General features: G+C 66.5%; 59 protein-coding genes, 1 tRNA gene and 1 other RNA gene (2 of these 61 running past the window's edge). 30 read left to right on the top strand and 31 right to left on the bottom strand.

All coding sequences use genetic code 11. The annotated features are described in order from the left end of the window. A protein-coding gene (locus OU682_RS09330) for an MYG1 family protein (RefSeq protein ID WP_268941816.1) crosses the window boundary here: on the bottom strand, positions 1 to 66 show its 5' portion. The gene continues 864 nt to the left of window position 1, outside the view; the window shows 66 of its 930 coding nt (coding positions 1-66); the start codon lies at positions 64 to 66; the stop codon falls past the left edge of the window. 129 nt (positions 67 to 195) lie between these two features. Further along, entirely contained in the window at positions 196 to 504 is a 309-nt protein-coding gene (locus OU682_RS09325; protein WP_268941815.1) for an ETC complex I subunit, read from the bottom strand. A 124-nt stretch (positions 505 to 628) separates the two neighbouring features. Here OU682_RS09325 and OU682_RS09320 point away from each other — a divergent pair, with 124 nt between their 5' ends. Then, on the top strand, positions 629 to 1,162 hold the full coding sequence (locus OU682_RS09320; protein WP_268941814.1) for a superoxide dismutase family protein: 534 nt from the start codon (positions 629 to 631) through the stop codon (positions 1,160 to 1,162). A 1-nt stretch (position 1,163) separates the two neighbouring features. Here the strand turns inward: OU682_RS09320 and OU682_RS09315 are convergent, their stop codons facing one another. Beyond that, positions 1,164 to 1,466, bottom strand: coding sequence for a hypothetical protein (locus tag OU682_RS09315; RefSeq protein ID WP_268941813.1), 303 nt, complete (start codon positions 1,464 to 1,466; stop codon positions 1,164 to 1,166). Positions 1,467 to 1,546: 80 nt separating this feature from the next. On the opposite strand from OU682_RS09315, the gene OU682_RS09310 reads away from it, so the two are divergent. Then, positions 1,547 to 1,816, top strand: a complete 270-nt coding sequence (locus OU682_RS09310; protein ID WP_268941812.1) for an I78 family peptidase inhibitor — start codon at positions 1,547 to 1,549, stop codon at positions 1,814 to 1,816. A 6-nt stretch (positions 1,817 to 1,822) separates the two neighbouring features. Here the strand turns inward: OU682_RS09310 and OU682_RS09305 are convergent, their stop codons facing one another. The 3 genes from OU682_RS09305 to rpsB all read right to left on the bottom strand — a co-directional run bounded on the left by OU682_RS09305 (position 1,823) and on the right by rpsB (position 4,311). Then, positions 1,823 to 2,407 carry a (d)CMP kinase gene (locus tag OU682_RS09305; protein ID WP_268941810.1) on the bottom strand — a complete coding sequence of 195 codons (585 nt, stop codon included), beginning with the start codon at positions 2,405 to 2,407 and terminating at the stop codon, positions 1,823 to 1,825. Between the two features lie 121 nt (positions 2,408 to 2,528). Further along, positions 2,529 to 3,440: a translation elongation factor Ts gene (gene tsf / locus OU682_RS09300; protein ID WP_268941808.1), complete on the bottom strand. Its 912-nt coding sequence runs from the start codon at positions 3,438 to 3,440 to the stop codon at positions 2,529 to 2,531. An 82-nt stretch (positions 3,441 to 3,522) separates the two neighbouring features. After that, positions 3,523 to 4,311: a 30S ribosomal protein S2 gene (gene rpsB, locus OU682_RS09295; RefSeq protein ID WP_268941806.1), complete on the bottom strand. Its 789-nt coding sequence runs from the start codon at positions 4,309 to 4,311 to the stop codon at positions 3,523 to 3,525. 235 nt (positions 4,312 to 4,546) lie between these two features. Between rpsB and trhA the strand changes: the two genes are divergently transcribed. The 3 genes from trhA (at position 4,547) to OU682_RS09280 (ending at position 7,146) form a co-directional block, all read left to right on the top strand. Continuing rightward, positions 4,547 to 5,197: a PAQR family membrane homeostasis protein TrhA gene (gene trhA, locus OU682_RS09290; RefSeq protein WP_268941804.1), complete on the top strand. Its 651-nt coding sequence runs from the start codon at positions 4,547 to 4,549 to the stop codon at positions 5,195 to 5,197. A 99-nt stretch (positions 5,198 to 5,296) separates the two neighbouring features. Next, complete coding sequence (eda, locus tag OU682_RS09285; protein ID WP_268941803.1) at positions 5,297 to 5,941, top strand: bifunctional 4-hydroxy-2-oxoglutarate aldolase/2-dehydro-3-deoxy-phosphogluconate aldolase; 645 nt, start codon at positions 5,297 to 5,299, stop codon at positions 5,939 to 5,941. Then, positions 5,938 to 7,146, top strand: a complete 1,209-nt coding sequence (locus tag OU682_RS09280) for an MFS transporter (protein WP_268941840.1) — start codon at positions 5,938 to 5,940, stop codon at positions 7,144 to 7,146. Before eda ends, OU682_RS09280 begins: the two co-directional genes overlap by 4 nt. A 35-nt stretch (positions 7,147 to 7,181) precedes the next feature. Here OU682_RS09280 and xseA read toward each other — a convergent pair whose 3' ends face one another. Next, a complete protein-coding gene (gene xseA / locus OU682_RS09275) occupies positions 7,182 to 8,738 on the bottom strand; it encodes an exodeoxyribonuclease VII large subunit (RefSeq protein ID WP_268941801.1) in 1,557 nt (518 codons plus the stop codon). 62 nt (positions 8,739 to 8,800) lie between these two features. Here xseA and purD point away from each other — a divergent pair, with 62 nt between their 5' ends. Then, complete coding sequence (purD, locus tag OU682_RS09270) at positions 8,801 to 10,057, top strand: phosphoribosylamine--glycine ligase (protein WP_268941800.1); 1,257 nt, start codon at positions 8,801 to 8,803, stop codon at positions 10,055 to 10,057. Positions 10,058 to 10,115: 58 nt separating this feature from the next. Here purD and OU682_RS09265 read toward each other — a convergent pair whose 3' ends face one another. Further along, complete coding sequence (locus OU682_RS09265; RefSeq protein WP_268941799.1) at positions 10,116 to 11,135, bottom strand: ribose-phosphate pyrophosphokinase; 1,020 nt, start codon at positions 11,133 to 11,135, stop codon at positions 10,116 to 10,118. A gap of 84 nt (positions 11,136 to 11,219) precedes the next feature. Between OU682_RS09265 and OU682_RS09260 the strand changes: the two genes are divergently transcribed. Continuing rightward, entirely contained in the window at positions 11,220 to 11,819 is a 600-nt protein-coding gene (locus tag OU682_RS09260; RefSeq protein ID WP_268941798.1) for a 2-hydroxychromene-2-carboxylate isomerase, read from the top strand. After that, positions 11,816 to 12,592, top strand: a complete 777-nt coding sequence (locus tag OU682_RS09255) for an alpha/beta fold hydrolase (protein WP_268941797.1) — start codon at positions 11,816 to 11,818, stop codon at positions 12,590 to 12,592. Before OU682_RS09260 ends, OU682_RS09255 begins: the two co-directional genes overlap by 4 nt. On the opposite strand, the gene OU682_RS09250 is transcribed toward OU682_RS09255, so the two are convergent. The 3 genes from OU682_RS09250 to rsmI form a co-directional block, all read right to left on the bottom strand. Further along, a complete protein-coding gene (locus tag OU682_RS09250; protein ID WP_268941796.1) occupies positions 12,589 to 12,936 on the bottom strand; it encodes an H-type lectin domain-containing protein in 348 nt (115 codons plus the stop codon). The two genes, OU682_RS09255 and OU682_RS09250, sit on opposite strands and share 4 nt — an antisense overlap. A gap of 86 nt (positions 12,937 to 13,022) precedes the next feature. Next, entirely contained in the window at positions 13,023 to 13,460 is a 438-nt protein-coding gene (locus OU682_RS09245) for a YraN family protein (RefSeq protein ID WP_268941795.1), read from the bottom strand. Between the two features lie 2 nt (positions 13,461 to 13,462). After that, entirely contained in the window at positions 13,463 to 14,353 is an 891-nt protein-coding gene (rsmI, locus tag OU682_RS09240; RefSeq protein WP_268941794.1) for a 16S rRNA (cytidine(1402)-2'-O)-methyltransferase, read from the bottom strand. Between the two features lie 89 nt (positions 14,354 to 14,442). Between rsmI and OU682_RS09235 the strand changes: the two genes are divergently transcribed. The 3 genes from OU682_RS09235 (at position 14,443) to murJ (ending at position 19,977) form a co-directional block, all read left to right on the top strand. Further along, positions 14,443 to 15,657: a penicillin-binding protein activator gene (locus tag OU682_RS09235; RefSeq protein WP_268941793.1), complete on the top strand. Its 1,215-nt coding sequence runs from the start codon at positions 14,443 to 14,445 to the stop codon at positions 15,655 to 15,657. Between the two features lie 65 nt (positions 15,658 to 15,722). Next, positions 15,723 to 18,443 carry a [protein-PII] uridylyltransferase gene (locus tag OU682_RS09230; protein WP_371832228.1) on the top strand — a complete coding sequence of 907 codons (2,721 nt, stop codon included), beginning with the start codon at positions 15,723 to 15,725 and terminating at the stop codon, positions 18,441 to 18,443. Positions 18,444 to 18,447: 4 nt separating this feature from the next. Then, entirely contained in the window at positions 18,448 to 19,977 is a 1,530-nt protein-coding gene (murJ, locus tag OU682_RS09225) for a murein biosynthesis integral membrane protein MurJ (protein ID WP_268941792.1), read from the top strand. Here murJ and OU682_RS09220 read toward each other — a convergent pair. Beyond that, the gene (locus tag OU682_RS09220) at positions 19,974 to 20,675 is read right to left on the bottom strand and encodes a rhomboid family intramembrane serine protease (protein ID WP_268941791.1); all 702 of its coding nucleotides are present in this window, start codon (positions 20,673 to 20,675) and stop codon (positions 19,974 to 19,976) included. The genes murJ and OU682_RS09220 overlap by 4 nt on opposite strands. 75 nt (positions 20,676 to 20,750) lie before the next feature. On the opposite strand from OU682_RS09220, the gene trpS reads away from it, so the two are divergent. After that, entirely contained in the window at positions 20,751 to 21,785 is a 1,035-nt protein-coding gene (trpS, locus tag OU682_RS09215) for a tryptophan--tRNA ligase (protein ID WP_268941790.1), read from the top strand. Between the two features lie 311 nt (positions 21,786 to 22,096). Here trpS and OU682_RS09210 read toward each other — a convergent pair whose 3' ends face one another. The 4 genes from OU682_RS09210 to rplU form a co-directional block, all read right to left on the bottom strand. Then, the gene (locus tag OU682_RS09210) at positions 22,097 to 23,077 is read right to left on the bottom strand and encodes an LLM class flavin-dependent oxidoreductase (RefSeq protein ID WP_268941838.1); all 981 of its coding nucleotides are present in this window, start codon (positions 23,075 to 23,077) and stop codon (positions 22,097 to 22,099) included. A 100-nt stretch (positions 23,078 to 23,177) separates the two neighbouring features. After that, entirely contained in the window at positions 23,178 to 23,747 is a 570-nt protein-coding gene (locus OU682_RS09205; protein ID WP_371832227.1) for a GNAT family N-acetyltransferase, read from the bottom strand. A 92-nt stretch (positions 23,748 to 23,839) separates the two neighbouring features. Next, positions 23,840 to 24,112, bottom strand: a complete 273-nt coding sequence (rpmA, locus tag OU682_RS09200) for a 50S ribosomal protein L27 (protein WP_268941788.1) — start codon at positions 24,110 to 24,112, stop codon at positions 23,840 to 23,842. Between the two features lie 12 nt (positions 24,113 to 24,124). After that, positions 24,125 to 24,487 (bottom strand): 50S ribosomal protein L21, encoded by a 363-nt coding sequence (gene rplU, locus OU682_RS09195; RefSeq protein ID WP_268941787.1) that lies wholly within the window; start codon positions 24,485 to 24,487, stop codon positions 24,125 to 24,127. A gap of 256 nt (positions 24,488 to 24,743) precedes the next feature. Between rplU and OU682_RS09190 the strand changes: the two genes are divergently transcribed. Continuing rightward, a complete protein-coding gene (locus tag OU682_RS09190; RefSeq protein WP_268941786.1) occupies positions 24,744 to 25,718 on the top strand; it encodes a zinc-binding metallopeptidase family protein in 975 nt (324 codons plus the stop codon). Here the strand turns inward: OU682_RS09190 and OU682_RS09185 are convergent. After that, positions 25,715 to 27,523: an ABC-F family ATP-binding cassette domain-containing protein gene (locus tag OU682_RS09185; RefSeq protein WP_268941785.1), complete on the bottom strand. Its 1,809-nt coding sequence runs from the start codon at positions 27,521 to 27,523 to the stop codon at positions 25,715 to 25,717. The genes OU682_RS09190 and OU682_RS09185 overlap by 4 nt on opposite strands. Positions 27,524 to 27,634: 111 nt before the next feature. Between OU682_RS09185 and OU682_RS09180 the strand changes: the two genes are divergently transcribed. After that, entirely contained in the window at positions 27,635 to 28,573 is a 939-nt protein-coding gene (locus OU682_RS09180; RefSeq protein WP_268941784.1) for a nucleoside hydrolase, read from the top strand. Here the strand turns inward: OU682_RS09180 and OU682_RS09175 are convergent. The 8 genes from OU682_RS09175 to pyrH form a co-directional block, all read right to left on the bottom strand. Further along, positions 28,570 to 29,208: an OmpH/Skp family outer membrane protein gene (locus OU682_RS09175; RefSeq protein ID WP_268941783.1), complete on the bottom strand. Its 639-nt coding sequence runs from the start codon at positions 29,206 to 29,208 to the stop codon at positions 28,570 to 28,572. The two genes, OU682_RS09180 and OU682_RS09175, sit on opposite strands and share 4 nt — an antisense overlap. After that, positions 29,208 to 31,508, bottom strand: a complete 2,301-nt coding sequence (bamA, locus tag OU682_RS09170) for an outer membrane protein assembly factor BamA (RefSeq protein ID WP_268941782.1) — start codon at positions 31,506 to 31,508, stop codon at positions 29,208 to 29,210. Before bamA ends, OU682_RS09175 begins: the two co-directional genes overlap by 1 nt. Before the next feature lie 105 nt (positions 31,509 to 31,613). Further along, positions 31,614 to 32,945: an RIP metalloprotease RseP gene (rseP, locus tag OU682_RS09165; RefSeq protein ID WP_268941781.1), complete on the bottom strand. Its 1,332-nt coding sequence runs from the start codon at positions 32,943 to 32,945 to the stop codon at positions 31,614 to 31,616. Beyond that, a complete protein-coding gene (gene dxr / locus OU682_RS09160; RefSeq protein WP_268941780.1) occupies positions 32,942 to 34,099 on the bottom strand; it encodes a 1-deoxy-D-xylulose-5-phosphate reductoisomerase in 1,158 nt (385 codons plus the stop codon). The genes rseP and dxr overlap by 4 nt, the downstream gene beginning before the upstream one ends. A gap of 3 nt (positions 34,100 to 34,102) precedes the next feature. Further along, positions 34,103 to 34,948 (bottom strand): phosphatidate cytidylyltransferase, encoded by an 846-nt coding sequence (locus OU682_RS09155; protein WP_268941779.1) that lies wholly within the window; start codon positions 34,946 to 34,948, stop codon positions 34,103 to 34,105. Beyond that, positions 34,945 to 35,679, bottom strand: a complete 735-nt coding sequence (uppS, locus tag OU682_RS09150) for a polyprenyl diphosphate synthase (RefSeq protein WP_268941778.1) — start codon at positions 35,677 to 35,679, stop codon at positions 34,945 to 34,947. The genes OU682_RS09155 and uppS overlap by 4 nt, the downstream gene beginning before the upstream one ends. A 9-nt stretch (positions 35,680 to 35,688) precedes the next feature. Next, on the bottom strand, positions 35,689 to 36,252 hold the full coding sequence (gene frr, locus OU682_RS09145) for a ribosome recycling factor (protein ID WP_268941776.1): 564 nt from the start codon (positions 36,250 to 36,252) through the stop codon (positions 35,689 to 35,691). 131 nt (positions 36,253 to 36,383) lie between these two features. Continuing rightward, positions 36,384 to 37,118 (bottom strand): UMP kinase, encoded by a 735-nt coding sequence (pyrH, locus tag OU682_RS09140; protein WP_268941774.1) that lies wholly within the window; start codon positions 37,116 to 37,118, stop codon positions 36,384 to 36,386. A gap of 93 nt (positions 37,119 to 37,211) precedes the next feature. Between pyrH and miaA the strand changes: the two genes are divergently transcribed. After that, the gene (miaA, locus tag OU682_RS09135) at positions 37,212 to 38,105 is read left to right on the top strand and encodes a tRNA (adenosine(37)-N6)-dimethylallyltransferase MiaA (protein WP_268941773.1); all 894 of its coding nucleotides are present in this window, start codon (positions 37,212 to 37,214) and stop codon (positions 38,103 to 38,105) included. Between the two features lie 77 nt (positions 38,106 to 38,182). Beyond that, a complete protein-coding gene (locus tag OU682_RS09130; RefSeq protein ID WP_268941772.1) occupies positions 38,183 to 39,190 on the top strand; it encodes a helix-turn-helix domain-containing protein in 1,008 nt (335 codons plus the stop codon). Here the strand turns inward: OU682_RS09130 and OU682_RS09125 are convergent. Continuing rightward, positions 39,178 to 39,927 carry an RlmE family RNA methyltransferase gene (locus tag OU682_RS09125; protein ID WP_268941771.1) on the bottom strand — a complete coding sequence of 250 codons (750 nt, stop codon included), beginning with the start codon at positions 39,925 to 39,927 and terminating at the stop codon, positions 39,178 to 39,180. The two genes, OU682_RS09130 and OU682_RS09125, sit on opposite strands and share 13 nt — an antisense overlap. After that, positions 39,927 to 41,048: a Ppx/GppA phosphatase family protein gene (locus OU682_RS09120; RefSeq protein WP_268941770.1), complete on the bottom strand. Its 1,122-nt coding sequence runs from the start codon at positions 41,046 to 41,048 to the stop codon at positions 39,927 to 39,929. The genes OU682_RS09125 and OU682_RS09120 overlap by 1 nt, the downstream gene beginning before the upstream one ends. 135 nt (positions 41,049 to 41,183) lie before the next feature. Between OU682_RS09120 and OU682_RS09115 the strand changes: the two genes are divergently transcribed. The 6 genes from OU682_RS09115 (at position 41,184) to OU682_RS09090 (ending at position 45,601) form a co-directional block, all read left to right on the top strand. Beyond that, a complete protein-coding gene (locus OU682_RS09115) occupies positions 41,184 to 41,861 on the top strand; it encodes an MOSC domain-containing protein (protein WP_268941769.1) in 678 nt (225 codons plus the stop codon). Continuing rightward, a complete protein-coding gene (gene pdxY / locus OU682_RS09110; protein WP_268941768.1) occupies positions 41,858 to 42,694 on the top strand; it encodes a pyridoxal kinase in 837 nt (278 codons plus the stop codon). The genes OU682_RS09115 and pdxY overlap by 4 nt, the downstream gene beginning before the upstream one ends. A gap of 16 nt (positions 42,695 to 42,710) precedes the next feature. Beyond that, positions 42,711 to 43,157, top strand: coding sequence for a PaaI family thioesterase (locus tag OU682_RS09105; RefSeq protein ID WP_268941767.1), 447 nt, complete (start codon positions 42,711 to 42,713; stop codon positions 43,155 to 43,157). Between the two features lie 70 nt (positions 43,158 to 43,227). After that, a complete protein-coding gene (gene gnd, locus OU682_RS09100; protein ID WP_268941766.1) occupies positions 43,228 to 44,628 on the top strand; it encodes an NADP-dependent phosphogluconate dehydrogenase in 1,401 nt (466 codons plus the stop codon). Between the two features lies 1 nt (position 44,629). Further along, positions 44,630 to 44,985: a transfer-messenger RNA gene (gene ssrA / locus OU682_RS09095) on the top strand. Between the two features lie 145 nt (positions 44,986 to 45,130). Next, positions 45,131 to 45,601 carry an SspB family protein gene (locus OU682_RS09090; RefSeq protein ID WP_268941765.1) on the top strand — a complete coding sequence of 157 codons (471 nt, stop codon included), beginning with the start codon at positions 45,131 to 45,133 and terminating at the stop codon, positions 45,599 to 45,601. 28 nt (positions 45,602 to 45,629) lie between these two features. Here the strand turns inward: OU682_RS09090 and OU682_RS09085 are convergent, their stop codons facing one another. Beyond that, entirely contained in the window at positions 45,630 to 47,225 is a 1,596-nt protein-coding gene (locus OU682_RS09085) for a peptide chain release factor 3 (protein ID WP_268941764.1), read from the bottom strand. A gap of 74 nt (positions 47,226 to 47,299) precedes the next feature. Next, a tRNA-Thr gene (locus OU682_RS09080) sits at positions 47,300 to 47,374 on the bottom strand. Positions 47,375 to 47,508: 134 nt separating this feature from the next. On the opposite strand from OU682_RS09080, the gene OU682_RS09075 reads away from it, so the two are divergent. The 6 genes from OU682_RS09075 to OU682_RS09050 all read left to right on the top strand — a co-directional run bounded on the left by OU682_RS09075 (position 47,509) and on the right by OU682_RS09050 (position 51,778). Continuing rightward, positions 47,509 to 47,673, top strand: coding sequence for a hypothetical protein (locus OU682_RS09075; RefSeq protein ID WP_268941763.1), 165 nt, complete (start codon positions 47,509 to 47,511; stop codon positions 47,671 to 47,673). Continuing rightward, positions 47,674 to 48,945, top strand: coding sequence for a UDP-N-acetylglucosamine 1-carboxyvinyltransferase (gene murA, locus OU682_RS09070; RefSeq protein WP_268941762.1), 1,272 nt, complete (start codon positions 47,674 to 47,676; stop codon positions 48,943 to 48,945). 3 nt (positions 48,946 to 48,948) lie between these two features. Further along, positions 48,949 to 49,440, top strand: coding sequence for a DUF2948 family protein (locus OU682_RS09065; RefSeq protein WP_268941761.1), 492 nt, complete (start codon positions 48,949 to 48,951; stop codon positions 49,438 to 49,440). 78 nt (positions 49,441 to 49,518) lie between these two features. Next, positions 49,519 to 50,832 (top strand): histidinol dehydrogenase, encoded by a 1,314-nt coding sequence (gene hisD, locus OU682_RS09060; RefSeq protein ID WP_268941760.1) that lies wholly within the window; start codon positions 49,519 to 49,521, stop codon positions 50,830 to 50,832. Then, positions 50,829 to 51,308 (top strand): UPF0262 family protein, encoded by a 480-nt coding sequence (locus OU682_RS09055; protein WP_268941759.1) that lies wholly within the window; start codon positions 50,829 to 50,831, stop codon positions 51,306 to 51,308. Before hisD ends, OU682_RS09055 begins: the two co-directional genes overlap by 4 nt. Before the next feature lie 2 nt (positions 51,309 to 51,310). Beyond that, the gene (locus OU682_RS09050; RefSeq protein WP_268941758.1) at positions 51,311 to 51,778 is read left to right on the top strand and encodes an arsenate-mycothiol transferase ArsC; all 468 of its coding nucleotides are present in this window, start codon (positions 51,311 to 51,313) and stop codon (positions 51,776 to 51,778) included. Here the strand turns inward: OU682_RS09050 and OU682_RS09045 are convergent. Both OU682_RS09045 and OU682_RS09040 read right to left on the bottom strand, forming a co-directional pair. Then, positions 51,775 to 52,671 (bottom strand): DMT family transporter, encoded by an 897-nt coding sequence (locus OU682_RS09045; protein ID WP_268941757.1) that lies wholly within the window; start codon positions 52,669 to 52,671, stop codon positions 51,775 to 51,777. The genes OU682_RS09050 and OU682_RS09045 overlap by 4 nt on opposite strands. Positions 52,672 to 52,752: 81 nt before the next feature. Next, a complete protein-coding gene (locus OU682_RS09040; RefSeq protein WP_268941756.1) occupies positions 52,753 to 52,977 on the bottom strand; it encodes a DUF1127 domain-containing protein in 225 nt (74 codons plus the stop codon). A 138-nt stretch (positions 52,978 to 53,115) separates the two neighbouring features. Here OU682_RS09040 and OU682_RS09035 point away from each other — a divergent pair, with 138 nt between their 5' ends. Both OU682_RS09035 and trpA read left to right on the top strand, forming a co-directional pair. After that, entirely contained in the window at positions 53,116 to 53,982 is an 867-nt protein-coding gene (locus OU682_RS09035) for a LysR family transcriptional regulator (RefSeq protein WP_268941755.1), read from the top strand. A 77-nt stretch (positions 53,983 to 54,059) separates the two neighbouring features. Continuing rightward, on the top strand, positions 54,060 to 54,136 hold the 5' portion of the coding sequence (trpA, locus tag OU682_RS09030) for a tryptophan synthase subunit alpha (protein ID WP_268941754.1). Its footprint extends 721 nt past the window's final position; only the first 77 of its 798 coding nucleotides appear in the window; the start codon lies at positions 54,060 to 54,062; its stop codon lies off the right edge, out of view.

Genomic DNA, 54,136 nt, shown 5'->3' with positions numbered 1-54,136 from the left:
GACCGACGAGAGAAGCTCGTCGGCGTGAAAGCCGCCGGAGTGGGTGACGAGATGGGCGATGGTCATGACATGTCCTGAAAAGCAGATGACCGCCCGGAGGCGGTCAGCGAAGAATCAATGGCTTACGAAACCTTTGCCCCGAACTGAACAAACATACCCCTAGCCGGCAGCAACTATGCCCCGAACAACAAACCCTTAGTGGGTCCAGGGGCCCCGGCGGTCGGTCGCGAAATTCTCGCCATAGCCGCGCGGGCGGACGTTGGCGGCGCGCTTGTGAGGCGGTTGGACGACATAATCCAGGCCATGCTCGCGCGCATATTCCTCAGCCTGCTGCAGGGTGTCGAAGCGCAGGCGGACCTGGCTCTGGGTATCGTCGCTGCTGATCCAGCCCATCAGCGGATCGATCTCGCGCCCCACGGGCGGGAATTCCAACACCCATTTCTTTGTCCGCGCGGTGCCGGACTGCATGGCATTGCGGGCGGGTTGATAGATGCGAACGCGCATTTCGAGGCTACCTTTCGGGGGCGGGTCTTGGGGACTTATCGCCAATGACGCGGCCCGGTTCAAGGGTCGGAACACCAGCGGCATCGCGGCGTTGAGGCCGGGATTGCAACCAGAGGAGGCTTCCATGCCATTCCGAACCGCTGCCGCCCTAGGGCTGCTGATGGCCCTTCCCGCCACCGCACAGGAGACCGCCGCGCCCGCCGCCACCGAAGGCGAGGCGCCGATGATTGCCGAGATCAAGACGGCCGAGGGCGAAAGCCGGGGCACCGCCACGGTGGTCGCAACCCCGTCCGGCATGATGCTTGTTACCCTGGAACTGCAGGGCCTTCCGGCTGGCATCCACGGCGCCCATATCCACCAGACCGGCGAATGCTCGCCCCCGGACTTCGAATCGGCGGGCGGACATCTGGCCGGCGACAAGGAACACGGAATTATGGCAGAAAATGGCCCGCATCCGGGCGATCTGCCGAACATCCACGTCCCGGACAACGGGACATTGATGGTCGAGTACTTTGTCCCTGGCCTGACCAAGGACATGCTGGCTGACGAGGACGGATCGGCCATCGTCATCCACGAACAACCCGACGACTATACCGGGCAGCCCTCGGGCCATGCCGGCGGCCGGATCGGCTGCGGCAGTCTTGCCCAAGCCAGCTAGATCACTGTGCCGCGGCGGCGTCCGGAAAGGGCGCCGTCAATTCCGCCTTGCCGGTCGCCTTGTCATGGATGCAGATCATCCGGTCCTGGCCGTCCTCGTTGCCGATCGTGACCAGCGCGGCGCCATAGCTTTCAGAGCCGAAGGGATTGACCGCGACCGCGATGTCGACCCCGGCCGGCGCCTCGATCAGGGCGCGGCAGGACTGATCGACAGCGGCGCGGAATTCCTCCCAAGCTTCGTCGCTGGACGACCAGGCCGCAACCGGAAGAACCGAAATCAGAATTGCCGCAAGTTGTTGTTTCATCGTTTTTTCTCCTTTCGCGGCCCCCAAGGGAACGAGCCGGCTGCGCAATCGTTCTGCCTCAAACACAGAGAGGTGATCGAATGCCATCGGCCCGCGCAACGCTTTCCATCCTGGCCGCGACAACCCTGACCGCCTGTTCGGGCTATAGCCTGACCGTCGCCGCCACAAGTTGCGACCTGAGCCAGCACCAGCAGTTGGTAGGCATGAATATCGGCGAAGTCTATCTGCCGCCGCAACTGCCCCGCCGGGAAATCAGCCCGGGCCAGGTTGTCACGCGGGAATATCAGCCGCGGCGGCTGAACATCTTCCTTGATCCGAAGGGCTGGATCACCAGCGTGACCTGCGGCTGACGGGCGTCAGGCCCGCGCCCGGTCCACCTGGGCGATGGCGCGCGCGATGGCATCGGGGATCGTCAGTTCGGTCGTGTCCAGCACCACCGCGTCAGCAGCGGGCTTCAAGGGGGCCGTTGCACGTTCGCTGTCGCGGCGGTCGCGTTCCTGCAACTCCCCCAGCATGTCACCGACATGTGCGCCCAACTCGGCGGCACGGCGCACCGCGCGGATCTGGTCCGAGGCGGTGACATAAAGCTTAACCGCCGCATCGGGGCAGATCACCGTGCCGATGTCGCGCCCGTCCAGCACCGCGCCCGGCTCCTGCAGGGCAAAGCGCCGCTGGAACTCAACCAGGGCGGCGCGCACTTCGGGGATCGTGGCGACGCGGCTCGCTGCCTGCCCTGCCCCGGCGCTGCGCAGGTCTGGCCGGGCCAGATCGCCGGCGGTCAGGGTCTGCGCGGCCAGCACCGGATCGCCGCCCTTGGCCCCCGTCGCGCGATACAGAAGCCCGGTGTCCAGGTGGTGAAAGCCGAAATGCGCGGCAAGCGCGCGGGCGATGGTGCCCTTGCCCGAGGCGGCGGGTCCGTCGATGGCGATGATGAATGGCATGGCACGGTCAGACTGGTTGCGCCCCTGCATGGCATGGGCAGGCCGGGAAGGTCCAGTTGCAATCGCACAAGGAAAAACGCCGGCCCCAAGGACCGGCGTTGTCTTCACGAAGCAGAACGGATCAGGCGCCGCTGAGGGTCTTGGCGACCTCGGCTGCGAAATCCTCTTCCTTCTTCTCGATGCCTTCGCCGACGGCGACCCGGGCAAAGCCGGTGATCTCGACGCCCGCTTCCTTGGCGGCCTGCTCGACCGTCAGGTCGGGGTTGATCACGAAGGGCTGGCCCAGCAGCGTGTTTTCGCCCACGAACTTCTTCATCCGGCCGGGGATGATGTTGTTCTGGATCACGGCTTCCGGCTTCGGCTTGGCCGAGGCGGCGTTTTCTTCCAGCGCCTTGGCGGTCTGGACCTGCAGCTCACGCTCCAGCAGGGTCGGATCCAGCGTGGCTTCGGACAGCGACAGCGGGCTGGTTGCGGCGATGTGCATGGCAAACTGCTTGCCGATAGCCTGCGCCTTGTCCTTGTCGCCCTTCAGCGAGACCAGAACGCCGATCTTGCCCATGCCTTCGGCAGCGGCGTTGTGGACATACGAGACGACAGTGTCGCCTTCCAGCGCGTGCATCCGGCGGAGCGTCATGTTCTCGCCGATGCGGGCAATGGCGTCGGTCAGCACGTCCGCGACCGGCTTGCCGTTCAGGTGCGTGGCCTTCAGAACCTCGATGTCGTCGGCAGTGGTCAACGCGATTTCGGCAATCTCGCGCACGAGCTGCTGGAAGTCCGCGTTCTTGGCAACGAAATCGGTTTCCGAGTTGATCTCGACGGCGACGCCGCGGCCATCGGTGACCTGAACGCCCACCAGACCTTCGGCGGCGACGCGGTCGGCCTTCTTGGCAGCCTTGGCCAGACCCTTGGTGCGCAGCCAGTCGATGGCGGCTTCCATGTTGCCGTCGGTTTCGGTCAGCGCCTTCTTGGCGTCCATCATCCCTGCGCCGGTCGTTTCGCGCAGCTCTTTCACCATCGCGGCGGTGATAGCCATGATCCGTCTCCTTTGATCAACGCGTCAGGCGGGGCATATCCCCGCCTGACGACAATTCCGTAAAAGTACCGTGCAATGCCGATCAGGCGTCGGCGGTCGCCTGTTCGCCGGCCGCTTCGTCCAGAAGCTCCTCGGGAGCCTCGGACAGCGCGCCAACATCGACACCCGCCGCGCCCATCTGGGCCGACATGCCGTCAAGCGCGGCGCGGCTGGCCAGGTCGCAATACAGCGCGATGGCACGGGCGGCGTCGTCATTGCCGGGGATGATGTAGTCCACGCCTTCGGGCGAGCAGTTGGTATCGACCACGGCCACGACCGGGATGCCCAGCTTCTTGGCTTCCAGGATCGCCAGGTCTTCCTTGTTCACGTCGATGACGAACAGCAGGTCCGGCAGGCCGCCCATGTCGCGGATGCCGCCCAGCGAGGCTTGCAGCTTCTGCTGCTCGCGCTCGAGCTGCAGACGCTCTTTCTTGGTCAGACCCTCGGCGCCGCCAGCCATGGTCTCGTCAATGGCCTTCAAGCGGCTGATCGACTGCGAGACGGTCTTCCAGTTGGTCAGCGTGCCACCCAGCCAGCGGTGGTTCATGTAGAACTGTGCCGAACGTTCGGCGGCATCGGCGATCGGCTTCTGGGCCTGGCGCTTGGTGCCGACGAACAGCACGCGGCCGCCCTTGGCGACGGTGTCGCGCACGACCTGCAGGGCCGCGTCCAGCATCGGGACGGTCTGCGTCAGGTCCAGGATGTGGATGCCGTTGCGGTCGCCATAAATGAATTCCGCCATGCGCGGATTCCAGCGCTGCGTCTGGTGACCGTAGTGAACGCCAGCTTCAAGCAGCTGACGCAGAGAGAATTCGGGAAGCGCCATGTCCATGTCCTTTCCGGTTTGCGCCTTGGCAGGGGAATTCAGGGCAGATGCCCCAACCGGTGGACCTTTTGCGGATTTCTCCCGCAAGGGCCCGCCCCTGCCTGTGAAGTGAGCGGGCAAATAGACCCTGCACGGCGAATTTGCAAGCCCCGTCAGGTGCCCGGCCAGATAAAACATGACGAATCTGTCAGTTGCTGGGACTGGGCCGGTCAGGCAAGATCGAACAGAAAGGGGTCCAGCCATGGCCGACAGCCGCTTTCACTTTGGACGACAATACGATTTCTATGAAGTGCTTGCAGACGGAATTGTCCACGGAGTCGGGGTTGCCCTGGCCCTGGTGGGCGTCACCGCGCTGATCTTCCACACCGCGATCTCGGCCGAGCGGGCGGAACTGCTGGCGGCGGCGATCTATGGCGGCGGGCTGATCCTCGCGCTGGCCGCGTCCTTCACCTACAACATGCTGCCGCATTCACCGCTGAAATGGTATCTCAGGCGGCTCGATCACTCGGCGATCTTCATCCTGATTGCCGCGACCTACACGCCGTTCCTGCACAAGGCATCCTCTGACCCGACGGTGCTGGCGCTGCTGGTGTCGATCTGGACCATGGCGGCGCTTGGCGTCGCGCTGAAATGCCTGCTGCCTGGACGATACGACCGGCTGGCGATCCTGCTCTATATCCTCATGGGGTGGAGCGGACTGATCGCCTTTGGCCCCATCTCGGACCATCTGCCGCCGGTGTCGATGCTGCTGATCGTCGTGGGCGGTGTGGTCTATACCGCCGGCGTGATCTTCCATGTCTGGCAACGGCTGCGGTTCCAGAACGCGATCTGGCATGGCTTTGTCGTCACCGCGGCCGCGATCCATTATGTCGCCGTGCTGGTCGCGGTCTGATAGCGATAACGCAATTTCGCGTCCGGCACGGCAAAGCGCTTGCATCGACCCCGACCAGCGGGCAGTTTGCCGGCAGATCGCGGTAGACGAGGTGGCGCCATGAATCCTGAAATCCAGTCGCAAAAGACGCGGGCGCTGTGCCGGCTGGCCCCGGTGATCCCTGTTATCGTCATCAAGAATGCCGAACGCGCGGCCGGCCTTGCGCAGGCGCTGGTGACCGGCGGCCTTCCGGTGCTGGAGATCACGTTGCGGTCGGATGCCGCGCTGGACGCGATCCAGGCGATGTCGGGCGTTTCGGGCGGGCATGTGGGCGCGGGAACGGTGCTGACCCCGGATGACGCGAAACGCGCCAAGGATGCGGGGGCGACCTTTGCCGTCTCGCCCGGCCTGACCGACCGGCTGATCGCGGCCTGCGAGGAACTGGAACTGCCGCTGCTGCCCGGCGCCGCCACCGCGTCCGAGGTGATGCGCGCCGCCGATGCCGGCTATGACATGCTGAAGTTCTTCCCGGCCGAGGCGATCGGCGGCGCGCCCGCGCTGAAATCGCTGGCGGGGCCCTTGCCGAAGATCAGCTTCTGCCCGACCGGCGGCATCACGACCGCCAATGCCGGCGACTACCTGTCCCTGCCGAACGTGGTCTGCGTGGGCGGCAGTTGGATCGCCACCGATGCCGATGTCAGGGCCGAGAACTGGGGCGCGATCCAGGAACGGGCGCATGCCGCATCCAGGCTGAGCCGGGGCTGACCTTGTCCACCGACGACAGGCGCGCCCGCCGCAACGTGATCGTGCTGGTGGCGGCGCAGGCGATCCTGGGCGCGCAGATGTCGGTGATATTCATCGTCGGGGGGCTTGCGGGCCAGATACTGGCGCCCCACCCCTGCATCGCCACCCTGCCCCTGTCGATGATCGTGCTGGGATCCGCCCTGACGGCCCGGCCCCTGGCCCGGCTGATGCAGGAACGCGGCAGGCAGACCGGGTTCCTGCTTGCCGTCTTGGCGGGTGGCATGGGTGCCGCCCTGGCGGCCTGGGGCTTGTCGGCCGGATCGTTCTGGCTGTTCATGGCCGGGTCCCTGCTAACCGGCATCTACATGTCCGCCCAAGGATTTTACCGCTTCGCCGCGACCGACCTCGCGTCCGAGGATTACGCCCCCCGCGCGATCAGCTGGGTAATGGCGGGCGGGCTGGCGGCCGCGATCATCGGCCCCGCCGTGGTGCGCGCGACGGACGGGCTGACGGCGGTGCCCTTCCTTGCGGCCTATCTGGCGGTGATCGGGCTGAACGCGCTTGGGCCTTTCCTGTTCGCGTTTCTTGACAGTCCGAAACCTGCCCTTGCCGAAGCAGATCATGGCGCCGGTCGCCCACTGGCCGAACTGCTGCGCCAGCCGCAGATCGCCGTCGCAATGATCTGCGGCATGGTCGCCTATGCGCTGATGAACCTGGTGATGACCTCGACCCCGCTGGCGGTCGTGGGTTGTGGCTTTGCACCCACCGACGCGGCCAATATCGTCAGCGCGCATGTGCTGGCCATGTTCGGCCCCAGCTTCTTCACCGGCCACCTGATCGCCCGTTTCGGGGCCGAACGGATCGTCGCCGTGGGCCTGCTGCTGCTGGCCTTCGCCGGGGCCACGGCGCTGTCGGGGGTGGAACTGTCGCATTTCTTCGCCACCCTGATCCTGCTGGGGATGGGCTGGAACTTTGGGTATATCGGCGCCACCGCCATGCTGACCCGTGCCCACGCGCCCGAGGAACGGGGCCGCGTCCAGGGGCTGAACGACGCCGTGGTTTTCGGCGGCGTGTTCCTCGCCTCCTTGTCGTCGGGCGGGCTGATGAACTGCAGCGGCGGATCGGTCATCGCGGGCTGGAGCGCGGTCAACCTGGCGATGCTGCCCTTCCTGGTGCTGGCAGGAGGGTCGTTGATCTGGCTGATGCTGCGCCCGGAGGATGGGTGAAGGCAGGGCGCTTCGCCCTGGGGCCAAGATGAAGATCAGAACAGCGATTTCTGTTCAGGCGTCTTGGGCTTGCGCGCGGGTTTAGACGGCGCGCCTTCCGGCCGGGCAATGACGCGGCCGTCCGCGAATTCCAGCTCCACCTGCGGCATCTGGCGCGCGGCCTGGGCCGAGGTGACAACACCATCCGGACCGCGCACAACGACAAAGCCCCGCTTCAGCGTTTCGGTATAGCCAAGCGACAGCCGCATCCGATCCATCCGCTGCAACGCATCATCGCGCGTGCGGATCGCCCTATGCGCCGCCAGATCCAACCGCCGCGACAGGTCGGCCAGCTTCTGATTCTGCGTGGAAATCGCCCGCCGCGTCATCGCCATCACCCGCGCCAGCGAAGCATCGAGGCGTTCCTGCATCGCCGTCATCCTGTCGCGACGCCGCTCCAGCCGCCGGGTCGCGGCGGCATCCAGCCGGTGCTCCAGCCGGTGCAGCGCGTGGCCCTTGCCATCCGTGAACCGGCGCAACAGCGCCACCGGCATGGGCCGCGCCGCAAGCTGGTGCCTGCGCGTGCGCACCAGCCCGTGCAGCGCCGGGTCCAGCCGCCCGGCCCACAGATCCAGGCGCTGCCGGGCGCTTTCCGTCAGCGCGGCCGGTCGGCCCAACGCGCGGGACAGGTCGCGCAGCCGCTGCCGGGGACGGTCGATGTGATGCAGGCTGCAGCGCAGCAGCCGGGCCTGCGATTCAGCCAGACGCGCCGACAGTTCGGCCAGCACGGGCACCGCCATTTCCGCCGCGGCGGTCGGCGTTGGCGCGCGCCGGTCCGAGGCGAAGTCGATCAGCGTCGTGTCCGTCTCGTGCCCCACGGCCGAGATCAGCGGAATGCGGCTTTCGGCGGCGGCGCGGACCACGGCTTCCTCGTTGAAGCCCCACAGGTCCTCCAGGCTGCCGCCGCCCCGGGCGACGATCAGCAGGTCCGGGCGCGGGATCGCCCCGCCCTGCGGCAGGTCGTTGAAACCCCGGATCGCGGCGGCCACCTGCGGGGCGCAGCCTTCGCCCTGCACCGCTACCGGCCAAATCAGCACACGGGTCGGAAAGCGGTCGCGCAGCCGGTGCAGGATGTCGCGGATCACCGCCCCGGAAGGCGAGGTCACGACCCCGATCACGCGCGGCAAGGACGGCAGCGGCCGCTTGCGCGCTTCGTCAAAAAGCCCTTCGGCTGCAAGCGCCTGGCGGCGCTTTTCCAGCATGGCCATCAGGGCGCCCAAGCCTGCAGGCTCGATCTGGTCCACGATCAGTTGGTACTTCGACTGGCCTGGAAAGGTGGTGATCCGGCCAGTGGCGATGACCTCCATCCCCTCCTCGGGGCGCTGCGCCAGCTTGGACGCCTGCCCCTTCCAGGTGACGGCCGCCAGCACCGAGCGGTCATCCTTCAGGTCGAAATACAGGTGCCCCGACGAGGGACGCGACACACGGCCGATCTCTCCACGCACGCGGACGCGGCCGAACTGATCCTCGAGGCTGCGCTTGACCGCGCCCGACAGTTCCGAAACCGTGAATTCATAGGCGTTGCTGCCCGGAGCGTCTTCCAGCAAATCCATGCGTCTTGTTCCCTTTCGCGGCCCAGACTAGAACGCCGCGACCAGAAGCGAAAGGGCGGCCCATGAACATCCTGATCCTCGGCGGCGGCGGGCGCGAACATGCGCTGGCCTGGGCGATCCGGCAGAACCCGAAATGCGACCGCCTGATCGTGGCGCCGGGCAATGCGGGCATCGCCAATGTCGCGGAATGCGCCGACCTGAACATCCTGTCGCGCGCCGATGTGCTGGAGTTCGCCCAGGAAAACGCCATCGACTTCGTGGTGATAGGCCCCGAGGCGCCCCTGGCCGCCGGTGTTTCCGATGCCCTGCGGGATGCGGGTTTCCTGGTTTTCGGCCCCTCGCAGGCCGCCGCCCAATTGGAGGCCTCGAAGGCTTTCACCAAGGAAATCTGCGACGCCTGCGGGGCGCCGACCGCCGCCTGGGCCCGCTTCACCGATGCCGCAAGCGCGCGCGAATACGTCACGGCCCAAGGTGCCCCCATCGTGGTCAAGGCCGACGGGCTGGCCGCCGGCAAGGGTGTCACCGTTGCCGAAACCCTACAGCAGGCGCACGAGGCCATCGACGCCATCTTCGACGGCGAATTCGGCGAGATGTCCGTGGTGATCGAGGAGTTCATGGCCGGCGAAGAGGCGAGCTTCTTCATCCTCTGCGACGGCAAGGACTGCCTGCCGATCGGCACCGCGCAGGACCACAAGCGTGTGGGCGACGGCGATACCGGTCCGAATACCGGCGGCATGGGCGCATACAGCCCGGCCCCGATCCTGACCGAGGCCCTGCAGGATCAGGTCATGGCGAAGATCGTGCGCCCCACGGTGGCCGAGATGGCGGCCCGCGCGATGCCGTTCCAGGGCGTCCTTTACGCCGGGCTGATGATCGAAGGCGGCCGCGCCCGCCTGGTCGAATACAATGTCCGCTTCGGGGACCCCGAATGCCAGGTCCTGATGATGCGGCTTGGAGGGCAGGTGCTGGACCTGCTGCTGGCCTGCGCCGAAGGACGGTTGGCCGGCATGTCGGTCAACTGGGCGGACGACCACGCCCTGACGGTCGTGATGGCTGCGCAGGGCTACCCCGGAAGATACCGGAAAGGCAGCGTCATCAATGGTTTGAATGGCCTTTCCGAGAGCAGCTTCGCCATGACCTTTCACGCGGGCACGGCCGGCAAGGATGGCCAGACCATCGCCACCGGCGGCCGCGTCCTGGCCTGCACCGGCCGCGGTTCCACCCTGGCCGAGGCGCATCGGCGCGCCTATGCCCAGGTGGATGCCATCGACTGGCCCGAGGGCTTCTGCCGCCGCGACATCGGCTGGCGCGCGCTCTGACTTCTTCTTCACTCAAATATCCCCGCCGGAGGCATCCGACGGGGCCGGTCGCGGACCGTCAAAGGGAAGAGTACAGCCCTTCATAGATCGGCAGCAGGGTATCGGTCTCGAACAGGCTGCTGACCGAGGTGCCGTTCCAGATGTTCAGGATCGCCTGCGTGAACATCGGCGCGGTCGGCACGATGCGGATGTTCGGCGCCGACCTTACCGCGTCGGTCGGCTGGATCGAATCGGTGATGACCAGCGACTTCATCACCGACTTGCTGACCCGCTCCACCGCCGGGCCGGACAGGACGCCATGGGTGATATAGGCGTGAACCTCGGTCGCGCCGCTGTCGGTCAGGGTCTGCGCGGCCTTCACCAGCGTTCCGGCAGTGTCGCAAATGTCATCCACGATGATGCAGACCTTGCCTTCGACATCGCCGATCACGGTCATCTCGGCCACTTCGCCCGCCTTTTCGCGGCGCTTGTCGACGATGGACAAGGGCGCCCCGATCCGCGTCGCCAGTTCGCGCGCGCGGGCCACGCCGCCCACGTCGGGCGAAACCACCATCAGGTCGTTCATGCGGCCCCGGAAGTGATGCTGCACGTCCAGCGCAAAGACCGGGGCGGCGTAAAGGTTGTCCACCGGAATGTCGAAGAAGCCCTGAATCTGGGCCGCGTGCAGATCCAGCGTCAGGACGCGGTCGATTCCGGACTCGGTCAGCAGGTTCGCTACCAGCTTGGCGCTGATCGGCGTGCGGGCCTTGGCGCGGCGGTCCTGCCGGGCATAACCGAAATAGGGAATGACCGCCGTGATCCGCGCCGCGGACGACCGCTTCAGCGCGTCCGACATGATCAGCAGTTCCATCAGGTTGTCGTTCGCCGGGTTCGAGGTCGGCTGGATGATGTACATGTCCTCGCCGCGCACGTTCTCGAACACCTCGACGAAGATTTCCTGATCATTGAACCGCTCGACCCGGGCATCGCAAAGGCTGACGTTCATCCCCCGGTGCATCGACATCCGCCGCGCGATGGCGGCGGCCAGGGTGCGGTTGGCGTTTCCGGAAATCAGCTTGGGTTCGGTCATGACAGGCATGGAAGGGGCCTTTGCGCGGGGATTCGTCAGATTGCGCCCGCCTTAGCACCCGGCTAGCCTGCGGGCAAACTGCGAAGGTTCGTCATGGCCAACATCGACTATTATTTCGGAACGATCAGCCCCTGGGCCTATCTGGCAGGCGACCGCCTGGAACGGATCGCAGAGCGCCACGGCGCGGCGATCACCTACAAGCCCGTGGATATCCTCCAGCTTTTCGACCGGACAGGCGGCGTCCGGCCCGCCAACCGCCATCCCAGCCGGATGGACTATCGTGCCCAGGAACTGCCCCGCTGGGCCGATCACCTGGGGATGCCCCTGAACCTGAAGCCCGCCCATTGGCCCGTGAACATGGCGCCGTCCTCTTACGCCATCATCGCGGCCCAGCAGGCAGGCGGCGGTGATCTGGCCGGACTGGTGCAGGGCTTCCTGCGCGCCGTCTGGGCCGAGGAGCGCGACATCAGCGATGACGCCGTGATTCGCGACATCCTGGGCGCGCATGGCTTCGACCCTTCGCTGGCCGACAAGGGATTGTTCATCGGCGCCGAGACCTATGGCCGCAACCTGGAACAGGCGGTCGAGGCAGGAGTCTTCGGATCGCCCTTCTATGTGGTGCGGGAAACCGGCCAGCGGTTCTGGGGCCAGGATCGGCTGGACTTCCTCGACCGGCAACTGTCGGCATCATGACCGGCATTCACAAGCGCCACTGGCCCGGCGACAAGGGCCGCCCGGCGCTGGCGCTGCATTGCATGATGGGAAGCGCCGGCTATTGGGGGCCGATCTCCCGGCGGCTGGACGGACGCGTCGACCTGACCGGCTTCGACATGCCAAGTCACGGGCGCAGCGGTTCATGGGTCGCAGGGTCCGAAGGGCCGGACTTCCACACCGCCGTCACCCGGATCGCGGCCAGCTTCATCGACCGGCCGCTTGATCTGATCGGCCACAGCCTTGGGGCCACGGTGGCATTGCGCATCGCCGTCGCCGCGCCCGAGGCCATCCGCAGCCTGACCCTGATCGAACCCGTGTTGTTTGCGGCAGCCTCCGACGCGGAGCAGGAACACCGGGATCGGGTCATTTCCGGATTTCTGGCCGAGGGCCGCATCGAGGATGCCGCCCGTGCCTTCATCGATGTCTGGGGCGCGCAGGCCTTCGATGACCTGCCCCTGCCCGCCCGCCGGATGATGGCCGAACAGATCCCTCTGGTCGCAGAGGCCGACGACACGCTGACCAATGATCGGGCGAATATCCTGCGCGACGGCGGCCTGGAGGCCATCGATGCCCCCGTCCTGATCATCGCGGGCCAACAGTCGCCAAAGGTGATCCACGGCATTGCCGATGCCTTGGCCGAACGTCTTGCCGATGTCGGGCGCGCTACCGTGCCGGGGGCGGGCCATATGCTGCCCCTGACCCATCCCGACGAAACGGCGGGCCTGATCGCCGTCAGCCTTGACCGCGCCTAGACGGTGAAGTCGTCATCATGACGGACCGCGCCGATGGCCAGCCATTCGGCGCGGATCCGCGCGACCTTTGTATCGCCCCAGGTCCGGAAGACGATCTCGAAACCTGTCGCGGTAACCTGCTCGGCGCAGATGTCCGCGCGCTGGTTCGCCCTTCCCTCGATATCCCACATGCCGATCGTCACATGCACGGCTGGCGGAGCAGCGAAAGGTTCGGGAAACGTGACGGATTGGCGCATGATGCGCGGCCCCTCGCCGGTCCACATGACCCCCTGATCCTCGAATGCCGAGAACAGAAGTTGGGAACCCTGGCAAACCCCCACCGCATGATGACTCAGCCGTCGCATCTGCAACCTCTGCGTAATCATGAGGCAGGTTAACCGTTCTGCAATGCTGTAAAAAGCTGCTAATTGGACAACTGCGGCAGGGCCTGCTAGGCGAACGCTTCTTCGAAGGCCCCCTCCAGTATCTCGATCCTGCCATGGCGGTCCACCAGGGCGGCATCGAAGCGCAGTTCCGGAACCGGCGCATGGCCTTCCTTGTCGCAATATTCCAGCGCCGCGCGCATGATCCGGCCTTGTTGCGCCAGCCCCAGTTTCTGCGCCGCCTCCTCATGGCTACCGGATTGCTTGACCTCGACAAAAACCAGGCACTGCCCTGCCCGGCAGATCAGGTCGACTTCTCCCGACTTTCCGCGCCAGCGCCGGGCCAGGATCGTCATGCCCCGGCCCTCCAGGCTGCGGGCTACGCTCTCTTCGGCCATGGCCCCCGACAGATGGGCAAGCCGCCCGCGCGCGCGCCGGGCAGGCGAGACCGCACGGGGCGCGGCCGGCCAGCTCTCATCGAAATCCAACACATTTGCATAGGCCATGATCAATCCTCACCCTCGTCCAATGTCAGCGCGATCTGATAAACGTCACGCCGCGGCAGGCCCAGTTCGGCCGCAACCTCTTTCGCGGCATCCTTCACCGTCATTCGTCCCAGCCTGCCCCGAAGGGCCTGCCGGATGGCGTCATCGTCGACCACCACGGCCCCCGGCCGATCGACCAGCATCACGACCTCACCCTTGAGGGCAGCCATGCGCGGATCCTGCGCCAGTTCGGCTGCGGTGCCCCGGATCACTTCCTCGAACTTCTTGGTCAGTTCCCGCGCCACCACCGTAGTCCGATTCGCATCAACCTCGCACATCTCTTCCAATGTTTGGTTAACGCGTCGGGGGCTTTCGAACAGGATCAGCGTCGCATCGACCGCCATCCACTGCCGCAGCCATGACATGCGCGCGCCCCTGGTCGATGGAGGAAAGCCCGCGAACAGGAAGCGGTCGCTTGGCAGGCCTGACAGGGTCAGTGCCACCAGAGGAGCCGAGGGACCGGGGATGGCATGGACGCGGTGACCGGACGCGGCCGCGTCGCGGGCCAGGCGAAAGCCCGGATCGGCCACCAGCGGCGTCCCCGCGTCCGAGGCATAGGCGAGGCTGGCACCCTCGGCCAGGGCCGCCAGCAGCGCAGGTCGGGCGCGCTCGCCGTTATGGTCGTGATAGGGCAGGATCCGCCGACCCCGCAGGGGAATGCCATGGATGTCCAGCAGGTGGCGCAGCACGCGCGTGTCCTCGGCCGCCAGCAGATCGGCCGTGTTCAGGACGTCCAGCGCCCGCAGGGTAATGTCGCGCGCCGTGCCGATGGGCGTCGCCACCAGGTAAAGGCCGGCGTCGAGGCGGCTTGCCTCGACATGGGCCGCCAGGCGTTGCGGGGGCTGGATGTCCATTGCGTTTTCCTTCCGACTGATTGCCAAGCCAGCCCGTTGGTCCTAGGCTGCCCGCACCTCGCCGATACCTCACAGCAGGAAAGTTTCATATGGTCGTTTCCGCTACAACCCGGCCCGCCAGCGGATTGGGCCGCGTCGTTGCCCGCGCCGCTGCCATCCTGTCCGCCTTCGTCCTTGCCGCTTGCGAGCCCGTGGGCGGATCGCAGCAGGCCAGCGGTCCCGCCATCGGGCCCCTGATCAATCCGGGCGAGCCCGTGCGCATCGCCCTGCTGGCCCCCGGAGGCAGTGGGTCCAATGATCTGGAATGGCTGTCGCGCAGCCTGAAGAACGCGGCGCGGATGGCCGCGGCGGATGCGCAGGGCGCCAATATCGACCTTCGCGTCTATGACACCGGCACCAGCACGGCGCAGGCCGTGGCGCAGGCCAACGCCGCCGTCGATGCGGGCGCGCAGATCATCGTCGGCCCGCTGTTCGCCGAAGGCGCGAATGCCGTGGGCAATGCGATGCGGCCGCGGAACGTGAACGTCCTGACATTCTCCAACAATGCCGAGATCGCCGGGGGCAACGTCTTCATCCTGGGCAACAGCTTCGCCAATGTGGCGAACCGCCTGGTCGCCTATGGCACCCGGCAGGGCAAGCGCAACATCTATGTCGTGGCCGAGGATGACATCGCCGGCCAGCTTGGCGGGCGCGCGATCGAAACCGCCATCGCCCGCAACCGCGCGCGTCTGGCCGGGCGCAGCAACCATCCTGTCTCGATCAGCGGGATCGACGCCGTGACCCCGCAGATCGTCGCTGCCGCGCAGTCGGGGCAGGTCGATGCCGTCTTCATGACTGCCAACAACCAGGCCGTGCTGCCGTATCTGACCGAGAAGCTGGCTGCGGCCGGGGTCCGGTCGCCCGTCACGCAGATGATGGGGCTGACCCGCTGGGACCAGCCCGCCAACCGCATCGGGATGCCGCAACTGCAGGAAGGCTGGTTCGCGATCCCTGACCAGGGACTCAAGTCGCAGTTCGACGCGCGCTATCGCAGCGCCTATGGCGAGCAGCCGCATGAACTGGCGAGCCTTGCCTATGACGGGGTTGCTGCCATCGCCTCGCTGGTGCGCACCGGAAACCGCAATGCGCTGACCACGACCGGGCTGACCCAGGATGCCGGCTTCTCGGGCGTGGGCGGGGTCTTCCGGCTGCGGCTGGACGGAACCTCGGAACGGGCGCTGGCCGTGGCGACGCTGCGCGGGAAACGGCTGGTCATTCTTGATCCCGCGCCGCGCGGCTTTGGCGGCGGGGGCTTCGGGTTCTGACCTTGGCCGACCTGTCCGACACGACCATCCTGCAAAGCGCCCCGGCCCTGTCCGGGGCGCATCCGATCTTCGAGCCCGCCAGATTCCTTCCGATCCTCGACGCGGCCTTGGCGGGACTGACCGAGCGCAAGGAGATCCGCGCCCGCACCGTGGCGCTGCTGGCCGAGGCCCGGACGCAGGCCATGCACGCGATCGAGGCAGGCCTTGCCAGCCATCCCCGCGCCGCCCGCGAAACCGTCCGGGCCATCGCCACCCTGACCGACGGGATCGTCATCGCCACCCATCACGTCGCCACGACCCGCCTGCACCCCCGGCCGTCCCCCTCCGAGGCCGAGCGCCTGGCGGTGCTGGGCGTCGGCGGCTATGGCCGGGCCGAGATGGCCCCGGCCTCCGATGTGGACCTGCTGTTCCTGACCCCCTGGAAGATCACCGCCTGGGCGGAAAGCGTCGTCGAATCGATGCTGTACATCCTGTGGGACCTGAAGCTGAAGATCGGCCATTCGATCCGCAGTGTGGACGACTGCATCCGCCTCGGCACGGGCGACATGACCATCCGCACTTCGCTGGTGGAACATCGCCTGGTCACCGGCCATGCCCCCTTGGCCGAGGAGCTGCGCGAACGCCTTTGGGTCGAGCTTTTCTCGAAGACCGTTCCCGAGTTCATCGAGGCCAAGCTGGACGAACGCGCCGCCCGCCACCAGCGGCAGGGCGGACAGCGCTATGTCCTGGAACCCAATGTCAAGGAGGGCAAGGGCGGGCTCCGTGACCTTCAGACGCTTTACTGGATCGCGAAATACATCCACCGCGTGGACCGGGCCGTCGAACTGGTTGATCTGGGCGTCTTCACGCGCGAAGAACACCTGGCCTTCTGGCAGGCCGAGGATTTCCTCTGGGCCGTGCGCTGCCACCTGCACCTGATCGCGGGCCGCCCCGTCGATGTGCTGTCCTTCGACATGCAGGTCGAGGTGGCGCGCCGCATGGGCTACAAGGACACCTCGGCCCGGCGCGGGGTCGAGTATTTCATGCAGGATTACTTTCGCCACGCTACCCATGTGGGCGAGCTGACCCGCGTCTTCCTGACCGAGTTGGAAACCCGCCACGTCCGCAGCGCGCCCTTCCTGGGTCGCCTGTTCCGCCGCCGCCGCAAGATGAAGGCGGGCTTCATCGACCAGCATGGCCGCCTTGGCATCACGGACGAGGCCGGGTTCCTGAAGGATCCGCTGAATATCCTGCGCCTGTTCGAGGAGGCGCTGCGCACAGGCATCCTGATCCACCCGGATGCCATGCGCCTGGTCGCGGCCAACCTGGAGCTGATCGACGACAAGGTCCGCAGCGACCCGGAAGCCATCCGCATCTTCATGGACCTGCTGCTGAAGCACGGCAATCCCGAACGCGGCCTGCGCCGCATGAACGAACTGGGCGTTCTGGGCGCCTTTATCCCGGAATTCGAGCCGGTCGTGGCGATGATGCAGTTCAACATGTATCACCACTACACCGTGGACGAACATTCGATCCAATGCGTCGCCGCCCTGGCCGAGATCGAGCGGGGCGAGCATCCATCCGACCTGCCCCTGTCCAGCGAGATCATGGAAAGCGGCGTCAACCGCCGCGTCCTGTATCTGGCGGTGCTTCTGCACGACATCGGCAAGGGCCGGCGAGAGGATCACTCGATCCTCGGCGCGCGGCTGGCGCGGCGGATCGCGGCGCGCTTCGGCTTTCCGCAGGACGACATCGACACGGTGGAATGGCTGGTCCGGAACCACCTGCTGATGTCGGACGTGGCGCAGAAACGCGACATCGCCGACCCCCGCACCCTGCGCGACTTCGCCAAGGCCGTGAAGACGCGCAAGCGGCTGGACATGCTGCTGGTGCTGACCGTCTGCGACATCCGCGGCGTCGGCCCCGGCACCTGGAACAACTGGAAGGCCGCGTTGCTGCGCAAGCTGCACACGGACACGGCCCAGGTTCTGGAAAACGGGCTGGAGGAGCTGAACCGCGACCGCCGCCAGAACGAGGCCAAGCGCAGCCTGCGCCACATGCTGATCGCCAAGGGATGGGAGGCCAGGACCATCCGGGCCGAGCTTGGGCGGCATTACGACAGCTATTGGTCGGGCCTTCCGACCGAAACGCAGGCCACCTTTGCCGAACTGCTGAGCGAGATCGGCCCCGACGATATCCACATCGACCTGCGCGCCGATCCCGACCGCGACGCGACGCGCGCGGCCTTCGTGCTGGCCGACCATCCCGGCATCTTCTCGCGGCTTTGCGGGGCGCTGACGCTGATGGGCGCGAACGTTGTCGATGCGCGGACCTATACGACGCGCGACGGTTTCGCCACGGCGGTATTCTGGGTGCAGGACCCCGATGGCAGCCCCTTTGACGAAGACCGGATGCCCCGGCTGCGCCAGAAGATCCTGCGCATCCTCAAGGGCGAAATCGTCGCGCGCGAGGCCTTCGCCACCCGCGACAAGCCCAAGAAGCGCACCCGGGAATTCAGGTTCCCCACCCATGTCACCTTCGACAACGAAGGCAGCGACATCTATACCATCATCGAGGTCGATACCCGCGACCGCCCGGGCCTGCTTTACGACCTGACGCGGACGCTGGCGGCCAATCATATCCAGATCGTCAGCGCGGTGATCGCGACATTCGGCGCGCAGGTGGTGGACAGTTTCTACGTCAAGGACATGTTCGGCCTGAAGCTGCACAGCGAGGCCAAGCGCGACGCCTTGGAAAAGAAGCTGCGCGCGGCTATTGCCGACGGGGCGAAACGGGCAGAGGCTTGACCACATGAAATCGGGACTGGTGCGGGGATTCCTTTCGGTAGGGATCTGGACCTTCGTGTCGCGTGTCTCGGGCTTTGTCCGCGACATCCTGATGGCCGCCTGGCTGGGCAGCGGCGCGGTGGCCGATGCCTTCTTCGTGGGCCTGTCCCTGCCCAACATGTTCCGCCGCTTCTTCGCGGAAGGCGCGTTCAACACCGCCTTCGTGCCAATGTTCTCCAAGAAGCTGGACGACCGCGCGGAGGCCCAACGCTTTGCGTCCGAGGCGTTTTCTGGCCTTCTGATGACCGTGCTGCTGCTGTCTGCGGTCGCCATGGTCTTCATGCCGGCGCTGGTCTGGCTGATGGCCTCGGGCTTTGCGGGGGACGAGCGCTTTCCGCTGGCCGTGCAATATGGCCGGATCATGTTCCCCTATATCCTGATGATCTCGCTGGCCTCGATGATCTCGGGCGTCCTGAACGCGAACGGCCGCTTTACCGCCGCCGCCGCCGCGCCGGTGCTGCTGAACCTGCTGTTCATTGCGGCCATGGCGGTAGCCTGGTGGCAGGGGTGGGACGTGGGCCTGACGCTGGCCTGGGCCACGCCCGTGACCGGGATCGCGCAGCTTGCGCTGGTCTGGTGGGACGCCCGTCGCACGGGGTGGAGCTTCCGCCCACGCCGCCCGCGCCTGACCCCCGACATGCGCCGCCTGCTGGCGGTGGCCCTGCCCGCCGCCTTCGCGGGGGGCGTGGTGCAGATCAACCTGCTGGTCGGCCGCCAGGTGGCCAGCCACTTCGAGGGCGCGATTTCCTGGCTGTCCTATTCCGACCGCCTGTATCAGTTGCCCCTTGGCGTGGTTGGCGCCGCCGTCGCCGTCGTGCTGCTGCCCGAACTGTCGCGCCGCCTGCGGGCGGGCGATCACGCGGGCGGCCAGTCCGCCTATTCCCGCGCCACCGAATTCGGTCTGTTCCTGACCCTGCCCGCCGCCTTCGCCATTGCCGTGATCGCCGAACCCATGGTCCGCACCCTGTTCGAACGCGGCGAATTCACGGCCGAGGATACGGCCCAGACCGCGCGCGCGCTGGTCGTCTATGCCTTCGGCCTGCCGGCCTTCGTGCTGCAGAAAATCCTCCAGCCGCTCTATTTCGCGCGCGAGGATACCAAAACGCCGTTCCGCTATGCCCTGTGGTCGATGGTGGTGAACGCCCTTGTCGCCTTCGGGCTGATGCCCTTCGTCGGCTTCCTTGCCGCCGCGCTTGGCACCACCGTCGCCGCCTGGATCATGGTCGCGCAGCTGTGGTGGGGAACGCGCGGCATGGGCGACGCGGCCCGCGCTGACACCCGCCTGCGGCGCAAGGCCCCTCTGATCGTGCTGTCGTCCGCGCTGATGGCCGTGGCGCTGTGGCTGACCATGGGCTGGCTGGACCGGGCGGGGGTCGCGCGCGTGCCGGGGCTGGCCGTGCTGGTCTTCGGCGGGGCCGCGGTCTATTTCGCGCTCAGCTTCGCAACCCGCGCCTATCGCTTGTCGGATCTCAGGGCCTCTGTCCGGCGCGGTTAACGCGCCCGGATCTGGCGCAAGACCCGCCGCACGCCCCCCTCGACCAGAACGAAGCTCAGCAGGAAGCCCGCGCCGAAACCCGCCAGTTCGGCGATCCAGCCGTAACCCGCGCCGCCGAAGACGATGCCGAAAACCAGTTGGAAGGCCAGCAGGATCCCGATCAGGGCAAAGGCGCGCATCCGGTTGGCATGGACCGCCCCGAGCCGCGACCACAGCAGGAAGGTAAAGGCGCCAACCAGCCCATAGACTGCCGGATAGCCCCCGATCAGCGGCCCCGGCCGTCCCGGCAGGACCGAGATCGCCGCCGTATAGACCAGCGCCCCGCCAATGGCCGAGCCCAGGAACAGGACAACCACCGCCCAGGGGCGAAACTCGCGTGCAATCATGTTGCCAAGCGCCAGGGTGAAGACCACGACGAACAGGGCGTGGGTGAAGGACGAATTGACAAAGCTGTAGGACAGGAGCCGATAGGCCTGGTCCCAATCGACCGCGCCCAGTTGCCACATGCGCTGAACCATTTCGGGCGCGAAGGCGGACATCTGCATGGCGGTCAGCCGCAGCCCGACGCCTTGCGCCCCGCCGATCAGGCCGGTCTGCCCCAGCAGGAACACGATCTCTCCCGCGATCGCAGGCAGGGCCAATGCCCAGAGGACCGCCGGAAGCGGGTTGAGTGGCGAGACGGGCATGGCCTGGCGCATCGGATTTCCTTCGCGGTTGCGGTCGCTTTGGCCAAGGGCTAAGCCACGCAGACGCAAAATCCAAGCAGGCCCGACATGACCGAGACGAAGAAGACCCGTTTCACGCCCCGCATCTTCTCAGGGATCCAGCCCTCGGGCGGGCTGACGCTTGGCAACTATCTGGGCGCGCTGAAGCGCTTCGCGGCCTTGCAGGGGGGCGATGCCGAGACGATCTACTGCCTGGTCGACCTGCACGCGATCACGGTCTGGCAGGAACCCGAAACCCTGCGCCGCAATATCCGCGAGGCCGCGGCGGCCTTCATGGCGGCGGGTGTCGATCCGGCGCAATCGGTTCTGTTCAATCAGAGCCAGGTTTCGGCACACGCGGAAATGGCATGGCTTTTCAATACCGTGGCGCGTGTCGGCTGGATGTATCGCATGACCCAGTTCAAGGACAAGGCGGGCAAGAACACCGAAAACGTCAGCCTCGGCCTGCTGGCCTACCCGGCGCTGATGGCCGCCGACATCCTGACCTATCAGGCGACAGCCGTGCCGGTGGGCGAGGATCAGAAGCAGCACCTGGAACTGACCCGTGACATCGCCGCCAAGTTCAACCACGATTACGGGGTCGAGCAGTTCCCCATCACCGAGCCGCTGATCGAGGGCGTGGCCACCCGCGTCATGTCGCTGCGCGACGGCAGCAAGAAGATGTCGAAATCCGACCCGTCGGACGCCAGCCGCATCAACCTGACCGACGGCGCCAATGCCATCGCCCAGAAGATCCGCAAGGCCCGGACCGACGCGGACCCGCTGCCCGGCAAGACCGAGGGCCTGAAGGACCGGCCCGAGGCGCGGAACCTGGTCAACATCTATGCCGCGCTTGCGGATGAAACGCCTGATCAGGTCCTGGCGCGTTTCGAGGGCCAGGGCTTCGGCGCCTTCAAGCCCGCCTTGGCGGAACTGGCTGTCGCCTCGCTGGAGCCGATCACGCGGCGGATGAACGAATACATGGCCGACCCCGCCGAGATCGACCGGATTCTGGGCCAGGGCGCCCTGCGCGCGGACGAGATCGCGACCCCGATCCTGGAGCAGACGAAGGAGATCATGGGCCTGCTGCGCACCCGTCCCTGATTCGTGCTGCACTTCTGGAAGCCGCCGGTGCCTTCGCATCGGCGGCTTCTTCGTGCGGCAGTGCTGCAAAATTCGCTTGCGCGACCAGTGCTTGACCAACTTCCGACTGAATCTGTCAACTAATTGTTTTTGTTGGACTTCTCTTGCAGCGGGGTCCGGGTCCCATTATACGAATGCAACAAAGCCAGCCAGCCGACGCGCCAGCCAGCTTTTTGGACCCCGGCAAGCAAGCATGACGCCAGCCCGCCAGTGGTTCTGCCTGCATCCCAAGCGCTATCGCCAGCAAGACAGCCTCGCGTCATCCTGCCAGCCTACAGCGACCGCATCACCTCTGCCGCGATCTCGAAGCTGCGCAGCCGCGCGTCATGGTCGTGGATCTGCCCGGTCAGAATCACCTCGTCCGGGCGATGCTGCGTGATCAGCGCCTGCACCTGATCCTTGACCTGCCCCGCATCGCCGACCGCGCTGATCTTCAGCGCCTGATCGACCATGCGCCGCATCTGCGGCCCGATCTCGGCATCCAGGTCGCGCACGGGGCGCGGCAGCTTGCCCGGCATCCCGGTCCGCAGCCGCGCGAAGGCCAACTGCATCGAGGTGCGCAGATGTTGCGCTTCCTCGGTGCTGTCGGCGGCGAAGACGTTGATCGCGATCATCACATGGGGCCGGTCGTTCCAAGGGCCGGGGCGGAAGCGGTCACGATAGATGGCGATGGCCTGTTCCATGTCAGACGGCGCGAAATGACTGGCGAAGGCATAGGGCAGCCCCAGATGCGCGGCCAGTTGGGCGCCAAACAGGCTGCTCCCCAGGATCCAGACCGGCACATTGGTCCCCTCGCCCGGCAAGGCGCGGACGGGGGCGCCGGGACGTTCGGGACCAAGATAGTCCAGCAGTTCGACCACATCCTGCGGGAAAGAGTCTGCCATCGGATCGCGGCGCAAGGCGCGGATCACGGCGCCGTCCCCTCCTGGCGCGCGGCCAAGGCCAAGGTCGATCCGATCGGGAAAGGCGGTGGCGAGCGTGCCGAAAGCCTCGGCCACCGTCAGCGGCGCGTGGTTCGGCAGCATGATGCCCCCCGCGCCCACCCGCATCCGCGATGTCGCCTGCGCCACCAGCCCGATCAGCACCGCCGTCGCCGCGCTGGCGATGCCAGGCATGTTGTGATGTTCGGCCAGCCAGAACCGGCCATAGCCCCAGTTCTCGGCGCGACGGGCCAGGTCAAGGGTGTTGCGGATGGCATCGGCGGGCTCGAAGCCCTCGGGCACCGGCGACAGATCGAGAAGGGAAAACGGAATGCTCATGCGGCCGAGTTATGCTGTCCGCCCCGGAATGCAAGAAGGCCGGTTGCAGTTTCTGCAACCGGCCCGTTCACCAAGGAACAAGGGAGCCTTGCCCTCAGCCCATCTTGCGCAGATAGGTCCAGGTCGGCACGCGGGCATTGCGCGCGACCGACCAGCTTTCGGCATCGCCCAGATAGACAAAGCCGCAATTCGTCAGGACCCGCGCCGAACCGGGATTGTCCTGGAACGCCTCGGCGAACAGCGTCCGCGCCTTGTGCGGATTGGCCCGGACCAGCGCATCGACCGCCTCGGTCGCAAAGCCGGTGTTCCAGAAGCCCGCCCCGATCCAGAAGCCAAGCTCGGACTGATCGCCCTCCATATGGGTCAGGGACACGACGCCCAGCAGTTCGGCCAGCCTGTTTGCCGATCCGTCGATGGCCCAGACATCCTCGCCACGGTCGGGCGACAGGGCGCGGGCCACGAAGGCCTCTGATGCGCCCGGCGGCAGCGGGTGCGGAATTGCCCGCGTCCCCTCGGCCACGCGCTTGTCCGAGGTGTAATGCGCGATCATCCCCGCATCCGAAGGACGCAAGGGCCGCAAGACAAAACGTTCAGTGGCGATGACGGGCTGGTTCAGCGCGGATTCCGATATCTTCAGATCGTCCAAGCGCGTTCCTTCCCGCATCGGTGCTGACATGACCATTCTCCCCTCCCGGAAAACAGGCGGGGGACCGGCTTCCGCCGATCCCCCTGTAACACTGAAATGTTAACTTCGGGTTACTCGGCGGCTTCGAGGGTCGCGGGCACCACGGAAATGAAGGTGCGACCCTTCAGGCCCTTCTTGAAGGTCACATGGCCGTCGGTCAGGGCGAACAGGGTATGGTCCTTGCCCATGCCGACGTTGTCGCCAGCCCACCACTTGGTGCCGCGCTGACGCACGATGATGTTGCCGGCGACGGCTTCCTGGCCGCCATACAGCTTGACGCCCAGACGGCGACCGGCCGAGTCACGACCGTTGCGGGACGAACCGCCTGCTTTCTTGTGTGCCATGGCTCAGTCTCCTTACGCGTTTTCTTTGGTGCGCGCGCCGACGGCGGTCTTCACGCCGGTCGAAGCTGCGCCATCAGCCAGAACGTCGGTCACCCGCAGCAGGGTCAGCTGCTGGCGATGCCCGCGGGTGCGCTGCGAGCTGTGCTTGCGGCGGCGCTTGACATAGGTGATGACCTTGTCGGCCTTGATCTGGTCGATCACTTCGGCCTGCACGCAGGCGCCGTCAACCAGCGGCGCGCCCAGGGTGGAGCCGACCATCAGGATTTCGTTGAACTGGACCTTGTCGCCAGCCGCGGCATTCAGCTTTTCAACGCGCAGGACATCGCCCGCCTGCACCTTGTATTGCTTGCCGCCTGTCTTCAGAACCGCGAACATCGCTTCGTTTCCTTTGCTTCCGCGTCCTTCGGCCCCAGATCGCTCTGGCGTTCGGTTTCCCGCCTTCGGACAGCGCATCCCGCGCATGGGGATGTCGTTGAAAATAACACACCGGCCCAAAGCATATGCCCGGCCGGTCTGCGTGCATATGGAAGATCGGCCCTCGCAAGTCAAGCGGGCAACGATATTTCCGATCCCCGCCGGAACCGCAATGCGCGGCACGGCTTCCTTAGCAGCCCTTCCAAGGACGCCATCCATGCAAAGCTTTACCTGCCCTGCCTGCAACTCGCGCGTTTATTTCGACAACCTGTTCTGCGCCTGCGGCGAGCCGCTGTTCTATGAACCCGAGGCCCGCGCCATGTGGAACAAGGCCGAGCCCTGCGCCAACCGCGACACCATCCAGTGCAACTGGGTCGCTGCCCCGGGCGAGACGCTGTGCCGGTCCTGCGCGATGTCGGACGTGGTGCCGGCGCTGAACGTCGGTGACAACCAGCAACTGCTGGAGCGGGCCGAGCGGGCGAAGCGGTGGGTGCTGGCGAACCTGTCGAACTGGGACTGGTTCACCGATGCCGATCCGGGCATGCGCCCACGTTTCCAGATGCTGTCCGAAAACACGGGCAGCGGGCGGGCCGTGCAGATCATGATGGGCCACGACAGTGGCGAGATCGTCATCAACGTGACCGAAGCCGACGAATTGATCCGTGCGCAGCGCCAGCGCCAGATGGGAGAGCAATATCGGTCCATGGTCGGCCATTTCCGGCACGAATTGGCGCATTTCCTGTTCGACCGCCTGGCGGTCGCGCCGGGATTCGTCGATGAATTCCGCGCGCTGTTCGGGGATGAGAGCGCCGACTACAACGCCGCGCTGCAAGAGCACTATGCCAACCCGAAGGATCCGGGCGAGGATTTCATCACCGCCTATGCAACCTCTCATCCGCACGAGGACTGGGCCGAAACGGTGGCACACCTGCTGCACATGGTCGATTTCACCGACAGCTTCGTCAGCGCCGGCCTGTTGATGAAGGGCGTGCCCGAGGGGTATCAACCCTATGCCGATCCCGACGCCGACAACCTGCTGAACATCGCGGCCGAAGTCGCCATCGCCATCAACGACATCAATCGCGCCCTGGACAATTCGGATCTGTATCCCTTCATCCTGACGCCGAAGATCCGGGAAAAGATCAGTTTCGCGCATGGCTGGATCAGCAGCCATGCCGCGCGCGGGGCCTAGGAGGCGGCCTTTTCCTCGAGCACCAGCCATTCCTCCTCTGCCTCGGACAACGCCTGCTGCCGTTCGGCAAGCGCCTCGGTCGCCTTCTGGAACTTGGCGGGCGCTGTCGTGAACAGGTCGGGTTGCGCCAGGAACTCGGACAGCTTGGAGATCTCGGCTTCCAGCCGCTCTATCACCGCAGGCAGCGCATCCAGGCGGTGGCGTTCGGTGAAGGTCAGGCCGGGCCGGGCCGATCTGGGCTTCTCGGGCGCGGCTTCGGTCTTCTTTGGAGCGCTGTCCAGGGCGACAGGCGCATCCTCGCCCCGCTGCGCCCGGTAATCGGACCAGCCGCCGGCATAGACCGTGGCGCGGCCATCGCCCTCCATCGCGACGGTGGTATCGGCCACGCGGTCGATGAAATCGCGGTCGTGGCTGACCAGCAGCACGGTGCCGTCGTATTCCCCCAGCAGATCCTGCAGCAGATCCAGCGTTTCCACGTCCAGGTCGTTGGTGGGTTCGTCCAGCACCAGAAGGTTCGACGGCCTGGCCATCAACCGCGCCAGCAGCAGCCGGGCCTTTTCGCCGCCCGACAGGCTGCGCACCGGCGCGCGGGCCTGTCCATCGTCGAACAGGAAATCCTTGAGATAGGCCACCACATGACGTGGCTGCCCCCGCACCATGACCTGATCGGCGCGACCCGAGACGCGCATGTCCGGATCGCCGGTCAGCGATTCCCATAGGGTCTGGTCGGGGTTCAACGCCGAACGGGTCTGGTCGAAGACCGCCAGTTCCAGGTTGGTGCCCAGCGTGACCGTGCCCTGGTCGGGCGCGATCTCTCCGGTCAGCATCTTGATCAGCGTGGTCTTGCCCGCGCCGTTCGGACCGACAAAGGCCACCCGGTCGCCCCGGTTCACCAGCAGGTCGAAGGGCCGCAGGATGGTGCGGCCGCCGAATGCCTTGGCGATGCCGTTGGCCTCAATCACCTTCTTGCCGGACTGAGGACCGGATCCCAGCGCCATTGCCGCCGTCCCCTGCCGCCGGATTTGGGCGCTGCGTTCCGCGCGCAAGGCAGCCAGCGCGCGGACCCGGCCCTGGTTGCGCTTGCGCCGTGCGCTGATGCCCTCGACCGCCCAGCGGGCCTCGGCCTTGATCTTGCGGTCCAGCTTGTGGCGGGCATCGTCCTCGGCAGTCCAGACCGCCTCGCGCCAGTCCTCGAAGCCCTCGAAGCCCCTCTCTTGGCGGCGCACCTCGCCCCGGTCGATCCACAGCGTGGCGCGGGTCAGGCGGCGCAGGAAGGCGCGGTCGTGGCTGATGATGACATAGGCGGCGCGGGTCTGGGACAGGTGGTCCTCCAGCCAGCCGATCGCCTCGATGTCCAGGTGGTTCGTGGGCTCGTCCAGCAGCATCAGTTCGGGTGCCTGCGCCAGCAGACGGGCCAGCGCGGCGCGGCGGCGTTCCCCGCCGGATGCGGTTTCAACCGGACGCGCGGGATCGAATTTCAGCCCCTCGGCAGCCATTTCGACGCGATATGATTCTGACTCCGGAAGGCCGGACGCGGCAAATTCGCCCAAGGTGGCAAAACCCGACAGATCGGGATCCTGCTCCATATAGCCGGTCGAGACCCCGGCGCTCAGCACGACCTCGCCCCGGTCCACCTCGACCAGGCCCGCCATGACCTTCATCAGCGTCGATTTTCCCGAACCGTTGCGGCCCACCAGCGCCACCCGGTCGCCCGGCTGGATGGTCAGGGACAATCCGTCAAACACGGGATCGCCGCCAAAGGTCAGCGAGATGTCGGTCAGTTGAAGAAGGGGTGCGCGTGCCATGGGCGCGGCCCTATCGCGCGGCGGACGCCGGGTCAATGGATCACGCCTTGCCGGGGGACTTGCGCTGCCGCCAATTCGATCTCACAACGGCGCTCACTGCAGGAGGTCTCCATGGCGCGCAAGATCATCATCGACACGGATCCCGGCCAGGACGATGCCGTGGCAATCCTGCTGGCGCTAGCCAGCCCTGAACTGCAGGTGCTGGGCCTGACGGCCGTGGCCGGCAACGTGCCACTGCCGCTGACCGAGCTGAACGCGCGCAAGATCGTGGAACTGGCGGGACGCCCTGACATCCCGGTCTTTGCGGGTTGCGACCGGCCGCTGTCGCGCGCGCTGGTGACGGCCGAACATGTCCATGGCAAATCGGGGCTGGACGGGATCGAGCTGCCCGACCCGGCTGTCCCCCTGCAGCCGCAGCACGCCGTCGATTTCATTATCGACACGCTGCGCCGCGAAGCGGCGGGCACGGTGACGCTGGTTCCCGTCGGTCCCCTGACCAATATCGCCGAGGCCTTCCGCCGCGCGCCCGACATCATCGCCCGCGTCCAGCAGATCGTCCTGATGGGCGGCGCCTACTTCGAGGTGGGCAACATCACGCCCGCCGCCGAGTTCAACATCTATGTCGATCCCGAAGCCGCGGCCGAGGTTTTTGCCGCGGGCGCGCCGCTGGTCGTGATGCCGCTGGACGCCACGCATGAGGCACTGACATCTCGTGGCTGGATCGAGGCGATGCGAGCCTTGCCCGGCCGCTGCGGCCCGGCCATCGCCAGCTGGACCGATTTCTTCGAGCGCTTCGACAAGGACAAGTACGGAAGCCAAGGCGCGCCCCTGCACGATCCCTGCACCATCGCCTGGGTGCTGCGCCCCGACCTGTTCCAAGGCCGCCAGATCAATGTCGAGATCGAGACCGAGGGGCGGCATACCACCGGCATGACCGTCGCGGACTGGTGGCGCGTGACGGATCGTCCCGCCAATGCCCTGTTCATCCGCCATCTGGATCGGGACGGCCTGTTCGACCTGCTGACCGAACGGCTGGCGCGGCTGCCCTAGTCCGGCTGGCCGTTCAACGGAACGGTTCCCGCGCCGTCTCCCAGTTCCTTGTTCAGGCGTGTAACCAGATCCTGCGTCAGGTCGATGGCATCCAGCGACACGAAGACCGTGCGCCGGTCGAGAACCGCCACCGCGCCCCGTTCCTGCATCATCTCGCCCATCAGCGGCAGCGCCGCGCGATAGAAGGCGGTGCGGTCGGCCTCGGCCCAGGCATTCAGATCTTCGACCACCTTGGCACGCTCGCGCCGGACCTCGGTCGCGCGGATGTCGAACGCCTCGGCCTGCTTGCGGAACTCGGCCGGATCCAGCGTGCCGCGCTGCTGGGTCAGGGCTCTCTCCTCGGCTGAAAGCTGGGCTGCCAGGCGCTCGTTCTCGGCTGCGATCTTGCCGCCCGTTTCCTCCAGGATCCGCTGCGTGCGCTTTCCCCACTCGGAGTCGGCGAACAGCCGTTCCTGGTCCACCGTCAGGATCGGCGCCGCCGCCAGGGGCTTGGCGTCCTTCGGCGTTTCGATCGTGCTGGACGGCAATGCAGGCGGCGCGGGGGCCTGCGGCACCTCGGCCGGCACCTCCTGCCCCACCGTGCCGCCGGCCATGGCCAGCAGCAGGGCGGCAGCGAATGGCCCCGCGGCGCGCATCAGAACCGCGTCGAGATCGTCAGGTCGAAGTTCTGCTCCTCGTCATAGTCTTCCTTCTTGACTGCATGCGAGAAGTTGAACCGCAGCGGGCCGATCGGCGTCGTCCAGAACACCGAGGCCCCGACCGTGGCGCGGATATTCATCGAGTCATCGACGATGTTGCCACCGGTCCCGACTGTGTCGTCCAGACCCCAGATCGAGCCGACATCCGCAAACAAGCCACCCGAGATCCCGTACTCTTCCGGCAGGCCGATGGGGAACTGCGCTTCGGTGCGGACAACCCAGAAATAGTTGCCGCCCAGACCGTCCTCGTTCTCGGCCGCCAGGTCGCGCGGGCCGATGCCGTTCGGCTCGAAGCCACGGATGCGCGTGCCGCCGCGATAACGGTCCAGGATCCAGGTGGTGTAATCGTCGTAGGAATAGATCGCACCGCCCTCGAACTCCGCGCGAAGGGTGACTTCCTCGCGCCAGGCATTGCTTTCCACCCCGGCCAGCGCGCTGGTCGTCACGCTTTTCGTATCGCCGCCAAGCCCCGCGAAATCCTGCGAGAAGCGCAGCTTGTAGCTGGTCAGCGGGTCAAGCCCGGTGACCCGGGTGTCCCACAGGTAGCTGTAGCCAAGCGCCGAAGTCGTGCGCTGTCCTTCCTCGCGCTGCAGGATTGCCGAGCTGTCCTCCTCGACCCCGCCAAGTGTTTCCTTGGACAGGCGATAGCGCAGTTCCAGCCGCCCGTTCTGCGAAATCGGGAACTCGATCGAAGGGCGAACCCCGACCGAGCGGGTGTTGTAGTCCGAGTTGAACCCCTCGGTTTCGTTGTAATAGAGGTTGAAGCCGAACTTCAGGTCGCGGCCAAGGAAATAGGGTTCGATGAAGGTCAGCGAGGACGCCTGGTCGTCCTCCGCGGTCGAGACCGACAGCCCGAGCGTCTGTCCACGACCCAGGAAGTTGTTTTCCTGCAACGAGGCATTCAGCCCCACGCCTGTCGAAACGCCATAGGACGCCCCGAAGGACAACGAGCCGGTCGGTTGCTCCTCGACGTTCACGTCAACGATCACCTGTTCGTCGCTGCTGCCCGGGCGGCTCTCGACCTGCGCGTCGCTGAAATAGCCAAGCGCGCGGATGCGTTCGGCGGCGTTGCGGATTTCGCGCGGGCTGAAGGGGTCGCCCTCGACCGTGTTGAACTGGCGGCGGATCACCTGGTCCAGCGTGGTCGTGTTGCCCTCGATGTCGATGCGTTCGACGAAGACGCGGGGGCCGCGGGTGATGGCAAAGGTCAGATCCAGCGTCTGGTTCTGCGGGTTGCGCGTCACGCGCGGCTCGATGTTGACGAAGTTCAGCCCCTGCTGCAGGGCCACCGTCTCCATTCGGCGGATGGTGTTGTCGATCGCGGCAGGGTTATAGATATCCCCGCGCCCGACCCGGTTCTGCGCCGCGAAGGCCGCGGCATCGACGCCCGGGATCTCGGACACCGTGTTGACCTGCGAAAAGCGATAACGCGGGCCTTCCTGGATGTTGAACGTGATGTAGAAGGCGTCGCGTTCGCGGGCCAGTTCCGGCGCCACGGCCTGCACCCGGAAGTCCGCATAGCCGCGCGACCGGTAGAAATCTGTCAGCAGCTGTTCATCCAGTTGCAGCCTTTCCGGCGCAAAGGTGTCGCGGCGGATGAAGGTGCGCAGGATGCCCGCCTGCTTCGTGTCCAGCACGTTGCGCAGGCGGCGGTCGCTGAAGGCGCGGTTGCCGGTAAAGCCGATACGCTCGATTTCCGTCACGTTGCCTTCGCGGACCTCGAAGACCAGATCGACGCGGTTGTCGCTGCGGCGGATGATACGCGGATCGACGCGGGCGGCCAGGCGGCCCTGTGCGGCATAGGCTTGGGCGATGTTCTGGGCATCCTCCAGGGCCTGACTGGGCTGATAGACTCGGCGCGACTCGCTTTGCACGACTTCGGCCAGCTGTTCGTCATTGATGCGGCGGTTGCCCTCGAAGCTGATTTGGTTGATCGTCGGGTATTCGCTGACCCGGATCACCAGGACGCCGCCCTGCGGGACGATCTCGACCGTCTCGAACAGGCCCGAGTTCTGCAGGCGCTGCAGCGCATCGTTCAGTTCCCCGGCCGAAACATCCTGCCCGCGCGCGATGTTGGCATAGGACAGCACCGTGGCGGGCTCGACCCGCTGCGCGCCCTCGATGCGCACATCGTTGAAGACATAAGCCGCCGCCGCGCCGGGGATCAGCGCCGCCGGCGCCGCGATCGCCAAGGCCGTAAGAAGCGCGACCGCGCCCTTGCCCAGTTTCCGTGTCATTGCTGCCCCTCTTGTCGTCAGCGTGCAACGGCGCTGTTCTCAACGCCTTCTTTTGCAACAAGCTTGTGCATCAAACCGCCAGCCCTGTCAAAAGCGCATCACGCGTCAGGGGCAGAAAAGATCGTTGGTGAGCCCGAAAATCATCAGGGACAGGACCGCCGCCATGCCGACCGCCGTCAGCAGATTCAGCGCCTTGTCCGAAGGCGGGCGGCCCGTGACGGCCTCCCAGGCGTAGAACATCAGGTGCCCGCCATCCAGAACCGGGATCGGCAGCAGGTTCAGGAAGCCGATGGCGGCAGACAGGACCGCGATCCACCACAGGAAGTTGCCGCCCCCCGCGCTGGCCGCCTGGCCGGTGCTTTCGGCGATGCTGATCGCGCCGCCCAGGTTGCAGGTGCCGATCTGGCCCGAGATCATCGCCCACATCCCCGACAATGAGGACGTGACGATCCCCCAGGTCTGCACGATGCCCAGCCACAGCGACTCCAGCGGTCCGGCTTGCCGGGTCGCGGGCGCGAAGAAGCTCTCGCCGCCCGTGACGCCGATCAGCCAGCGGCGTTCATAGCCCCCGCCCTCGGCGGGCAGGTCCTGCATCTTGGGAGCCAGCGTGTACTCCGAAATGCCCTGCCCGTGACGCCAGACCTGCAGGACCAGCGGCTGGCCCTCGGCAGCCTCGACCGCCTCGCGCATCTGGGTAAAGCGGCTGACGGGCCGGCCTTCGATGGCCACGACCACATCGCCCGCGCGCAACCCCGCATCGGCTGCCGCGCTGCGGGGCGCCACGCCGCTGATCCGCGCCGGCATCGGGTCGGGGCCGCGCACGGTCATTTCCTCGCCCCCGCGCAGGACGCGCCAATCCTGATGATCCGCGACCGGCAGGGTTTCCGCGCTCCGGCCAATGTCGCTCCAGGTCTCGACCCGCTGTCCGCCGACGGCAAGGATCCGGTCGCCCGGCTGCAGTTCGTTTATGGTGCCCGGCGGCGCTTCGGCAATGGCGCCGACCTGCGGTTCCTCGGTCGGCAGGCCCTGGAACAGCGCGAAGCCCCCGAAAATGAGAATCGACAGGACGAAGTTGAAGACCGGCCCGGCCAGCAGCGTGGCAAAGCGCGCCCACAGCGGCGCACCCGTCAGCGTCTGCCGCCGCAGGGCCGGATCGACCGGGTGGCCCGTCCCTGCGCTGGCCGCATTGGCATCGCCCAGGAAGCGGACATAGCCACCCAGGGGAATGGCCGCGATCTGCCACAAGGTGCCACGCCGGTCGCGGCGGGACACAAGGCGCGGGCCGAAGCCCACCGAGAAGACCTCGGCCCGGATGCCCGACAGCCTGCCGATGTAGTAATGGCCGAATTCGTGCACCGCCACGATCACCGCCAGGGCGAGGAAAAACGCCGCAAGCGTCCACAGCATGCTGCCGAATTGAGGGATCATGTCGGTCATGCTGCGGTTTCCTTGCGTGCTTCGCGGTCCCAGTGCAGGACCGTGTCCAAGTCAACCGGATCATCGCCGAAGCCCGCGCGCGCGGACAGAGCCTGCAAGGTCATTTCCACGCGAGGCGCCATTCGCGTGAAGCCGATCCGCCCGGCGATGAAGTCGTCCAGCGCCTGTTCCTTGGCGGCGTTGAACACCGCCCCGGCCATGCCGCCCGCCGCCATCACCTCGCGCGCAAGGCGCAGGGCGGGCCACCGATGCTCGTCCGGGGCGCGAAAGGTCAGACTGCCAAGCGCCGCCAGATCCAGCGGCGCCACCGGCAGCGGCGCGCGGGCCGGCCAGTTCAAGGCATAGCCGATGGCATGGCGCATGTCGGGCGCGCCGAGATGCGCGATGGTGCCGCCATCGACATGGCTGACCATCGCGTGAATGATCGATTCCGGGTGGACCAGCACCCTGATCTGGTCGGGGCGAAGGCCGAAAAATTCCTTCGCCTCGATCACTTCCATCGCCTTGTTGAACATCGACGCCGAGTCGATGGTGATCCGCTGGCCCATGGCCCAGTTGGGATGGGTGGACGCCTCGGCGACCGTCGCCGCCGCCAGCCGCTCCAGCGGCCAATCGCGGAAGGCACCGCCCGATGCGGTAATGGTCACATCCTTGACGGATTCGAGATTATCCTGCCCAAGCGCCTGAAAAATAGCCGAATGCTCGGAATCTACAGGCAGGATGGTCGCGCCGCTTGCCTGGGCCGCATGACGCAGCAGCGGGCCAGCGCAGACCAGGGATTCCTTGTTGGCCAGCGCCAGGATGCTCCCTTGCGCCAAAGCGGTCAGGCCCGGCACCAGCCCCGCCGCGCCCACGATGGCAGACAGGACCCAATCCGCAGGCCGTTGCGCCGCATCGATCAGGGCCTGAGGACCCGCTGCGGCCTCGACGCCGCTGCCGGAAAGGGCATCGCGAAGCTCGTCCAGCAGTTCCGGATGCGCGGTCACTGCAATCTCGGCCCGCAGGTCGCGCGCCATCCGGGCCAAACGCGCGATATTGCGCCCGCCCGTCAGCGCCACCGTGTGGTAGGCCGCCGGCCCGCCTGCGCGGCGGATCAGGTCAACGCCATTTGCGCCCACCGAGCCGGTGGCCCCAAAGATCGAAATTCTTCGCATTCGTCAGTTCACCGCGGGCAGAGACGTCAACAACCCGATCAACATGGTGGCCAGAACAGCCCCTGTCACTGCGTCAAAGCGGTCCATGAAGCCGCCGTGGCCGGGGATCAGGTTCGAGCTGTCCTTGACCCCCGCGCGTCGCTTCAGCCAGCTTTCGGCGATGTCACCCATCTGCCCCGCAAAACAGACAATCGGCGAACACCAGATCAGCATGACATCGCCGCGTCCGACCCGCCACAGCACGATGCCCAGAAGAAGGGCGCCGATCCATCCGGCGATGGTGCCGGACCAGGTCTTCTTGGGACTGAGCGAGGGCCAGAACTTCGGCCCCCCGATCATGCGTCCGAAGAAATAGCCGGCCGTGTCGGACACGATCACGATGCCCATCAGCCACAGCACGAAGTTCAGGCCGTAAGACTCTCGGAAACCGACCAGGCCATAGGCCACCAGCATGATTGCAAGGCCGAAGATGGCATAGGTCCAGCGGTCGCGCGTCGCGGCGCCCGGGATGCCTGCGATCAGCGGAAACAGCAGCGCCAGGACGGCAATCGGGTGGCCGAACATCGTCGCCACGACCTGGGACATGAAAGCGATGACCGCCAGCGCAAAGGGTCGCCAGGCGCCGAAGATGCCGGGATGCAGCCGCGGGTTCTTCCAGCCGGTCATCGCCGCCAGTTCCCAGAAGGTGATGGCCGAGATCGCTGCCATCGCCAGCCGCAGCCAGACGCCCGTCGCCACCGCCAGCATGATGCCGATGCCAAACAGCACCAGCGTCGAGGCGACGCGGCGCGACAGGTCGGCCCATTTGCCCGGAGGAGGCTTTACCGCCTTGACGCGCCCGGCGGTCATACGCCCCCGAAACGACGATCACGCATCCCGAAGCGGTCAAGGATCCGCGCAAGATGGTCAGGGGTGAAATCCGGCCAGAGCGTCGGCGTGAATTCATATTCCGCATAGGCCGCCTGCCAGGGCAGGAAATTGGAAACCCGCGTCTCGCCCGAGGTGCGGATCACCAGGTCGGGATCGGGATGGCCGGCGGTATCCAGGCAGGCCGCAAGATCGGCCTCGCCCGGCACCGTGATCTCGCCGCGCGCGACTTTCTGCGCCATCCGGGCCGCTGCCCGGGCCAGTTCGTCCCGCCCGCCATAATTGATGGCGACAGTCAGGTTCAGTCGCGTATTGCCCGCCGTCCGCGCCTCGATCGAGGACATCAGCGCCTGCAGCTTGCCGTCCAGCCGTTCGCGCCCGCCGATGAAACGCAGCCGGACGCCCTCGGCGGCCATGCCCTCGGCCTCATACTGGATATAGCGGCGGAAGATCTTCATCAGGCCAAGGACTTCCTCGGTCGAGCGCTTCCAGTTCTCGGTCGAGAAGGCGTAAACGGTCAGCCAGTTCACGCCCAGGTCGGGACAGGCGCGCACGATCTGCTTGACGCGCTCTGCCCCCCGGCGGTGGCCGACAAGCCGCGGCCAGCCGCGTTCGACGGCCCAGCGGCCATTGCCGTCCATGATGATCGCGACATGACGAGGCCGCTGATCGACCCCGCCCGGTGTCAGCAGCGGTGCGGTTTCAGCGGCCATTCCTGTTCCTCAGACCTGCATGATTTCGGCTTGCTTGCCTTCCAACGCCTGATCGACATTCGCGATCATCTTGTCGGTCAGCTCTTGCACGGCGGTTTCCCAGAACTTCTGGTCATCCTCGGGCATGCCGTTGGCCTTGCCCTTCTTGATCTGGTCCATGCCGTCGCGGCGCACGTTGCGGATAGCGACGCGGGCGCTTTCGGCATACTGGGCGGCGACCTTTGTCAGCTCGCGGCGCCGCTCCTCGTTCAGTTCGGGGATCGGCAGCATGATGATCGTGCCGTTCGTCTGCGGATTGATGCCCAGGCCGGATTCGCGGATGGCCTTCTCGACCTTGCCGACCATCGACTTGTCCCAGATGTTGATCGTGACCATGCGCGGTTCGGGTACGTTGACGGTGCCCAGCTGGTTGATCGGCGTCATCTGGCCATAAGCCTCGACCTGCACGGGTTCCACCATGGATGCCGACGCGCGGCCCGTGCGCAGCGACGCGAATTCGTGGCGCAGGCTTTCCATCGCGCCCTTCATGCGCCGCTCCAGGTCGTCGATGTCGATTTCGATGTCCTCTGCCATCCGGGACTGCCCTTGTATTGAATTTTTTCCGCTTGTAGCCGCATTACAGGGGCTTGGCAAAGACTTTGCCCCGTTCGTGGGCAAGCCCTTGCCATTCCGCCGGCGGCCGCCACAGGGGCGGCAAACGGGGCCTAGTTATGCACCCGCGTATAGGTGCCGTTGCCCTCCAGGATCGTGCGGAAGCCGCCCGGCTCGTCCAGGGAAAAGACAATGATCGGCAGGCGGTTGTCCCGCGCCAGGGCGATGGCGGATGCGTCCATCACGCCCAGGTGCTTCTGCAGCACCTCGTCATAGCTGACCTCGCCATAGCGCTTGGCGTCGCCGTGCTTTTTCGGATCCTTGTCATAGACGCCGTCGACCTTGGTGCCCTTGAAGATCGCCTCGCAATTCATCTCGTTCGCGCGCAGCGTCGCGGCGGTGTCGGTGGTGAAATACGGGTTGCCGGTGCCCGCCGCGAAGATCACGATCCGCTTCTTTTCCAGGTGGCGGATGGCGCGGCGGCGGATATAGGGCTCGCAGACCTCGTCCATGCGGATGGCGCTGATCACGCGGCAATGCAGGCCCTTGGCCTCCAGCGCGGATTGCATGGCCAGCGCGTTCATGACCGTCGCCAGCATCCCCATGTAGTCGGCCGTGGTCCGCTCCATCCCCTGGGCGCTGCCTTGCAGACCCCGGAAGATGTTGCCGCCGCCGATGACCATGCAGACTTCGACCCCCATCTTCTGGACCGATTCGACTTCGTCCGCGATGCGGGCGACGGTGGGGGGATGCAGGCCATAGCCCTGGTCGCCCATCAACGCCTCGCCCGAGATTTTCAGCATCACCCTGCCGTAATGCGCGGGCGCCGCGCCCTGAAGATTGGTCATGTTCGTTCCCTTGTGCCAGCGCCGGTCGCTTTCATTGCGGCGCAAAATGTCGCAAAAGGCAGCCGTGTTCAACCGCCCGAAAGCCGCCCCGACGTGATCGACCTGGACCGGATAGACCCTGCGCGCCATCTGCTGATCGCGGGTCCGACGGCCAGCGGCAAGTCGGCGCTGGCGCTGGCTGTCGCGCGCGCCCAGGGCGGGCTGATCGTCAATGCCGATGCGTTGCAGATCTGGTCCTGCTGGCGGGTGCTGACCGCCCGCCCCTCGCCGGGGGACGAGGCCGCGGCACCCCATGCGCTCTACGGCCATGTCCCGCCTGGCGTGGCCTATTCGGTCGGCGACTGGCTGCGCGATGTGGCAGGGCTGCTGGACCGGCGGCTGATCATCGTGGGCGGGACCGGGCTTTACCTGACCGCCTTGACGCAGGGGCTGGCCTATGTTCCGCCGACCCCGCCCGCAATCAGATCCGAAGGGAATGCCCGGCTGGCCGCCGAGGGCGGGCTGGCGCTCATGGTGGCCGAACTTGACCCCGCCACCCGCGCCCGCATCGATCTGCTTAACCCTGCCCGCGTCCAGCGCGCGTGGGAGGTGCTGACCGCCACCGGGCGCGGGCTTTCCGACTGGCAGGCCGACACCCCGCCCCCGCTGATATCGCCTGCAGATGCGCAGCGCATTCTGGTCATGGCGGATCGCGACTGGCTGGCTGACCGAATCGCATCCCGCTTTCACGCGATGATGCGCCACGGCGCGCTGGAGGAGGTTCGCGCGATGCTGCCGTCCTGGGATCCCGCCCGGCAATGGGCGCGCGCCATCGGGGCGCCGGAACTGGTTTCCCATCTGCGGGGAGAGATCGACCTGCCGACCGCCACCGAGCGCGCGATCATCGCCAGCCGGCAGTATGCCAAGGCGCAACGCATCTGGTTCAGGGGCCGGATGAAGGACTGGCTGCCCGTTCAGGCGGATACGAAAGACGCAAACGGCAACTGATTGCACATCACCGGCGTTGTGTCACAGGTATTAATCGGCAATAATTCGCTTATTGTCTTTTTGGTCAGGCGAATCTCATGTCCGCATTCGAGCGTTCGTGGTGGAAAGACGGTTTTCCTTTCTCGGCCAGCCTGATCCGGGCAGGGCGACGCTTGCAGGCCGACGACATCAACGTGCCCTCGATCCTCGACGCGCCCCCGCCTTCATCTTTCCCGCCTGCGGTTTCGCCTGCGCCTGCCCAGGAAAGCCTCGTGCCCGCCGCCATGCGCCCTGCGCGGCAAGGAGGTCGCCCCATCGGCCGCCAGAACGGCCTGCGACTGCTGCCGCTGGAGGCCTTTGTCTGGGGCAGCCAGTCCAAACCGCCGCAGCCGCGCACCCGCCCGGATCACGTGCTGATCTGGGTGACCGAGGGGCACGTCCATCTGGACTTTCCCCGCGAACACCTGCGCCTGTGCGCGGGCGACTTGCGCTATATCCCGGCTGGGACGGCCTTCGCGGCGGCTGCGGCAGAAGGCACGCGCGGCCATGTCCTCCTGCTCTCGGCCCCGCTTGCCCTTCAGGCGGCGCCGCCCCTGCCCGACCGCGTCCTGGCCGCCCAGGTCGGCAGCCACGCCGCGCAACTGGAGGCCACGCTGCGCGAGATCGGGATCGAAACTCCGGACAGTGGCGCGGGAACGCTGTCCTGCCTGATGAACCTGCTGTCGCTGCGCCTGCGCCAGCTGGCCCCGGCCCGCGTGCAGGACGCGCCGGCACCCGGCCTGCCCGACCGGCCGCTTATCGAGCGCTTCATGGCCCTTGCCAGGGAAAGGCTTGGCGAAGCCCGCTCGGTGGCCGAACTGGCCGCCGAACTGGGCAGCACCACCCTGCTTCTGGACCACGCCTGCCTTGCCGCGCATGGCAAGCGCGCGGTGGAAATGATCCACGACCTCCGGCTGGAATGCGCGGCGCGGATGCTGCGCGAAACCGCCCGCCCCACGCAGCGCATCGCGGCAGAGCTTGGCTATTCCAGCCATGCCCATTTCACCCGAGCCTTTGTTTCTGCGACCGGACGCACGCCCGAGGCGTTTCGGGTTCAGTCCTGCTGATCGGGATCCGGCTGTCGGCCGCGAAAGCCGGTTGCGACCACGAATTTCTCGGACGAATCGCTGCGGCTGGCGGGCGGCTTGACGTTGGCAACCTTGTCGAAGTTGCGCTTCAGCATTGCCTGCATCTCGGTTTCCGCCCCGCCCGCCAAGACCTTGGCTACAAAAGTTCCACCAGGTTCGAGGACATCGAAGGCGAAAGTCGCCGCAGCCTCGACCAAAGCCACAATGCGCAGGTGGTCGGTGCCCTTGTGCCCCGAGGACGCGGCAGCCATGTCTGACATCACCACATCGGCAGGACCGCCGAGCCATTCCTTCACCTTCTCGTCGGCGCCTTCGGACAGGAAGTCCAGCTGATGGATCTCTGCGCCCGCGATGGGATCGACCTCCTGCAGATCGACGCCCAGGACCTTGCCGACGGCCTTGCCGCCCTTCTCGCCAAGCGCATTCACGCGTCGCACGGCCACCTGGCACCAGCCGCCAGGCGCGCAGCCCAGATCCACCACCCGCGCGCCAGGCACCAGGAAGCGATACTTGTCGTCCAACTCCAGGATCTTGTAGGCCGCGCGTCCGCGATAGCCCTCGCGCTTGGCACGGACCACATAGGGATCGTTCAACTGCCGCTCCAGCCAAAGCTTACTGGACAGCTTGCGTCCCTTGGCGGTCTTGACCCGCACGCGCAGGTCGCGTTGGCCGCGCCCGCTGGATTTGCCCGCGCGGCTTCCCGGCGCTTTCGTCATCATGCCACTCCGTTCAGTCCTTCCGAGGCCAGCACCCCATCGCGCACCATCTGGGCATAAAGCAACCCCTCGCGCAGGCCACGGTCGGCGACCGACAGCTTGCTGGTCGGCCAGATGCGCATCAGCGTCTGCAGGATCGCGGCGCCCGACATGATCAGCGCGTGCCGTTCCCGACCGATGCGCGGGTCGGCGCGGCGCCCGTCCGGGCCAAGCTGCAGATAGGAATGAATCACCCTGTCGATCTGGGTGCTGGTCATCTCCAGCCCGTCCACCTTGGTACGGTCATAGCGGCGCAGGCCCAGGAAGCTGGCCGCGACGGTCGTGACCGTCCCCGAGGTGCCGATGATCTGGAACCCCTCGTCGGGCGCGCCTTCGGCATAGGGGGTAAAGCCCGACAGCATTTCCTCGAAATACCAGCTCATCAGGGCAAAGCGGCCCTGGTCGTCCTCCACGTCCGCGAACTGATCGCGCAGGGTCGCCACGCCCAGAGGCACGCTGATCCAGTCCACCACCCGGGCTCCGCCGGGCTGCGGATTGCCGAAGCCGTCCGACAACCGCATGATCGCGCGGGGCCGTTCCTTGGGCTCCACATCCTCCAGGTCGATCCACACAAGCTCGGTCGATCCGCCGCCGATATCGACGACCATCAGCGTCTCGGTCTTGTGGCTGACCAGCGGCGCGCAGGAGATCACCGCCAGCCGGGCTTCCTCCTCGGCGCTGATGGTTTCGATCTGCAACCCCGTCTCGCGCCGGATCGTTCGCAACAGGTCCCGCCCGTTGCGCGCGCGGCGGCAGGCCTCGGTCGCGACCAGGCGCATGTTGCGCACGCGGTGCTGTTCCAGCTTGCGCCGGCAGACCTGCAATGCGTGAACCGTGCGCGCCATCGAGCTGCGGGACAGCCGTCCCGAAGCTTCCAGCCCCTGGCCAAGCTGCACCGGCTTGGAGAAGCTGTCGATGACCTGGAACTGACTGCCCTTCGGTCGGGCAATCAGCATCCGGCACGAATTAGTGCCAAGGTCGAGGGCAGCATAAAGCGCCCCCTCCTCGGGTTGGCGGGTGGCGGACGGCTCTACCGCAATTTTCGGGAACGCGTCCGCACCCGCAGGACGCTTGGGCGCCATGTCAACACGCCCTCCGATATCAAGTTAGGGCAAACGTAGCCTGCGCCCCCCGGCCATTCAAGAGGCGCCAAATGGGTCATTGCCGGACGCGGGCCAGTCGGTTGATAACGGTGCCAAGTTTAGCCTCAGGATGCCATGCCGATTACCCTGCTGACCGGACCCGTCGCCCCCCTTGCCGGGACCCAATCCAAAAGCGCCATTGCCAAGGCACCCGTCGCGGGTCCCCAGTCGCTTGGGGCCGAGGGTTTCGAGCACGATGCGCAGGCTGACCGGCGCGTCCACGGGGGGCCGGAAAAAGCGGTCCACCATTATCCCTTCGACCACTACGCTGCGTGGCGTGCCGATCTTGGTGCCCTGCCGCTGCTGGACGCGCCGGGCGCGTTTGGCGAGAACATCTCGACCCTCGGCCCGACCGAAGCGAGCGTCGCCGTGGGCGACATCTTCCGTGTGGGCGGCGCGCTGGTCCAGGTCTCGCAAGGACGCCAGCCCTGCTGGAAGCTGAACCATCGCTTCGGCGTGCCGGACATGGCGCGACGGGTGCAGGACACGGGCCGGACGGGGTGGTATTACCGCGTTCTGCAGCCCGGCACCGTCTCGCCAGGGGACGAGTTGCAGTTGATTGACCGGTTGGCGCCCGACTGGACGCTGGGGCGGCTGTGGCGCGCCATGTATGTGGACCGCCTGAACCGAGCCGAGCTGGAGGCCATCGCCGCCCTTGACGTGCTGGCCGAAGGCTGGCGGCGTCATGCGCAAAGACGCCTCGACAGTGGCCGGGTCGAGGACTGGCGTCCCCGGCTGGAGGGCACGGCATGAAGCCCCCTCTGGTGATTTCCATCCAAAGCCAGGTCGTCCACGGCCATGTCGGCAATTCCGCCGCCGTCTTTCCCATGCAGGCCGCCGGGCTGGAGGTCGCGGCCATTCCCACGGTGATCTTCTCGAATACGCCCGACTATCCCACCCTGCGCGGGGCGCCCCTGCCGCCGGCCCTGTTCGCCGACCTGCTGCTGGGCGCTGACGAACGCGGCCTGCCGCAGCGCGCGACCTGGCTGATGACCGGCTATATCGGCTCGGTCGAGGTCGGGCGGCTGGTCGCGGAATTTGTCGCGCGCTGCAAGGCGGCCAATCCGGGCCTGCGCTATCTGTGCGATCCGGTGATGGGCGATCACGGGCCGGGCCTTTATGTGCCCGCCGAACTGGCCGGGATCATGCGCGACCGGCTGCTTCCTCTGGCAGACCTGGCGACGCCCAACTCCTTTGAACTGGGCCATCTGACCGGCCGCGTGATCACAGGCATGACCGACCTGCAAGCCGCCGCTGCCGATCTGCGCATGGCGCCGGGCGCCACCCTGGTCGCCACCGGCTGCGTGCTGGACGACAGCCCCGCCGACCATCTGGAAAGCGTGATCCTGGGACCCGGGGGGGCCAGTCGCCACCCGACGCGCCGCCTGCCCGTGGCCATGCCCGGCACCGGCGATCTGTTCTCGGGGCTGATCGTGGCCAGCCTTGGCAAGGGCCGCAGCCTGCCCCAGGCGGTCGAGATGGCGCAGGACCTGACCTCGGCGGCGCTGGCCCATGCGGACCGGATCGGCGCGAACGAAGTGGTTCTGTCCGAACCCGGCTTTCGCGCCGCCCTGCTGGCCCTGTAACCCACTGGAGGAGATGATGGAGATTGGCAGCGACCTGCCCCCTGCCGTCGCAGACCGCGTCCGCGACAGCTTTGCCCGCCAGGGGCTGATGAGCCTGCTGGGCGCGGAACTGGCGGATGTGAAGGCGGGGATGGTGACGATCCGCCTGCCCTTCCGGCCGGAACTGACGCAGCAGCACGGCTATTTTCACGCCGGCGGCACGGCATCCATCGCGGATTCGGCGGGCGGCTATGCGGGGTTCACGCTGTTTCCCGAGGACAGTTCGGTCCTGACGGTCGAATTCAAGCTGAACCTGATCAACCCCGCGCAGGGCGACTGGCTGGAATCCCAGGGCCGCGTCGTCAAGCCGGGCCGCACGCTGACCATCTGCCAGCTTGATGTCTGGGGCGTCGCCCCCGGCAAGCGCACCCATGTCGCGACAGGGTTGCAGACGCTGATCCGCGTGCAGGGCAGGCCCGCATGACGGTGCCGTGACAACCCCTTTCCGTTAGCGTAAACAGCCCGCAATCATGGACTTGCGGAAGGATTGCATCATGGCACAGGCTCGGATCGGGCTGATCGGCTTGGGGACGATGGGGGCGGCGCTGGCGCTGAACATCGCCGAGAAGGGGTTTCCCATCGCGGTCTGGAACCGCACGACCGAGGTGACGCGGGCCTTCGCGGCGGGTGCCGGTGATCTGGCCCCCGCAATCGTCCCCACCGAGTCGCTGGCCGACCTGGTCGCGGCCATTGCCCCGCCGCGCGCGATCATCCTGATGGTGCCTGCAGGCAAGCCGGTGGACGACCAACTTGCGGCGCTTGCGCCCCTGCTGGATGCCGATGACCTGGTGATCGATGCGGGCAACGCCGATTTCCACGACACCAACCGCCGCAATGCCGCAGGGCTGCCCTTCCGCTTCCTGGGCATGGGCGTCTCGGGCGGCGAGGAAGGCGCGCGCCACGGCCCCGCCATCATGGGCGGGGGCGATGCCGCCGACTGGGCGCGCGTGGCCGATGTGATGACCGCCATTGCCGCGCGGGCCGAGGATGGCACCCCCTGCGCCGCCCGGATGGGCGATGCGGGCGCGGGGCATTTCGTGAAGATGGTCCATAACGGCATAGAATATGCCGACATGCAGATGATCGCAGAGATCTACGGCCTGCTGCGCGATGGCATGGGCCGGAACGCCGCGGCGATCTCGGACATCTTCGCGCGCTGGAACACGGGCGTGCTGCAATCCTACCTGATCGAGATTTCGGCCAAGGTCACCGCCGCCACCGATCCCCATACCGGCAAGCCGCTGGTGGATGTGATCCTGGACCGCGCCGGCCAGAAGGGCACGGGCCGCTGGACCGCCATCGAGGCGCAGCACCTGTCCGCACCGATCCCGGTCATCGAAGCCGCGGTGATGGCGCGCAACGTCTCGGCCCGGCTGGACGAACGCCTTGCCGGTCAGGCGCGGTTCGGCGCGGCGCCACAGGCCTGCCCGCTGTCGCCCGAGGTGCTGGAACAGGCGCTGATCGCGGGAAAGATCCTCTGCTATGCGCAGGGCTTCGCGATGATCTCGGCCGCGTCCGATCGATTCGGCTGGACGCTGGACCTGCCCGGGATCGCCCGGGTCTGGCGCGCGGGCTGTATCATCCGGTCCGCCATGCTGAACGACATGGCCGCCGCCCTGGCCCAGGATCCGAGCCGCAACCTGATCATGGCCCCCTTCTTTGCCGGCCTCATCGAATCTGCCATCCCTTGTCTGCGGCAGGTAGTGTCGCAAGGCGCAGAGGCAGGGCACGCGCTGCCTGCGCTGGCGTCCGGTCTGATGTGGTTCGACCTGATGCGCACGGCTCGCGGCACCGCGAACCTGATCCAGGCGCAGCGCGATTTCTTCGGAGCGCACGGCTTCCAGCGCATCGACGGGCTGGACGAACCGCACGGACCCTGGGGCAAGCTCGCCTGACGGTCTTGCAGGCGGCAAATCCCACGCCTATATTCCATCCTGTCCGGGGCAACCCGGACTATGGACATAAACGCGCATGGAATAAGCGGATCGGACCCGGGGGCGGTACCCGGCGACTCCACCAGATCACCCTCGTTGGGGGGCCTTGGGGTCGAAACAGGATCGACGAACGTCTAAAGATGTTTGCTTTGTCTCGGTGAGCTACCACCGTTATCGGTGCAAAATGTACAGTTGCCAACGACAACCGTGCTCCGGTCGCTCTGGCTGCGTAAGCAGCTCGGGTAACCGAAAACTAAGTCCTTCCGCCTAGCAGCGTAAGGCGGGGCCCGCAGGAGCCTGGCAACAGAATCCTGCACTTCCAATCTCCTGCCCGACATACCCGCCCAAGCACCCTCTTGACTGTGCGTCATGGCGTTGCGGGTTTCTTGCCCAAGCGTAACCCGCCCCCCTTTTCAATACCCGACATATCCCTATGCTGGCCCGGAATTCGAAAGGGACCGGCATGGCGCGATCGGGAATTGACTACGGCGGAATGATGCATCGCGCGATGCAGGGGCTGATCGCGGACGTGCTGGAACGCGTCGCGGAACATGGCCTGCCGGGCGACCACCACTTCTTCATCACCTTCGACACGCGCGACGAGGGGGTCGAGATGGCCGACTGGCTGCGCGAGCGTTACCCCGAAGAGATGACCATCGTCATCCAGCACTGGTTCGACAACCTGACCGTGGACGACGAGGGATTCACCGTCACCCTGAACTTCGGCAACTCGCCCGAACCGCTGCGCATTCCCTTTGACGCGCTGCGCACCTTTGTCGATCCGTCCGTGGAATTCGGCCTGCGCTTCGAGACACAGGAAGCCACGGAAGACGAGGAGGACGAAGACGCCGAGGGCGAGGACGGCGACGACAGCCCCGACGGCCCCCCGAGCGGCGGTGGCGAGGTTGTGCAGCTGGATCGCTGGCGCAAGTAACGGCAAGGGGCGCCGAAGCGCCCCCGACCTACACCATCATTTCCTTCGTGGCGGTCAGCCGCAGATCGGGATGATCGCGCTGCACGCGATCGATGTCCCATTGCAGCCGCGTCAGATAGACCATGTCGCCGTCGTGGTCCTGGGCGATATGGCCCTTGTTGATGTTGACGAAGGCCTCGACCTTGTCCCTGGGCCCTGCCACCCAGCGGGCACTGGTGAACTGAGAGCTCTCGAAGCGGACCGGAATGCCGTATTCGATCTCGATGCGGCTTGCCAGGACCTCGAACTGCAGGGCACCGACGACGCCGACGATGAAGCCCGACCCAATCATCGGCTTGAAGACCTTGGCCGCGCCTTCCTCGGCGAATTGCATCAGCGCCTTTTCCAGATGCTTGGCCTTCATCGGATCCGTCGCACGCACCGATTGCAGCAGTTCCGGCGCGAAGGACGGGATGCCGGTGAAGCGCAGCGCCTCGCCCTCGGTCAGGGCATCGCCGATGCGAAGCTGGCCGTGGTTCGGGATGCCGATGATGTCGCCCGCCCAGGCCTCGTCCGCGAGTTCCCTGTCGGCAGCCAGGAACAGCACAGGGTTCGTCACCGCCATCGGCTTTTTCGACCGCACATGGGTCAGCTTCATGCCGCGTTCGAAATGGCCTGACGCCAGGCGCACGAAGGCCACGCGGTCGCGGTGCTTCGGATCCATGTTGGCCTGCACCTTGAAAACAAAGCCGGTCACGGGCTTTTCTTCGGGCGCGATCTCGCGCTCCGCGCTGTTCTGCGGCTGCGGCGCGGGGCCATAGGCGCTGATCCCCTTCATCAGTTCCCGCACGCCGAAGCTGTTGATCGCGCTGCCGAACCAGATCGGCGTCATGTGTCCTTCCAGGAAAGACTTGCGGTCGAAGGCGGGCAGCAGTTCGCGCGCCATCTCAACTTCCTCGCGCAGCTTGGACAGCAGGTCGGCGGGGACGTGGTCGGCCAGACGGGGATCGTCCAGCCCCTCCATCTTGACCGATTCCGCGACCTTGTTGCGGTCGGCGCGGTCCATCAGCTCCAGCCGGTCGTGCAGCATGTCGTAGCAGCCGATGAAGTCGCGGCCGACCCCGATGGGCCAGGACGCGGGTGCCACGTCGATCGCCAGGTTTTCCTGGATCTCGTCGATGATCTCGAAGGTGTCGCGGGATTCGCGGTCCATCTTGTTGCAGAAGGTCAGGATCGGCAGGTCGCGCAGACGGCAGACCTCGAACAGTTTGCGGGTCTGCGATTCGACCCCCTTCGCCCCGTCGATCACCATGATCGCCGCGTCCACGGCGGTCAGCGTGCGATAGGTATCCTCGGAAAAGTCGCTGTGGCCCGGGGTATCGACCAGGTTGAAGCGATAGCCGTCGAAGTCGAAGGACATCGCGGATGCGCTGACCGAAATCCCCCGCTCCTGCTCCATCTTCATGAAGTCCGACCGCGTCCGCCGCGCCTCGCCCTTGGCGCGCACCTGCCCCGCCATCTGGATCGCGCCGCCGTAGAGCAGGAACTTTTCGGTCAGCGTGGTCTTGCCCGCGTCGGGATGCGAGATGATCGCGAATGTCCGGCGGCGGGCGATTTCGGGCGGAAGATCGGGGCGATTTGTCATGGGGCGGCCTGTAGCCTGCGGATCGGAAATACGCAATTGCCACAAGGCATGTCGCATTTCGGAACGGTGGAGGATGGTGCTGCGAGAGAGGATTGAACTCTCGACCTCACCCTTACCAAGGGTGTGCTCTACCACTGAGCTACCGCAGCGCCGTGAGGGGGCGTTTAGACAAAGCGGATGGCTCGCGCAAGGGGGATCGGCAGAAAAATCACGGGGTGCCTCGGACCCGGCCTTTGCGCGGGCTTTGCTGGACTGTTGCTGCTGCCGACGCTAACAGGTGCGCATGAGCGATCGCCCGGACGACAAGAAGAAGCAGGAAACACGCGAGGACCGGCTGCGCGCCGCCTTGCGCGCCAATCTGCAGCGCCGCAAGGCGCAGGCGCGCGCACGCGCGGCCGATCCCGACGACGGGCAGCAGGACAGCGACACAGGCAAGGACGACAGCTAGATGGACCAGATCATCGTTCGCGGGAACGGCCCGCTTCAGGGCGAAATCCCGATTGCGGGGGCCAAGAACGCCTGCCTGACGCTGATGCCCGCGACGCTGCTGACAGACCAGCCGCTGACGCTGACCAATGCGCCGCGCCTGTCCGACATCCGCACCATGACCGCCCTGCTGCAAAGCCTGGGCGCCGAAGTGGCATCCCTCCAGGACGGCCAGGTGCTGGCGCTGTCCAGCCATGCGCTGACCAGCCACCGCGCGGATTACGACATCGTGCGCAAGATGCGCGCCTCGATCCTGGTGCTGGGGCCGATGCTGGCGCGCGATGGCCGGGCCGAGGTCTCGCTGCCCGGCGGCTGCGCCATCGGCGCGCGTCCGGTGGACCTGCACCTCAAGGCGCTGGAGGCCATGGGCGCGGAACTGGACCTGCGCGACGGCTATGTCCACGCCAAGGCGCCCGCCGGCGGCCTGCGCGGGGCGGTCGTGGATTTCCCGCTGGTTTCGGTCGGCGCGACAGAGAATGCGCTGATGGCCGCGACCCTGGCCCGCGGAACCACGGTCCTGAAGAATGCCGCGCGCGAGCCCGAGATCGTCGATCTGGCCCGCTGCCTCCGCGCCATGGGCGCCCGGATCGAGGGAGAGGGCACCGGCACCATCACCATCGAGGGTGTCGATGCGCTTCACGGCGCCACCCATCCGGTGGTCACCGATCGGATCGAGCTTGGAACCTACATGCTGGCGCCCGCCATCTGCGGGGGCGAGGTGGAATGCCTGGGCGGCAGGATCGAGCTTTTGTCGGCCTTTTGCGAAAAGCTGGACGAAGCCGGCATCAGCGTCACGGAAACCGCGCGCGGGCTGAAGGTCAGCCGCAAGAACGGCGGCATCCGCGCCGTGAACGTCACGACCCAGCCTTTCCCCGGCTTCCCCACTGACCTGCAGGCGCAGTTCATGGCGCTGATGTGCGTCGCCGAAGGCACCAGCGTGCTGGAGGAGACGATCTTCGAGAATCGCTTCATGCACGCCCCCGAACTGACCCGCATGGGCGCCCGGATCGAGGTCCATGGCGGCCATGCAACCGTGAAGGGGGTTGACGGGTTGCGCGGGGCTCCGGTGATGGCCACCGACCTGCGCGCCTCGGTCAGCCTGATCCTTGCCGGACTTGCGGCCGAGGGCTCGACCACCGTCAGCCGGGTTTATCACCTGGACCGCGGCTACGAGCATGTGGTCCGCAAGCTGCGGGGCGTCGGCGCCCATATCGAACGCGTGAAAGAGGAGTAAGCCATGCCCCCCGATCCCCGGACTGTCGATGCCCGCTTCGCCGATGCCGATCCCGCCCCCCTGGCGCTGATGGCCGAGGACGAACAGGATCTGCGCATCCTGTCGGCTCTGCTGCAGGACGCGGTCCTGCCCGCGTCCGAGATGTCCTATGACCATCGCGGCCGCACGCTGGCCCTGCTGGTCAACCGCTTCCGCTGGGAGGATGCCGAACAGGCCGCGGCCGAGGGGCGCGATTTCGAACGCGTCCGGTCGGTCCTGCTGATCCGCGACGTGATGCGGGTGCTGTCCGACGGCATCAGTCGCGACGCGGACACGGTGCTGGAACTGCTGGCGATGGTCTGGCAACCCGGCCCGGACGGCACCGGGCGGCTGCTTCTGGAATTCGCGGGCGACGGGACGCTGGCTGCCGAACTGGAATGCATCAACATCGACCTGCGCGACGTGACGCGGCCCTATCGCGCCGTATCCGGAAAGGTGCCCGCCCATCCCGAATAGGCCCGGCTTGAGGCCGGGCCCCGCAGCCGCTAACAAGATGTCACACGGGGGTCTTTTCCCCGGTTGCAGGAACAGATCATGCCGGTCACGCTGAACACATCCGAGCCCGACTTCGAGGCGCGCTTCATCGACATGCTGTCGGCCAAGCGCGAGGATTCGGCCGATGTGAACGATGCCGTCGCCGGCATCATCGCCCAGGTGCGCAAGCGCGGGGACGCGGCCCTGTGCGAGTTGACCAGCCGCTTCGACCGGCTGGACCTGACCCCCGGCACGCTGCGCTTCTCGGCCCGGGAAATCGCGGCGCATGTCGCCAAGGTTTCGACCGAGGATCGCGCGGCGCTGACACTGGCCGCCGAACGCATCCGAGCTTATCACGAACGCCAGATGCCCGAGGACGCCAGCTGGACCGATGCGCAGGGCGCCACCCTGGGCTGGCGCTGGAGTCCGGTTTCGGCGGCGGGGCTTTACGTGCCGGGCGGCCAGGCGGCCTATCCCTCGTCCGTCCTGATGAACGCGATCCCGGCGCGCGTGGCGGGGGTCGAGCGGCTGGTGATCTGCGTGCCCACGCCCAATGGCCATGTCAACCCGCTGGTCCTGCTGGCCGCGCAACTGTCGGGCGTGGACGAGATCTATCGCATCGGCGGCGCGCAGGCGGTGGCGGCGATGGCCTATGGCACCGACACCATCGCGCCGGTTGACAAGATCACCGGGCCGGGCAACGCCTATGTCGCGGCGGCCAAGCGGCAGGTCTTCGGGCGCGTCGGCATCGACATGATCGCCGGCCCGTCCGAGGTTCTGGTCATAGCCGAGGGCGACCAGAATCCCGACTGGCTCGCGCTCGACCTGCTGGCGCAGGCGGAACACGATGCGGATGCCCAGTCGATCCTGATCACCACCGATCCCGTCCTTGGCCACGCGGTCGCGGGCGCCGTGGACCGGATTCTGCCCACCCTGCCCCGCGCGCAGATCGCGGGCGCCAGTTGGCGGGACTATGGCACCATCATCATCGTCCGCGACCTGGACGAGGCGGCCGCCCTGTCGAACCGCATCGCGCCCGAGCATCTGGAACTGTGCGTGGACGACCCCGAGGCCCTGGCCGCGAAATGCGTCCACGCCGGCGCGATCTTCCTGGGAGGCTTCACGCCCGAGGCCGTCGGCGACTATGTCAGCGGCCCCAACCACGTCCTGCCGACGGCGCGCTCGGCCCGGTTCTCGTCCGGGCTGTCCGTGCTGGATTTCCTCAAGCGCACCACCCTTGCGCGGCTGACGCCCGGCGCGCTGAATGCCGTCGGCCACGCCGCCATGCGGCTGGCCGCCGCCGAAGGCCTGCAGGCCCATGGCGAATCCATCCGCGCGCGGCTGGAGCTGCTGAACGAAAGGGCGGGCGAATGACACGGATCATCCAGATCCGGATCGACGATTCGCATGCCCCGCCCGCCAGCCCGGAAATGGAGCAGGAACGCAGGGTGGCGATCTTCGACCTGATCGAGGACAACAGCTTCACCATCCCGGGCCGCGATGGCCAGCCCGCGCCCCAGGGGCCGTTCAAGCTGGTTCTGTGCGTCCGCGAACGCCGCCTGGTCTTCGACGTGGCTGCCGAACAGGGCGAAAAAGTGGCCGAATTCCACCTGTCGCTTGGCCCGTTCCGGCAGGTGACAAAGGACTATTTCCAGATCTGCCAAAGCTATTTCGATGCCGTCAAGCGCCTGCCACCCGCCCAGATCGAGGCCATCGACATGGCCCGGCGCGGCATCCACAACGAAGGCGCCCGGACGCTGGTGGAACGGCTGGAAGGCAAGGCCGAACTGGACATCGACACCGCCCGGCGCCTGTTCACCCTGATCTGCGCCTTGGTGCCCCAAGGCTGACGATGGCCCAGAACACGATCCCCGCCTCGGTCCTGTTCTGTTGTGATCACAACTCCATCCGCTCGCCCATTGCCGAAGGCATGATGAAGAAGTTCTATGGCCGGGCGGCCTATGTCCAGTCGGCGGGCGTCAAGAACGACATGGAGGTGGACGGCTTCGCCATCGCCGTTTGCGACGAGATCGGCGTCAGGATCGAGAACCATCGCAGCCGCAGCTTCGAGGAGATGATGGACTGGGGCGATGACCTTGGGGGCTTCGACCTGATCGTGGCGCTGTCCCCCGCCAGCCAGCGGCAAGCGCTGGAACTGACGCGGGTGTATCATCTGGACGTGGAATACTGGCCGATCATGGATCCTGCTGGCCTGGCCGAGGGGCGCGAGGCCAAGCTTGCCGCCTATCGCCAGACGCGCGACCAGATCCAGTCGCGCATGATCGAACGCTTTGGTCCGCCAGTCGTCAAGGACGACTAGGCCGCGCGGCCTGCGCTTCGCGCTTCGTCGGCCAGAAGCCACAGCGATGCCGCGATGATCAGGCCCGATCCGATCCACATGCTGCCCGGCGGCACGAAGCCGAAGGCAAGGATGCCAAGGCCCACGTTGAAGGGCAGCTTCACATGGTCGAAGGGTTGCAGGAAGGCCGCGTCCGCGATGGCATAGGCCCGCGCCAGCGCATATTGCGCCAAGGCCGTCAGCAGCCCCGCAACCGCCAACGCCAGAATGGCATTTACGCTGTTGATGGCCAGCCCGCCGGCATCCGGCAGCAGCGCCAGCGCAAAGTTCAGCGGCGTCAGCAGCGCCAGAAGATACAGGGTCAGCGTGGCAGGCGTCTCGGTCGCGGTCATCTGCTTGGTCATCAGCGACGCCGCGGCCCACAGGGCGGCCGCGCCGACGGGGGCCAGCGTCCAGGCTGTGAAGGCATCGGACCAGGGCGCCAGGATCACCGTGCCGCCCGCGAAGCCGACCAGCACCGCGAGCCAGCGGGCCGCCGTCACCTGTTCGCGCAGCAGCAGTGCCGCACCGATCGTCACGAAAAAGGGCGACAGCATGATCAGCGAGATCGCCTGCCAGATCGGCACATGCGCCAAGCCAAAGCCCCATAACTGCACGCCACCGACGCCAAAGGCCACGCGCAGCACATGAGCGGGCAGACGGCGCGTGGCGAAAGCCGACAACCCTACCGCCTGCCACGGCAGCAGCGCCAGCAGCGCGATGCCGTATTGCCAGAAGGTCGCCGTCGGCGCCGCGACGCCCAGCGTCATGGTCGCGTATTGCAGCATCGTGTTGACGCCGGCGAACATCGCCCCTGCGGCAACCATCAGCAATGCCCCGCGACCGGCGGATGCGATGGCAAGATCAGGCTTCATGCGCCACCCTTCGACACGAAAAAAAACCGCGCCATCCGGTTACGGGCGGCGCGGCAGTTTGGCAATGCTGACGGGTAGGGATCAGCGACGCCAGTTCGCGGGCACATCCCAGACGGGACGCGCGATCTCGTCTGCGACCTGCTCTCGGGTCAGGCCGATGTCTCGCAACTGCTCGTCGCTCAGATGCGACAGGTCCTGGCGAGAGCGGCGGACGCTCAGCATGGTCAGAATTCGCTTACCCATCGACGGGCGCGTGGAAAGGCCGTGCCCGGCAAGGACATGAAGCGACGAGGTCTTGGTAGCCATCGTTCATCTCCGGTGATTAAAAGCATCACACCGCGTGATGCTTAAGGGTCGTATTGATTTCCGTTCTTGATAGATAGGCGGACCTGATGTATTTTTGAAACGAATGTTTTTGATCCCTCCCATCAGGAATGTTGAACCATGCGCAACCTGGATATTGGCACCCTGCGGTCGCTTCAGGCGGTGGCTGAATACGGCGCCGTCACCCGCGCGGCCGAGGCGCTGAACATGACGCAAAGCGCGCTGTCGATGCAGATGAAGCGGCTGGAGGATCTGTTCGGCGAGGCGATGCTGCAAAAGCAGGGCCGCGGCGTGGTGCTGACCGATTTCGCCCTGGAACTGCTGATCGAGGCGCGCAAGCTGGTGGCGCTGAACGACGCCATCGTGTCGCGCTTCACCGGCCAGCGGCCCGAGGCCCGGCTGCGTGTCGGCCTGACCAGCGACTGGCTGTTCATGAAGGTGGCCCAAGCCGTGCGCGCCTTCCGGCAGGACAACCCGCGGGTCGAGCTGATCATCAACGACGGCCGCAGCAAGGACCTGCGCCAGCAGATGAAGCGCGGCGAGCATGACGTGATCCTGACCACGGAGTTCGAGACGCCTCCGGGCGCGGTCCATCTGGCCAAGGTTGATCTTGCCTGGTTCGGCGCCGTCGGGGGCACCGCCTGGACGCAGCGCCCGCTGCCCTTGGCGAACTCGCCGCATTGCGCCTATTACCCGGTGGGGCTGACGGCGCTGGAACGCGCCGGGATCGAGTGGGTGCAGGCCGTGGCCGATGGCGGCAGCGACACCTGGCGGGTCAGCGCCGTGGCCGATCTGGGGATCACCATCCTGCCGCGCGGCATCGCGCAGGCGGGGCTGGAGCCGGTGGAGCATGGCGGCGCCCTGCCGCCCCTGCCGCCCACCTGGCTGAACGTCTATGTGGCCGATGGTCCCGCCCGGCGCGAGGCCGCGGATTTCGCGGGCTATCTTCGCCGCGCCGTCTGCGAGGTCGCCGCGATGGCCGCATGATCCCGCCTGCATCCTTGCGGCAGATTGACAGCCCGCGCCGTCCACTGCACTTAGGCAGCGGCACAGCGGAGTGGACGATGACCCGGATCGACGATACCTTTCAGCGCCTTCAGGCCCAAGGGCGCAAGGCCTTCGTGACTTACATCATGGCCTC

Source organism: Paracoccus benzoatiresistens (assembly GCF_026913015.1).
Taxonomy (GTDB): Bacteria; Pseudomonadota; Alphaproteobacteria; order Rhodobacterales; family Rhodobacteraceae; genus Paracoccus; species Paracoccus benzoatiresistens.
The sequence above is the reverse complement of the archived record's forward strand: the minus strand, read 5'-3'. Positions and strand labels throughout refer to the sequence as shown.

Excerpts from the sequence above, each read along its gene's own strand:
- trpS (WP_268941790.1), top strand. The coding sequence starts at position 20,751 with ATGACCGAGACGAAGAAGACCCGTTTCACGCCCCGCATCTTCTCAGGG.
- OU682_RS09075 (WP_268941763.1), top strand. The coding sequence starts at position 47,509 with ATGAGCGATCGCCCGGACGACAAGAAGAAGCAGGAAACACGCGAGGAC.
- OU682_RS09125 (WP_268941771.1), bottom strand. The coding sequence starts at position 39,927 with ATGACGAAAGCGCCGGGAAGCCGCGCGGGCAAATCCAGCGGGCGCGGC.
- OU682_RS09045 (WP_268941757.1), bottom strand. The coding sequence starts at position 52,671 with ATGAAGCCTGATCTTGCCATCGCATCCGCCGGTCGCGGGGCATTGCTG.
- OU682_RS09190 (WP_268941786.1), top strand. The coding sequence starts at position 24,744 with ATGCAAAGCTTTACCTGCCCTGCCTGCAACTCGCGCGTTTATTTCGAC.
- OU682_RS09320 (WP_268941814.1), top strand. The coding sequence starts at position 629 with ATGCCATTCCGAACCGCTGCCGCCCTAGGGCTGCTGATGGCCCTTCCC.
- rsmI (WP_268941794.1), bottom strand. The coding sequence starts at position 14,353 with ATGGACATCCAGCCCCCGCAACGCCTGGCGGCCCATGTCGAGGCAAGC.
- OU682_RS09055 (WP_268941759.1), top strand. The coding sequence starts at position 50,829 with ATGACACGGATCATCCAGATCCGGATCGACGATTCGCATGCCCCGCCC.
- OU682_RS09050 (WP_268941758.1), top strand. The coding sequence starts at position 51,311 with ATGGCCCAGAACACGATCCCCGCCTCGGTCCTGTTCTGTTGTGATCAC.
- uppS (WP_268941778.1), bottom strand. The coding sequence starts at position 35,679 with ATGGCCGCTGAAACCGCACCGCTGCTGACACCGGGCGGGGTCGATCAG.
- murJ (WP_268941792.1), top strand. The coding sequence starts at position 18,448 with ATGAAATCGGGACTGGTGCGGGGATTCCTTTCGGTAGGGATCTGGACC.
- OU682_RS09325 (WP_268941815.1), bottom strand. The coding sequence starts at position 504 with ATGCGCGTTCGCATCTATCAACCCGCCCGCAATGCCATGCAGTCCGGC.
- OU682_RS09235 (WP_268941793.1), top strand. The coding sequence starts at position 14,443 with ATGGTCGTTTCCGCTACAACCCGGCCCGCCAGCGGATTGGGCCGCGTC.
- OU682_RS09310 (WP_268941812.1), top strand. The coding sequence starts at position 1,547 with ATGCCATCGGCCCGCGCAACGCTTTCCATCCTGGCCGCGACAACCCTG.
- OU682_RS09245 (WP_268941795.1), bottom strand. The coding sequence starts at position 13,460 with ATGGCCTATGCAAATGTGTTGGATTTCGATGAGAGCTGGCCGGCCGCG.
- OU682_RS09255 (WP_268941797.1), top strand. The coding sequence starts at position 11,816 with ATGACCGGCATTCACAAGCGCCACTGGCCCGGCGACAAGGGCCGCCCG.
- OU682_RS09305 (WP_268941810.1), bottom strand. The coding sequence starts at position 2,407 with ATGCCATTCATCATCGCCATCGACGGACCCGCCGCCTCGGGCAAGGGC.
- gnd (WP_268941766.1), top strand. The coding sequence starts at position 43,228 with ATGGCACAGGCTCGGATCGGGCTGATCGGCTTGGGGACGATGGGGGCG.
- dxr (WP_268941780.1), bottom strand. The coding sequence starts at position 34,099 with ATGCGAAGAATTTCGATCTTTGGGGCCACCGGCTCGGTGGGCGCAAAT.
- hisD (WP_268941760.1), top strand. The coding sequence starts at position 49,519 with ATGCCGGTCACGCTGAACACATCCGAGCCCGACTTCGAGGCGCGCTTC.
- OU682_RS09220 (WP_268941791.1), bottom strand. The coding sequence starts at position 20,675 with ATGCGCCAGGCCATGCCCGTCTCGCCACTCAACCCGCTTCCGGCGGTC.
- OU682_RS09265 (WP_268941799.1), bottom strand. The coding sequence starts at position 11,135 with ATGCCTGTCATGACCGAACCCAAGCTGATTTCCGGAAACGCCAACCGC.
- OU682_RS09115 (WP_268941769.1), top strand. The coding sequence starts at position 41,184 with ATGCCGATTACCCTGCTGACCGGACCCGTCGCCCCCCTTGCCGGGACC.
- OU682_RS09085 (WP_268941764.1), bottom strand. The coding sequence starts at position 47,225 with ATGACAAATCGCCCCGATCTTCCGCCCGAAATCGCCCGCCGCCGGACA.
- OU682_RS09180 (WP_268941784.1), top strand. The coding sequence starts at position 27,635 with ATGGCGCGCAAGATCATCATCGACACGGATCCCGGCCAGGACGATGCC.
- purD (WP_268941800.1), top strand. The coding sequence starts at position 8,801 with ATGAACATCCTGATCCTCGGCGGCGGCGGGCGCGAACATGCGCTGGCC.
- OU682_RS09205 (WP_371832227.1), bottom strand. The coding sequence starts at position 23,747 with ATGCGGGAAGGAACGCGCTTGGACGATCTGAAGATATCGGAATCCGCG.
- frr (WP_268941776.1), bottom strand. The coding sequence starts at position 36,252 with ATGGCAGAGGACATCGAAATCGACATCGACGACCTGGAGCGGCGCATG.
- OU682_RS09175 (WP_268941783.1), bottom strand. The coding sequence starts at position 29,208 with ATGCGCGCCGCGGGGCCATTCGCTGCCGCCCTGCTGCTGGCCATGGCC.
- xseA (WP_268941801.1), bottom strand. The coding sequence starts at position 8,738 with ATGGATTTGCTGGAAGACGCTCCGGGCAGCAACGCCTATGAATTCACG.
- OU682_RS09250 (WP_268941796.1), bottom strand. The coding sequence starts at position 12,936 with ATGCGACGGCTGAGTCATCATGCGGTGGGGGTTTGCCAGGGTTCCCAA.
- OU682_RS09120 (WP_268941770.1), bottom strand. The coding sequence starts at position 41,048 with ATGGCGCCCAAGCGTCCTGCGGGTGCGGACGCGTTCCCGAAAATTGCG.
- OU682_RS09090 (WP_268941765.1), top strand. The coding sequence starts at position 45,131 with ATGGCGCGATCGGGAATTGACTACGGCGGAATGATGCATCGCGCGATG.
- rplU (WP_268941787.1), bottom strand. The coding sequence starts at position 24,487 with ATGTTCGCGGTTCTGAAGACAGGCGGCAAGCAATACAAGGTGCAGGCG.
- rpsB (WP_268941806.1), bottom strand. The coding sequence starts at position 4,311 with ATGGACATGGCGCTTCCCGAATTCTCTCTGCGTCAGCTGCTTGAAGCT.
- trhA (WP_268941804.1), top strand. The coding sequence starts at position 4,547 with ATGGCCGACAGCCGCTTTCACTTTGGACGACAATACGATTTCTATGAA.
- bamA (WP_268941782.1), bottom strand. The coding sequence starts at position 31,508 with ATGACACGGAAACTGGGCAAGGGCGCGGTCGCGCTTCTTACGGCCTTG.
- OU682_RS09105 (WP_268941767.1), top strand. The coding sequence starts at position 42,711 with ATGGAGATTGGCAGCGACCTGCCCCCTGCCGTCGCAGACCGCGTCCGC.
- OU682_RS09040 (WP_268941756.1), bottom strand. The coding sequence starts at position 52,977 with ATGGCTACCAAGACCTCGTCGCTTCATGTCCTTGCCGGGCACGGCCTT.
- OU682_RS09130 (WP_268941772.1), top strand. The coding sequence starts at position 38,183 with ATGTCCGCATTCGAGCGTTCGTGGTGGAAAGACGGTTTTCCTTTCTCG.
- OU682_RS09260 (WP_268941798.1), top strand. The coding sequence starts at position 11,220 with ATGGCCAACATCGACTATTATTTCGGAACGATCAGCCCCTGGGCCTAT.
- pyrH (WP_268941774.1), bottom strand. The coding sequence starts at position 37,118 with ATGACCAATCTTCAGGGCGCGGCGCCCGCGCATTACGGCAGGGTGATG.
- tsf (WP_268941808.1), bottom strand. The coding sequence starts at position 3,440 with ATGGCTATCACCGCCGCGATGGTGAAAGAGCTGCGCGAAACGACCGGC.
- pdxY (WP_268941768.1), top strand. The coding sequence starts at position 41,858 with ATGAAGCCCCCTCTGGTGATTTCCATCCAAAGCCAGGTCGTCCACGGC.
- OU682_RS09315 (WP_268941813.1), bottom strand. The coding sequence starts at position 1,466 with ATGAAACAACAACTTGCGGCAATTCTGATTTCGGTTCTTCCGGTTGCG.
- OU682_RS09185 (WP_268941785.1), bottom strand. The coding sequence starts at position 27,523 with ATGGCACGCGCACCCCTTCTTCAACTGACCGACATCTCGCTGACCTTT.
- OU682_RS09065 (WP_268941761.1), top strand. The coding sequence starts at position 48,949 with ATGCCCCCCGATCCCCGGACTGTCGATGCCCGCTTCGCCGATGCCGAT.
- OU682_RS09035 (WP_268941755.1), top strand. The coding sequence starts at position 53,116 with ATGCGCAACCTGGATATTGGCACCCTGCGGTCGCTTCAGGCGGTGGCT.
- murA (WP_268941762.1), top strand. The coding sequence starts at position 47,674 with ATGGACCAGATCATCGTTCGCGGGAACGGCCCGCTTCAGGGCGAAATC.
- eda (WP_268941803.1), top strand. The coding sequence starts at position 5,297 with ATGAATCCTGAAATCCAGTCGCAAAAGACGCGGGCGCTGTGCCGGCTG.
- OU682_RS09155 (WP_268941779.1), bottom strand. The coding sequence starts at position 34,948 with ATGACCGCCGGGCGCGTCAAGGCGGTAAAGCCTCCTCCGGGCAAATGG.
- rpmA (WP_268941788.1), bottom strand. The coding sequence starts at position 24,112 with ATGGCACACAAGAAAGCAGGCGGTTCGTCCCGCAACGGTCGTGACTCG.
- rseP (WP_268941781.1), bottom strand. The coding sequence starts at position 32,945 with ATGACCGACATGATCCCTCAATTCGGCAGCATGCTGTGGACGCTTGCG.